Below are 54,725 nucleotides of genomic sequence, written 5' to 3'. Positions count from 1 at the left end.
CAGCTGCGCAGCGCGGGCCTCAATGCCGAGCGCGAGGAACTGTTCCGGTTGACCCGGCGCGGGGTGATCTCCGATGAGATCTCGCGGCGCCTGATCCGCAACCTGGACCTGCTGGAATCGCGCAAGCGCGAATGACGCCTGGGACCGGGCGTTGCTGACGCTGACGCCTATTCCGCCCTGCCATGTAGAGCCGAGCCCGTGCTCGGCTGCGCTTGCTTCAGGCGTCATGAACCCGGAACGAAAAGCAGCCGAGCACGGGCTCGGCTCTACATGCCGGTGCCGGTTATTCCGGCTTCTGGTCCAGGAAATACACCTCGACCTTGCCCTTGACCTTGATGGTCATCGGATTGCCGCGGCGGTCGCGGGCCTTGCCGGCCTGCACGCGGATCCAGCCTTCGCTGACCGAGTATTCCTCGACGTTGTCGCGCTCGACGTCGTTGAAACGCACGCCAACGCCGCGCTCCAGCGCCTGTGCATCATGGAAGGGGCTGGCCGGGTTGATCGCCAGGTGGTCGGGAGGGGTATCGCTCATCGCTTCATTCACAGTGACGGCCACCAAGGCCGGCTTCAGCGGCACAGGATAAACCGTAGAATGCGGGCCTGCCCCAGAGGACGTTCCGCCATGCCCGACAACAGCGACTATTTCGACTTCGAGGAAGACATCCACGACTTCGACGAGGAGGGCTTCGAGGCGCGGGTCTGGAACCTGCTGGTGCTGATCAACCCGGGCGACGAAGAGCTGGCCCTGCAGCAGTTCAACCGCTGGCGCGAGCACCTGTCCGAGGACGGGCAGCCGCTGGAAGCGGACAGCGACTGGCTGCCGGCCCTGTTCACGGCCATCGCCTGGCAGTCCGGTTTCGATGTGGAGCGCGATGACCTGGAATCGCTGCAGTCGGCGGTGAACGAGCTGTCGGCGCGCTTCAACCTGCAACTCGACTGGGGCGGCGACCTGGATGACGAGGACTTCGCCGAGGGCCTGGACGGCGTGCAGCTGATGTCCACCGCCTTCGACCGCCTGCGCGAGCACAACTACACGCTGTGGAGCGTGGATGCCGGCAGCGACGGCTTCACCGGCGTGATGGCGCTGACCCGCGACGACGACGCGATGCTGGCGCTGTGCTCGCTGCTGAACGTGGAAATCCGGCTGGGCAGCGACCCGTTCTGAGCGATGGGCCGATCCGCCGGGCACGACCCGGCGGGGACGATCTGCTGGGCGCGGCCTACGGCCGGTACTGCGCCCTGGCGTTGGCAATCACCGCTTTGACCAGCTCGCGGTCGGTGTGCCGGGAAATCGCCCGCGCACCGAGCGCTATTGCCTGTGCGCGCAGCTCGGCAGTGACGTCGTAGTGAGCACCGCTGGCCTTGTTCTGGAAGGCCCGCGGGGGAATGCCGAGCTGCGCCGCCATCGCGTGCAGCTCGGCCAGGGTGTCGGCCATCAGGTGCGCCCAGCGCTGTCCGCGCCAGGGATGCACCGCGTCATCGACGTAGACCGTCACCGCCGCGGCCGGTTCAGGCCTGCGGCTTGCTGTCGCTGTCAGCGGCCGGGGCGGCCTCGGCAGCGGCTTCTTCGGCCGCGTCGCCTTCGACGGCTTCGCCTTCTTCGCCCTCAGCGGCGTCGACGCCTTCGAATTCGGCAACCAGCTTGTCCAGGTATTCGTCAGCGGTCTGCTCGGATTCGGCAGCCAGGGTGTCCAGCAGCTTCTGCAGCAGTTCGGAGTACTCCAGGTTGACCTTGCGGCCTTCCTTTTCCTGCACGTTGGACAGGTGCTTGAGCATGGCCAGCATCGGCACCGGGTTTTCGGCGTTGCCCATGGTCTGGCCGCCGATGGCCAGCAGCCACTCACGGCCCTGCAGGCCGATGGCCGCTACCACCTGGCCGTCTTCGTTGGTCAGCACGGCATGGTTCTGCACCTGCTGCTGGGCATTCAGGCGGAGGAACGGGCGCTTGGCCTGCTGCTTCTTGCGCTTGTCGCGCTTGGCCTTGGAGTTCTGGGACATGGGGTGGGGTCACCTGGAAACGGAAAGACCGCCATTGTACCGGCCGCACACAGGCGGGGTCAGATCCCTTTCCATGGGAAAGGGATCTGACCCCGGTTCAATGTGCCACGGGCGCGGCCTCACCTTGCGCGGCCTGCACGTCCGGGTCGGCGGTGGGCGCCGACAGTCCCACCTGCGGGCCGGCACCGGCCAGGGCGGCCGCTTCGGCGGCCTGGGTCATCACCACGATGCTGATGCGGCGGTTGATCGGGTTCTGCGGGTCGGCCTTGTCGAACAGCACCGACGAAGACAGGCCGACCACGCGGGTGATCTTGCTGTCCTCCAGGCCACCGTCCACCAGCGCACGCCGTGCGGCGTTGGCACGATCGGCGCTCAGCTCCCAGTTGCCGTAGCCGCGCTCGGCCGAATAGGCGGTGATGTCGGTGTGGCCGGTCAGGCTGATCCGGTTCGGCACGTGGTTCAGGTAGTTGGCCAGCTCGTGCAGGATCTGCTGCGTATACGGCTTCAGCGTAGCGCTGCCGAGGTCGAACATCGGCCGGTTCTGCTTGTCCACGATCTGGATGCGCAGGCCTTCCGGGGTCAGGTCCAGCAGCAGCTGGTCCTTGAACGGCTCCAGTGCCTGGCTCCTGCTGATCGCTTCCTGCAGTTCCTTCATCAACGCTTCCAGCTGCTGCTTGTCGCGCTGCTGCTGGTCCACCGGCTGCGGCACCGCTTCCTTCTGGTTCTGGAAGGGATCGTTGCTGCTGCCGCGCGAGATGTCGGTGGCACCACCCAGCTTGATCATCGAGGTGCTGGCGCCGCCCGGGCCGGCCATGCCGGGCGCCGGCGTGGCGTTCTGCCCGCTCAGCGGGCTGGGGTTGCGGAAGTACTCGGAAATGGCCGCACGGTCGTTCTTGTTGGTGGTGGCCATCAGCCACAGCACCAGGAAGAACGCCATCATCGCGGTCACGAAGTCAGCATAGGCCACCTTCCACGAACCGCCATGATGGGCGGCGTGGCCGGCCTTCTTGACCCGGCGGACGATGACAGTGGGCTTGGTCTCGGCCATGGTTTACTTGACCGTCTTCAGGTGCTGCTCGAAATCGGAGAAGGCCGGGCGCACGTTCGACGGCAGCGTCTTGCGGGCGAATTCCAGCGCGATCTTCGGGTTGTAGCCGCGCAGGCAGGCCAGCAGGGCGGTCTTGACCGATTCATAGATGCGGCTGTCCTGCTCGGCGCGTGCCTCCATTGCTGCCGCCATCGGGCCGACGAAGCCGTAGCCCAGCAGGATGCCGAGGAAGGTACCGACCAGCGCGCCGGCCACGTGGCCACCGACCTCGACGATGTCACCGCCGATCGAGCCCATGGTGATGACGATGCCGAGCACCGCCGCGACGATGCCGAAACCGGGCAGTCCGTCGGCGACCTTGGTCAGCACCTGCGACGGCGCCATGGCCTCGGCGTGGTGCTTTTCCAGTTCCAGCTCCAGCAGCGGCTCCAGCTCGTGCGGCTCGATGTTGCTGCCGATCATCAGGCGCAGGCAGTCGGTGATGAAGTCGATCAGGTGGTGGTCGGCCTGCACCTTGGGGTAGTTGGCGAACAGGGCGCTCTCGGCCGGCCGCTCGACATGGTCTTCCAGGGCCATGAAGCCTTCGCGGCGGGCCTTGTTGAGCAGTTCATAGAGCAGGCTGAGGACATCGATGTAGTCCTGCTGCTTGTAGCGCGGGCCCTTGAACACGCCGACCATGGCCTGCAGGGTCTGCTTGACCGTCTTGGCCGGGGTGCCGACCAGGAACGCACCCAGTGCGGCACCGCCGATGATGACCAGCTCGTAGGGCTGCCAGAGGGCACCCAGGCGGCCGTGGGCACCGAGGTAGCCCCCGATCACGCTGATGATGACGACCAGGAATCCAACGATGATGAGCATGGGGCGACGCAAGGAGAGGGGATATCTCCTTGTCGGCCCGTCACCCGGTTTTCTGAAGAGGGAATTCTGTGAAATCGGTCAGCGGGGTGTTTCAGCCCGCCACACCGCTTTCCGCGCCGCCACGCTGCAACGGGTCGGGCCAGGGCTCGCCATTGCCGGTGAACGAAAGTGAGACGGAGTTCAGGCAGTGGCGCTCGTAGGTGGGCGGCGGACCATCCGGGAACACGTGGCCGAGGTGGCTGCCGCAGCGCGCGCAGGTGATCTCGGTGCGCACCATGCCATGGCTGGTATCGCGGATCTCGCGCACGTGCGCCGGGTCGAACGGGGCGAAGAAGCTGGGCCAGCCGGTGCCGGAATCGAACTTGGTGCTGGAGCGGAACAGCGGCAGCGCGCACAGCCGGCAGCAGTAGACGCCCTCGCGCTTGTTGTCCAGGAACACGCCGCAGAACGGCGCTTCGGTACCGTGCTGCAGCAGCACGCGGCGCTCTTCGCTGCTGAGGCCGGCGATCAGCGCCTCGGTCTGGGTGGCAGTGGGGGGCGTCAGGTCGAAGGCAGTCATGCCGGCTCTCCGTGGGGTCGATGGCCTGGGGATGCCGGAAAACGTGGGGGTGCCGGCGCGCGCTTGCAAGTGTGACGGCCGTTCATGGGCGGCACACAGGTGCAGGCGCAAGGTAAGTGCGATCCACGCCGGAGCGTGCCATGAAACCGACCCTTCCCCTGCTGCTGATGGCCCTGTTGCCCACGTTGGCGCTGGCCCAGGTGCCTGCTGCCGACCCGACGGTCACCCGCAGCGCGACCACCGTGGCTCCGGCGCCGGTGGTACCGCCGCCGCAGGCCGCACGCCCCCAGCCGCAGGTGCTGCCGTCGCCGCAGCCGGCGCAGCCGATCAGGTCCACGGGTCCTGCCCGGATTGCGCCCACCCCGGCGCCGAGGCCGGCCGACAAGGTCTATGACCGCAATGGCCGCATCGTGCCTGGCGTGCGCCCGGCTGGCCCGAACCGGGTGTTCGATTCGCGTACCGGCCGCTATTACGACAGCGTGCCGGCCGGCGATGGGCAGCAGATCAAGCGCTGACCTCGGATGCCAGGCAAGGGTGGCAGCTTCCACACACTGCACGGCCTGAACGCACGAAAACAACATCCTGCCGATCACTGCTTTTTCGCCTGCGATTAACCGTGCCGGGACCACCGTGGCCCTGCGCCGGCATTCCGCCGCCGCATGTCCTTTGTCCACTGGGTCGCGATCATGAAAAACCAGCAGAACCGTCATCCCGGCAAGGAACCGCAGGGCCGCAACCCGCAGCATCAGCAGCAACAGCAGCAACAGCAACAGATGGAACCGCAGCAGCCGCACAAGGGTGGCAAGCAGCAGGAACAGCGCTCGCAGAAGCATCCGCAGCAGCGCTGACTGTCGACATGACCGGGGTCAGAGTCCGCTGCGCGGGCTCTGACCCCTCGCAATCCCTGGCCGGGGTCGGATCCCGCAACGCGGGCTCTGACCCCAACCTGCGACCGCCTCAATCCGGAATCGGCAGGCTCAGCGTTTCCTTCACTTCTTCCATCACGATGTAGCTTTTGGATTCACGCACATGCGGCAGTGTCAGCAAGGTGCTGCCGAGCAGCTTGCGGTAGGAGGCCATCTCACTGATCCGTGCCTTCAGCAGGTAATCGAAGTCGCCCGAGACCAGATGGCACTCGAGCACATTGGGCAGCTTCAGGGCGGCGCGCCGGAACTCTTCGAAGATGTCACCGGACTTGTAGGCCAGGCTGATCTCTACGAATACCAGCAGGCTGGCCTTCACCGCCGCCGGGTCCAGGTGGGCGTGGTAGCCGGTGATCACCGCTTCGCGCTCGAGCCGGCGCACGCGCTCGGTGCACGGGGTGGTCGACAGGCCGACCCGCTCACCCAGTTCGGTGAAGGAAATACGGCCCTCCGCCTGCAGGATGCGCAGGATCTTGCGGTCGATCTTGTCCAGTTCGCGGGTACGGGTGGCCATGGCCGTCAACCTTGGGGAATGAATTGCAGGAGAACATCCTGCCGATTGATTTCAAATCAGGCAAATCAACTGGGATTGGCTGTCTATACTTCCCCAATTATGGTCCCGGCACGCTCCAGTGCAGGGAATGATCGGGTTGGAGAAGTCCCATGCGAGTCCTAGTTCTCGGCAGCGGCGTGATCGGCACCACCAGTGCCTGGTACCTGCGACAGGCCGGGTTTGAAGTCACGGTCATCGACCGCCAACCCGGCCCGGCGCTGGAAACCAGCTTCGCCAATGCCGGCCAGCTGTCGTTCGGCTACACCTCGCCGTGGGCCGCCCCGGGCGTGCCGAAGAAGGCCATCGGCTGGCTGTTCGAGAAGCATGCGCCGCTGGCGATCAAGCCGGGCATGGACCTGGCCCAGTACCGCTGGCTGTGGCAGATGCTGCGCAACTGCACCCACGAGCGCTACGCGATCAACAAGGCGCGCATGGTGCGCATGTCCGAGTACAGCCGCGACTGCCTGAACGAGCTGCGCGCGCAGATCGGCATCGAGTTCGAAGGCCGCGACCTGGGCACCACGCAGCTGTTCCGCACCCAGCAGCAGCTGGATGCCTCTGCGCAGGACATCGAGATCCTGGCCCAGTACGGCGTGCCGTACGAGGTGCTGGACCGCGCCGGCATCATCCAGGCCGAACCGGCCCTGGCCCATGTCGACGGCCTGGTCGGCGCGCTGCGCCTGCCGCGTGACCAGACCGGCGACTGCCAGCTGTTCACCCGGCGCCTGGCGCAGATGTGCGTGGACGCCGGCGTCGAGTTCCGCTTCGACCAGGACATCACCGGCCTCGAGTTCGAGGGCGACCGCATCACCGGCGTGCGCATCGACGGCAAGCGGGAAACCGCCGACCGCTTCGTGGTCGCGCTCGGCAGCTATTCGCCGGCGCTGGTCGCACCGCTGGGCATGCGCCTGCCGGTGTACCCGCTGAAGGGCTATTCGCTGACCCTGCCGATCACCGACCCGGCGATGGCGCCGACCTCGACCATCCTCGACGAGAGCTACAAGGTGGCGGTCACCCGCTTCGACGACCGCATCCGCGTCGGTGGCATGGCCGAAGTGGCCGGTTTCGACCTGTCGCTGTCGCAGCGTCGTCGCGAGACCCTGGAGCTGGTGGTCAGCGACCTCTACCCGAAGGGCGGCGACCTGTCGCGCGCACAGTTCTGGACAGGCCTGCGCCCGGCCACGCCGGACGGCACGCCGGTGATCGGCGCCACGCCGTTCCGCAACCTGTACCTCAACACCGGCCACGGCACCCTGGGCTGGACCATGGCCTGCGGCTCGGGCCGTTACCTGGCCGACCTGATGAGCGCGCGCCAGCCGCAGATCAGCACCGAAGGCCTGGATATTTTCCGCTACGGCCAGTACGGTCACGCCCCGCAACATGAGAACCGCACATGCGTCCTGCCCGCGCGCTGATCGATCTGGGCGCCCTGCGCAGCAATTACCGGCTTGCCCGTGAACTGGGCGGTGGCAAGGCCCTGGCGATCATCAAGGCCGATGCCTATGGCCATGGCGCGGTGCGCTGTGCACAGGCGCTCGAAGGCGAGGCTGATGGTTTCGGCGTGGCCACCATCGAAGAGGCGCTGGAACTGCGCCAGGCCGGGATCCGTGCGCCGATCCTGCTGCTGGAAGGCATCTTCGAACCCAGTGACATGGCGCTGGTGGCCGAGCACGATTTCTGGTTCGCGGTGGGCTCGCCGTGGCAGCTGGAAGCGCTGGTTGCATTCGACAGCCCGCGCCCGCTGACCGTGTGGCTGAAGCTGGACAGCGGCATGCATCGCCTCGGCCTGGACGTGGACAGCTTCCGCGCCGCGCATGCACGCCTGTCGGCGCTGCCGCAGGTCGAGCGCATCGTGCTGATGACCCACCTGGCGCGTGCCGACGAGCTGGACAGCGAACGCACCCATGAACAGGCGGCGACCTTCGCGCGCGCCATCGACGGCCTGGACGGCGAGACCAGCGTGTGCAATTCGCCGGCACTGCTGGGCTGGCCGGATGTACGCAGCGACTGGGTGCGCCCGGGCCTGATGCTGTACGGCGCCAATCCGCTGCCGGACAACACCGCGCTGACCGAGCGCCTGCGCCCGGTGATGACGATGCAGTCGAAGGTGATTGCCGAGCGATGGATCGAGGCCGGTGAGCCGGTGGGCTATGGCGCACGCTTCGTGGCCAAGGCGCGCACCCGCGTGGGCGTGGTCGCGCTTGGCTATGCCGACGGTTATCCGCAGTTCGCCCCCAACGGCACGCCGGTACTGATCGATGGCCAGCCCGGCGTACTGATCGGGCGCGTGTCGATGGACATGCTGACGGTGGACCTGACCGCGCATGCGCAGGCCGGCATCGGCAGTGTGGTGGAACTGTGGGGTTCTGCGCCGACGCTGTCGGAACTGGCGCCGCGCTGCGGCGTGAGTGCCTACCAGCTGCCGTGCGCGGTCAAGCGCGTGGCGAAAGTCTACGTGTAGAGCCGAGCCCGCGCTCGGCTCTGGTAGAAGCCTACCCTGGTCGGCACCGTGCAATGCGTGTCGACCAAGGTCGACACCTGCCGGCAGGTAGAGCTGCCCGGAATCATCGTGCAGCAGTAGCCCGCGTGCTCAGCTCGCGCTTCACCCAGTCGTCGATCAGGCGCTTCTCGTAGCGCAGCGGATCGCTGTCGCTCTTCAGCCCCAGGTTGTGCAGGTAGCCGGTGTCGCTGAGCTTGGCTTCGCCCTCATCGACGATGCGACCACTGGCGTCCTTCAGCGTGTACTGCAGGGTGATCCGCGGCGGATAGATGTCCCGCATGATCCGGATGTCGCTGCCGCGCGGGCCGTGCCAGGGCTCGTAGTCGCCGGCGCGCTTGATGTCGACCAGGGTCACGTCCAGGGTCTGCCCGGGCTGCAGCGGTTTGGCCGCCGTGGTCTGCACGTAGCTGGCCAGCTGCTGCACCCAGTTGCCGCGTTCGGCCTCGAAGCGGTTGGTGCTCTGGCGGATTTCGGTGAATCCGGCTGGATCGTCCCACTTCACGCTGACCGGGCCATTGGCCTGCAGCGCGCGGGGCGCATCCGGATCGGTGACGGCGCGCGGCGCGGCGTTCGCGCTGCCCGCCATGAGGGCGCCTGCCAGCAGCAGGGCAGTGGCCAACGAGCGGTTCATGACGGTCTCCTGCGTCCCATCGACGGGGACGATGCGATTTATAGATCGAGTGTGATCCCGCTTTCCAGCCACCGCAACGGCCGATTGCGACACCGACAAGAGCGGTTGCCGCCAATTCATCGTCGTCAACCATGACTGACGGCGCTTGACGCTGTGAATACGCGCTTTGGAAGATGCTGTGCTCCCAATCCGGCCCGTCCAGACGCCCTTGTCCACACTGCCGCCCCTCGTGGAGCGCCCACCGATGATGGTGCAGGCGCCCGAACCCGACCTGCATCATGGCGTGCTTGAGCGCATCAACGCTGGTTTCTGCGTGATCCAGGTGCTGTTCGAGGGCGATCGTGCGGTCGACTATCGTTTCCTCGAGGTCAACGATGCCTTCGAGCGCCACACCGGGCTGAAGGATGCGCGTGGACAGCGCATGACCGAGCTGGAACCCAACCATGAGCAGGACTGGTTCCGCATCTACGGCGAGGTCGCACGCAGCGGCCGTCCCGCCCAGTTCGAGATGGAAGCGCGTGCGCTGGGTCGTTCGTTCGCGGTCGACGCGGTGCGCGTGGGCCGGCCGGGCGAGGACAAGGTCGGCATCCTGTTCTTCGACATCACCGCACGCAAGCAGATGGAAGTGGAGCTGGGCGAGAGCGAAGCGCGCTTCAGCGCGCTGGCCGACGGCCTGCCGATGCCGGTGTGGGTGCTCGATGAGCGCGGCCATGCCCGTTTCGTCAACAGCGCCTTCAGCGAGTTCTTCGGTGGCGACGAGACGCGTGTGCCGGAAGATGTCTGGCGTGGCCTGGTGCATCCGGACGATGCGTCGGTATTCGAATACGAACTGCAGGAAGCGCTGAAGGCGCAGCGTTCGATGCACGCGCTGGTGCGTGCGCGGCGCGCCGATGGCCAGTGGCGTTGGCTGGAGATGAACGCACGCCCGCGTTTCTCGCGGATGGGCCGCTTCATCGGCCTGGCCGGCAGCAGCCCGGACGTGACCGAACGCCGCGAGATCGAACTGGCCCGCGAGGAACTGCTGCAGTCCGAGCGCGCCGCGCGCAGCGCTGCGGAGAACATGGCGCGGCTGAAGGACGAGTTCCTGGCCACGCTGTCGCATGAACTGCGTACGCCGCTGACCACCATCCTCGGCTGGAGTGAGCTGCTGCTGCAGCGTGTGGACAACACCAGCCCTCTGTACAAGGGCCTGAACGTGATCGCCAACAGCGCCGGCGCGCAGAAGCGGCTGATCTCGGACATGCTGGACCTCAGCAGCATGCTGCTGGGCAAGGTGCAGTTGGAGGTGGAAGTGCTGGACCTGCGCACGGTGCTGGGCGAGGCCATCGGCGCGCAGGAACTGGTGGCCGAAGGCAAGGCACTGGACGTGCACCTGCAGCTGCCCGAACAGCCGAGCCTGGTGCTGGGCGATGCCACGCGCCTGCAGCAGGTGTTCTGGAACCTGCTCTCGAACGCGATCAAGTTCACCCCGGCTGAAGGCCGCATCGACCTGCAGCTGCGGGCCGACGGCAACCACTGGGAGATCACCGTGCGCGACACCGGTGATGGCATCGCACCCGAATTCCTCAATCACCTGTTCAGCCGCTTCCGCCAGGCCGATGGCACCACCACCCGGCGCCATGGTGGACTGGGACTGGGCCTGGCGATCGTGCAGCAGCTGGTCGAGCTGCATGGCGGCACGGTCGCCGCGGCCAGCGAGGGGCACGGCCATGGCGCTACGTTCACCGTGCGCCTGCCGCAGCACCTTCCCGATGCCGAGCGGCGCCCGCTGCGCGAAGTGATCAGCGGGCCGATCCTGGAACCGGTGATCGTCGAGCCGTATCCGCTGCGCGGCATGCACGTGCTGGCGGTGGAAGACCAGCCGGAAGTGCTGGAGTACCTGCGGCGCATGCTGGAAGAGCAGGGCGCCAGCGTGTCGGCGGCCAGTTCGGCCGGTGAGGCGCTGGCGTTGCTGGCCGACACCGGCCATCTGCAGTACCACGTGATGCTGACCGACATCGGCATGCCGGGCATGGATGGTTATGGCCTGGTGCGCACGCTGCGCGAGGACATGGGCGTGGATGCCACGACCCTGCCCGCGGTCGCCGTCACCGCGCTGGCGCGTGCCGATGACCGCCGCCGTGCGCTGGCGTCGGGTTTCCAGGAACACGTGGCCAAGCCGTACTCGGTGGCGCAGCTGGTGGCTGCGGTGCGCAAGGTGCAGGTACCCCGCGCGGACAGCGCGCTGCACTGAGCATTCACGGCCGATCGGCGACCCTGCATGCAGGAGGTCGCCGATGTCCCGCATAGCTCCCCGTATCCATACCGATCCGGCGCAGATCGCGCGCCTGGAAGCCCTGCTGCCGCAGCTGGAAGGCGAAACGCAGGTGGAACTGATTCTGCACGATGGCCGTCGCCTGCTCGGCACGGTGGCGGTGAGGCCAACCGTGCAGCAATACCGCAACGAGGCCGGCGACGAAGGCAGCAACGGCCAGCTGCGCCTGGATGACTACGACACGCCGGTGCAGCAGCACCACGTGTGGCTGGATGAAATCGCCAGCATCAACCGCCTGCCACCCAAGGCGCCTTGATCGGATGTAGAGCCGAGCCCACGCTCGGCTGCGCCGTCGCCCGAGCGTGGGCTCGGGCGCTACCGGTGTGTCAATGCTCGAACAGGGTCGGCGTCGCCTCGAATCGGCGTGCGTACGCCCGCTCCTCTGCAACCCTCGCCACCTCGTCATCGGCCAGGTCCGGTGCGCCATATACCGCATAGGCCACGCTGCCATCGGCGCCATGGCCGACCTGGTGCAGCCGGTAGCGCGAGTGGCCGCCGCCGGTGTCCTCGGGGTAGTGCACGGGCGGATGGCTGCCTTCCAAGTCCATTTCACTGTTGTCGACGACGCCACCGACGAACAAGGCTCGCATGCAGGTTCTCCTGGGTTTCCGGGGGAGCCTCTACCCTGAACGTTTCAATGTTTCTGGCAGATCAAGGCCCCGTTCGGGTTTCGCAAAGCGGCCTGCCGGGGCCGGCCCGGCCAAGCCGGTACAATGGACGGCCCTCACGCTTGAAGTACCCGCGCCGATGGCCTCCAGCGACGACGCCCCCCTGCAGACCCTGCTCCTGCCGTTCTCTCAAGGCGCCCTGCGCTGGCCGGAGGGCCCGGTGGCTTTCCTGCGTGCCCGCGATGGCTGGCCGCTGCGCGAAGCGGCCGGCAACCGCGAGCTGCACTGCGAACAGAGCTTTGCCCCGTTCGCGCAGCCGCTGCAGCAGGCCGCCGGCTGGACCGTCAGCGGCCAGCTGGACGATGTGGCCGGCAAGGGCCGTTACCCGCTGGTGCTGGTGCTGCCACCGCGCCAGCGTGAAGAAGCCCGTGCGCTGTTCGCCCGCGCGTTGGCGCTGGTCGCCGAGGGCGGCCACATCGTTGCCTGCCAGGCCAACAACGAAGGCGCGCGCTCCGGTGAAGGCGACCTCAAGCAGCTGGCCGGCCTCGGCGGCTGCCTGACCAAGAACCACTGCCGCGTGTACTGGACCGCCCCGCTGCAGGGCCAGCACGACGCCGACCTGGCCAAGCGCTGGTCGGCGCTGGATGCGGTGCGCCCGATCATGGGCGGACGCTTCCTCAGCCGCCCGGGCGTGTTCGCCTGGGACCGCATCGATCCGGCATCGGCGCTGCTGGCCGAGCACCTGCCGGCCGACCTGGCCGGCCGCGCCGCCGACCTTGGCGCAGGCTACGGCTATCTCTCGCGCGAGCTGCTGGAACGCTGCCCGAAGATCACCGCGCTGGACCTGTACGAGGCCGAGCAGCGTGCGCTGGCCCTGGCCGAACTGAACCTGGCGCCGCCGCCGCGCGCGCTGCCGCTGCGCTTCCTGTGGCGCGACGTCACCGCCGGCATCGAGCCGGGCTACGACGTCATCATCAGCAACCCGCCGTTCCACACGCCGTCGCGTGCCGACCGCCCGGACATCGGCCAGCGCTTCATCGCCGTGGCCGCGCAGGCGCTGCGCCCGGGCGGGCGCCTGTACGTGGTGGCCAACCGCCATCTGCCGTACGAGCACACCCTCAACGACAGCTTCGGTGCGGTGCGCGTGGTCGCCGAGCGCGACGGTTTCAAGCTGGTTGAAGCAGTGAAGGGGAAGGGCAAGTGAAGCTGGTCAAGCTCATCGCCAACCTGGGCTATGGCAGCCGCAAGCAGGTGCAGTGGATGTTCCGCGAAGGCCGCGTCACCGACGCCGACGGTGAGGTGCTGTACGCCGATGACCAGGTGCCGCACGAGGCGATCCGCGTCGATGGCGAGCCGCTGGACCCGCCGGTGGGGCTGTCGATCGCGCTGCACAAGCCCGCCGGCTACACCTGTTCGACCAAGGACACCGGCCGCCTGATCTACGACCTGCTGCCGCCGCGCTTCCGCGACCGTGATCCGGTGCTGTCCACGGTGGGCCGCCTCGACCGCGAGACCAGTGGCCTGCTGCTGCTGACCGACGATGGCGGCCTGCTGCACCGGATCATCTCGCCGAAGTCGAAGCTGCCGAAGGTCTACGAAGTCGAGTTGAGCGAGGACCTGCGCGGCGACGAAGTGGCGTTGTTCGCCAGCGGTACGCTGATGCTGGAGTCCGAGAAGACGCCCCTGCTGCCGGCTGAACTCGAAGTGCTGGAGGCGCGTCGCGCACGCCTGGTGCTGCATGAAGGCCGCTACCATCAGGTACGCCGCATGTTCGCCGCCACCGGCAACCACGTGCAGGCCCTGCACCGCAGCCGCGTCGGCGGGCTGGACCTGCAGGGGCTGGACGAAGGGCAATGGCGGCAGCTCACTTCCACCGACCTGGATACGTTGTTCGCTCCATGACCCCCTTCGCTGCGCTGCCGTTCCTGCCCGACGCCGTCATCTTCGACATGGACGGTTTGATGATCGACAGCGAGCGGGTCTCGCTGGCCTGCTGGAGCGAGGCCGCCGACGAATTCGGGCTGGGCCTGGAGGAAGCGGTATTCCTGCGCATGGTCGGCCTCGGCGACCACGATACGCATGTGTTGCTGCGCGCGCAGGGCATCGAGGACAGCCTGATCGACGCGGTGGCGGCACGTTGCCATGAGCTGTACGAAGCACGCACGCAGACCGGGCTGCCGCTGCGGCCGGGCATCCTGGAGCTGCTGGAGCTGCTGAAGGCGCACGCGGTACCGCGTGCGGTGGCGACCACCACGCGGCAGCCGCGCGCCAACCGCAAGTTGGCGGCCGCAGGCCTGCTGCCGTACTTCGATGCCGTGATCACCAGTGGTGATGTGGCGCGGCCGAAGCCGGCGCCGGATATCTACCTGCTGGCCGCGCAGCGGCTGGGCCAGGCGCCCGAACGTTGCCTGGCGCTGGAAGATTCACCGGCCGGCACGCGGGCCGCACTGGCCGCCGGCATGACCGTGATCCAGGTGCCGGACTTGGTGCATCCGGATGAAGAGCTGCGCGCACTGGGCCACCGCATCGTCGGCTCGCTGGTGGACGCGCACGCCCTGCTGCTGCCGCTGCTGCCGAAGTAGCGGTGGGTGCCGACCTTGGTTGGCACTGAGCCGGGCATGGGCTCGGCTCCACATCTTCTGGTGGGTGCCGACCGTTGGTCGGCACACCTGTTCAATCACACCCGCCCGAACACCAGCGCAGCGTTGGTGCCACCGAAGCCGAAGCTGTTGGACATCACCGTGTCCAGCTTCTGCTCGCGGCTCTCGCGCAGGATCGGGAAGCTCTCCACCTTCGGGTCCAGCTCGCCGATGTTGGCCGAACCGGCGACGAAGCCATCGCGCATCATCAGCAGGCAGTAGATCGCCTCGTGCACGCTGGCCGCGCCCAGCGAATGGCCGGACAGCGCCTTGGTCGAGGACAGCGGTGGTACCGCATCGCCGAACACTTCACGGATCGCGTTGAGCTCGGTGACATCGCCCAGCGGGGTCGAGGTGCCGTGGGTGTTGAGGTAGTCCAACGGGCGATCGACGCCCTGCAGTGCCATCTTCATGCAGCGCACCGCGCCCTCGCCGGACGGCGCGACCATGTCGGCGCCATCGGAGGTCACGCCGTAGCCGATCAGCTCGGCATGGATGTGCGCGCCACGCGCAACGGCGTGGTCGTAGTCCTCCAGCACCAGCATGCCGCCGCCACCGGCGATGACGAAGCCGTCGCGGTCCTTGTCGTACGGACGCGAGGCGCTGGCCGGGGTTTCGTTGAAGCTGGTCGACAGCGCGCCCATCGCATCGAACATCACGCTCATCGACCAGTGCAGGTCTTCACCGCCACCGGCGAACATGATGTCCTGCGCACCGTGGCGGATCATGTCCGCGGCAGCGCCGATGCAGTGCGCCGAGGTCGCGCAGGCGGCCGACAGCGAGTAGCTGACGCCCTTGATCTGGTAGGCCGTGGCCAGGCAGGCCGAGACCGTCGAGCACATTGTGCGCGGCACCATGTACGGGCCGACCTTGCGCACGCCACGTTCGCGCAGCAGGTCGACCGCGCCGATCTGCCATTCGCTGGAGCCGCCGCCGGAACCGGCGATCAGGCCGGTGCGCAGGTTGCTGACCTGCTCGGGGCTGAGCCCGGCATCGGCGATGGCATCGCGCATGGACAGGTAAGCGAAGGCCGCCGCGTCGCTCATGAAGCGCTTCTGCTTGCGGTCGATCAGCGCCTCCAGATCGAGGTCGACGCGACCGCCGACCTGGCTGCGCAGGCCTGCTTCGGCATGGTCGGCCAAGGCGGTGATGCCCGAGCGCCCTTCGCGCAGCGCGGCCGAAACGGTATCCAGATCATTGCCGAGGCAGGACGTGATGCCCATGCCGGTGATGACGACGCGACGCATCAGAAGCTCCCGGTTTCAGTGAACAGGCCGACGCGCAGGTCGCGCGCGCTGTAGATTTCGCGGTCATCCACGTACATGCGGGCGTCCGACTGGGCCATCACCAGCTTGCGGTTGATGACACGGCTGATGTCGATCTCGTAGCGCACGAGCTTGGCGTCCGGCAGTACCTGGCCGGTGAACTTCACCTCGCCGCAGCCGAGTGCGCGGCCCTTGCCGGGGGCACCCAGCCAGGTCAGGAAGAAGCCGGTCAGCTGCCACATGGCGTCCAGGCCCAGGCAGCCGGGCATGACCGGGTCGCCGATGAAGTGGCAGCCGAAGAACCACAGGTCCGGGCGGATATCCAGCTCGGCGCGTACCATGCCCTTGCCGTGCGGTCCGCCGTCCTCGTGGATGTCGGTGATGCGGTCGAACATCAGCATCGGATCGTTGGGCAAACGGCCGGCGGCGGTGCCGAACAGTTCACCGCGTGCGCTGGCCAGCAGCTGTTCGCGGTTGAACGCGTGGAGACGGGTCATGAAGCACAATCCTGGAAGCGGGGAAACAGGGAAACAAGCGTTCGAGGATGCCCGTGGAAACTGCGCCGATCAAACATTTCAACCGTACGCAACCGTAGTGTTTTCAATGGAATACGCGCATCCTGTTGATGTGCAACGACCATACTTCGGCGTGTGGCCCGTTCGACACGCCCCCGCCCTTTCCGCCTGACATGACCCGACTGCGCAAGATCATCCACGTCGACATGGACGCGTTCTACGCGTCGGTGGAGCAGCGCGACGATCCGTCACTGCGCGGCAAGCCGGTGGTTGTGGCATGGCGCGGCGCGCGCTCGGTGGTGTGTGCGGCGTCCTACGAGGCACGCGTGTTCGGCGTGCGTTCGGCGATGCCGGCGCTGCGCGCCGAACGCCTGTGTCCGGACGCGATCTTCGTGCCGCCGGACTTTGCACGTTACAAGGCGGTGTCACGCCAGGTACGCGAGATATTCCTGCGCCACACCGACCTGGTCGAGCCGTTGTCGCTGGACGAGGCCTACCTGGACGTGACCGAGCCGAAGAGCGGCATCGAACTGGCCACCGATATCGCCCGCACCATCCGTGCGCAGATCCGCGAGGAGACGAGCCTGACCGCTTCAGCCGGGATCGCGCCGAACAAGTTCCTGGCCAAGATCGCTTCGGACTGGCGCAAGCCCGATGGCCAGTTCGTGATTCCACCGCAGCGGGTGGACGCGTTCCTGCTGCCGCTGCCGGTGAACCGGGTACCCGGCGTCGGCAAGGTGATGGAAGGCAAACTTGCCGCGCGTGGCATCGTCACCTGCGGCGACCTGCGGCAGTGGTCCCTGGTCGACCTGGAAGAGGCGTTCGGCAGTTTCGGCCGCAGCCTGTACAACCGTGCACGCGGCATCGACGAGCGGGCGGTGGAACCGGACCAGCAGGTACAGTCGATCTCCTCGGAGGACACCTTTGCCGAGGACCTGCTGCTGGAAGACCTGGGCGAGGCGATCGTGCAACTGGCGGAGAAGACCTGGAATGCCACGCGCAAGACCGAACGCGTCGGCCACACCGTGGTGCTGAAGCTGAAGACCGCGCAGTTCCGCATCCTCACCCGCAGTTTCACCCCGGAGCGCCCGCCGGAATCGATGGAAGAACTGCGCGACATCGCACTGGCCCTGCGCGCCCGCGTCGACCTGCCGGCGGAGACGCGTTACCGCCTGGTCGGCGTCGGGCTGGGTGGGTTCCGCGAAAAGGAGGCCGTGGTGCAGGGGGAATTGTTCGAGCACGGACCGAGCGATTCCACATCCCTCTGATCGGCAAAGGCGGGGTCAGAGCCCATTGCGCAGCAACGGGATCCGACCCCAGCAGATTGCCGAGATCTGTCGAAGGCGGGGTGGGTCCGATGGCAGGGGTGTGAGCGGCATGGATGCCGCGACCAAGCCCCCATGGACGGGTTCACGGCGTCCCCTGCCATCGGGCCCACCCCGCCAACCCACAGATATCCAGCTGTTGCCGTTGCATTGAGCAGGTGCAGGGCGCAGCCCTGCAAAACAACCCTTTACCTTAAGGCCACTGCATCTCGCCCTTGGCCACCTTCGCACTCAGCTCCAGCGATGCCACGCCATCCAGCTTCGGGTAGCGCGACTGCATTGCTTTCACCAGCGCCGCACTGTCCCTGGCCTTTGCCGTCTCGGCATCGAACGCGCGGATGTAGTCCGCGGTGAAGCGCAACGCACTGGCATCCAGCGCCGCACCCGGCGCGTAATGCCCCGGCACCACCACCTTCGGCTTCAGTGCCTGCAACCGCTGCAGGGTCTGCAGCCAGTCGGTGTGCGACTTCGGCGTCTGCGTATCGGCCATCCACACGTGCTCGCCGGCGACCACCGGAATGCCACCGACGATCGCGCGCAGCGACGGTACCCACAGCACCGTGCGGTCCGGGGTCGGGCCATCCAGGCCGATCAGCGGCAGGCGCTGGCCTTCCAGCTGCAGTGCATCGCCATCCAGCACCTGCGGCAGCACGATGCGCGCGGGCACGTCGGCACCCATCTTCGGTCCCCAGTAGGCCAGCTTGCCGGCCTGGGTCTGCTGGATGTGGGCGACGGTCTGCGCGGTGGCGACGATGCGTGCCTGCGGGAAGGCGTCCTGCAGGGTGGCCAGGCCGAAGTAGTAGTCCGGATCGCCGTGGCTGATGTAGATCGTGGTCAGCTGCTTGCCGCTGGCGCGGATCAGCTCGACCAGCTTGCGCGCATCGCTGGCACCAAACTGCGCATTGACCAGGATCCCGTCGTGGCGGCCTTCGATCAGCACCGAGGACACCGAGAACATTGCCTGCGGGCCGGGATGGAAGGTCTGCAGGTGCAGCTGGGATTTCGTCGCCGCCGCCGGCGCCGTGGTGGCCGGTGCGGCCAGCAGCGGCGCACTGGTGAAGCTGGCGGCCAGGGCGAGGGGAAGCAGCAGGGCAGCGGTACGCATGGGAATTCCTTGTGTAGAGCCGGGCCAATGCCCGGCTGCATGTTCGCGTAGAGCCGAGCGCGGGCTTGGCTCTACATGGGACGTGCGTGGATCAATACGCTGCGGTGATGATCTGCTTCGGATACGCGTGCGCTTCCAGTTCGGCGACGAACGCCGCGCCATAGTCGGCGTAGCTGATGCGGCTGTGGCCGCTGGTATCGGCCAGGAACGCCTTGGGCTGCACGCGGTACTGGCCGCGCTCTTCACCCGGGCCGATTTCGGCGGCCGGCGAGAAGAAGGTCCAGTCCAGGTCGTCCACTGCCTGCAGGCGGTTGAACGCCTCGCGGTGGGCCAGCGCGTACGGCTTGTAGGCCTCCGGGAAGGTGGGGGTGTCGACCAGCTGCACGCCGGGTGCGACTTCCAGGCTGCCGGCACCGCCAACCACCACCAGGCGCGGCACGCCGGCCTTGCGCGCGGCAGCCGCCAGCTGCGCGGCGACCTCGCCGACGCGGCCGATGTCATCGCCCGGGCGCGGGCCGTAGGCACTGGCGAGCACGTCGTGGCCGGCGATGGCGGCAACCAGCGCGTCCTGGTCATCCAGCGAGGCGATCACCGGATGGGCACCGGCCAGCTCGGCCGGGAGGTCCTGCGCGCTGCGCACGATGACAGTGAGTTCGTGGCCGCGGGCCAGCGCGTGGCGGGCGATCTGGCGGCCGATGTTGCCGGTGGAACCAACGAGGGCGATCTTCATGGCAGGACTCCGTGGGGCGCTGTGGGGTGGGAATGGCGCCACTCTAGGCCGCTGCAGTCGCTCGAAAAACAGCGTATAACGCGCTTGTTTGTTGCATGGATCGAGCATATGGACCGATTGACCGCCATGACCGTGTTCGTCGAGGTGGCCGAGCGCGGCAGCCTGACCGCGGCGGCAGAGGTGCTGGACATGTCGCGGGCGATGGTCAGCCGCTACCTGGCTGAGGTCGAGGGCTGGCTGGGCGCACGCCTGCTGCACCGGACCACGCGCCGGGTCAGTCTGACCGGGCCCGGCGAGGCGGCACTGGCGCGCTTCCGGCAGATGCTGGCGATCGGCGAGGAACTGCAGGGCGAGCTGGCCAGCGATGATCCCGAGCCGCATGGCACGCTGCGGGTGACTGCCAGCGTGTCGTTCGGGCAGAGCCACCTGGCGCGGGCGGTGGCCGGCTTTGTTGCGCGCCATCCGGCGGCACGCATCGAGCTGCTGCTGGTCGACCGCACGGTCAACCTGGTGGAGGAGCGGGTGGACCTGGCCGTGCGCATCGCGCGCCAGATCGATCCCAGCCTGATCGCGCGGCGGCTGGCCACCTGCCGCTCGGTGCTGTGCGCGACGCCGTCCTACCTGCAGGCACGCGGCACGCCGACTGCTCCCGAGCATCTGGCCGCGCACAACTGCCTGACCCACCACTACGTCGGCAAGAGCCTGTGGCAGCTGCACCGGGACGGCCGTTCGCTGTCGGTGGCGGTGGGCGGCAACATCAGCGCCAACGAGGCCTCGCTGCTGCTGGAGGCGGTGCGGGCCGGTGCCGGTATCGCCATGCTGCCGACCTACCAGGTGGCGCCGCTGCTGCGTACCGGCGAGCTGATCGAACTGCTGCCCGAATTCAGCCTGGACGAACTCGGCATTCATGCCGTGTACGCGTCACGGCGACAGCAGCCCGCTATCATGCGGCGATTCCTGGACTACCTGGCCGAGTGTTTCGCCAGCCCGGCCTTCCAGGATCTGGATTGGCGCCCACCGGGCAAGGAGAACACATGAACCATGGACAGGCCTTGATCGACCACAACCGTGCTGCCTGGGACCGCCAGGCCAGCGAAGTGCGCGAATGGTCGCGCCCGGTGGAAAGTTCAACCATTGCCGCCGCGCGCGAAGGCCGCTGGCAGGTGCATCTGACCCCACGCGCGCTGCCATTGGACTGGCTGGGCGATGTGCGTGGCCGCCGCATCCTGTGCCTGGCCTCGGGCGGGGGCCAGCAGGCACCGGTGCTGGCCGCTGCGGGCGCCGACGTCACCGTGTTCGATCTCTCCGACGGGCAGCTGGAACAGGACCGCAGCGTGGCGGCGCGCGATGGCCTGCAGCTGCGCACGGTGCAGGGCGACATGCGCGACCTGCACGTATTCGCCAACGACAGCTTCGACGTGGTGTTCCATCCGATCTCCAACCTGTACGTACCCGACGTGCGCCCGGTGTGGACCGAATGCCGCCGCGTGCTGGCGCGCGACGGCATGTTGATGGCCAGCTTCTACAACCCGGTGCTGTTCGTCGGCGCGCGCGATCCGCAGCTCGATGCGCAGGGCCTGATCCGGCCGCAGTACGCCATTCCCTATTCGGACCTGGAAGACCTGCCCGCCGCAGAACGTGAGGCGAAACTCGGCCGCGGCGATGCGCTGACCTTTGGCCACAGCCTGACCGAACTGATCGGCGGGCAGCTGGATGCGGGGTTCGTCATCGATCGCTTCATGGAAGACTGGCAGCCGCAGCCGCGCTTCCTGATCGACCGCTACCTGCCCACGTTCCTGGCCACCCGCGCACGCCGGATCGGTTGAGGCGGATCGGCGCAGAAACCAGCGGCGTACAATGGGCGGCCCCACGTCGTGCAGGTGCCGTCCCTTGTCGTATCCCTATCCGCTGGTCGTGTTCGACCTAGATGGCACGCTGGTCGACAGCGCAGCTGATATCGCCGAAGCACTGAACCGCACGCTGGAAGACATCGGCATGGCACGCGTGCCGGAAGCCACGGTTCTGGGCTGGATCGGCGACGGTGTGCGCCGCCTGGTCGAGCAGGCCGTGCATGCCGCGGGTCGCGAGGTCGACCTGGCCGAAGTGATGCCGGTGTTCATGGTGCACTACCGTGAGTGCCTGCTGCGCAGCCCGCGCCTGTTCGATGGCGTGGCCGAAGCGCTGATGCAGCTGCGTGCACGCGCTGTTCCGCTGGCGATCTGCACCAACAAGCCCGAAGCGCTGGTGCCGCCACTGCTGCAGCACCTGGGCATTGGTGATGCGTTCGCGCTGGTACTGGGCGGCGATTCGCTGCCGCAGCGCAAGCCCAGCGGTGAGCCGCTGCGGCACATCGCTGCGCATTTCGGGCTGGCGGTGGATGCCTGCCTGATGGTGGGTGATTCGTTGACCGACTACCGCGCCGCCGAAGAGGCGGGCATGCCGATCGCACTGGTGCGTTACGGTTATCCGCGTGGCCTGGACCTGGCCACCGCACAGGCGGTGGCGGTGATTGACGACCTGCGTGAGTTGCCGGGGTTGGCCGCGGGCGTTCGGGTGTAGAGCCGAGCCCACGCTCGGCTGCTTCATTGCGTGAGCCGAGCATGGGCTCGGCTCTACAGTAGATCGGTGCCGGGCGATGCCCGGCGCGCGCCTTCATTTCGGCTGGTAACGCACGCTCAGCTGGTACTCGCGGCCGGGCTGGTTGAACCACGCCACCGTCTCGTAGCGGCGGTCGAACACGTTGGCGGCACGTGCCAGCAGCGACCACGCCGGCGTCAGCGCGTACTCGGCGCGCAGGTCCAGCGTGCCGTAGCCACCGACCTTCACCGCGTTGGCGGCATCGTCATAGCGCTTGCCTGCACCCTGCACGGTCAGGCCGGCGCGGAAATCGCCGAAGCGGCGGTCGACGTCCAGGCGCGCGGTCTGCTGTGCACGGCGCGGCAGCCAGTTGTCGAACTGGGTGCTGCCATGGGTGCGGTTGCGCGGGTCGGTGTAGCTCAGCTGCGCGTTGAGGTCGAAGCCGGCCAGCAGCACGCCACCGGTCAGTTCGGCGCCACGGATGCGCGCCTTCTCCACCTGCTGCATTTTCATCGTGGACGCATCGTAGGTGATCAGGTCATCGATGCGGGTCTCGTACACGTCCAGGCCCCAATGCCAGCCCTGGCCCTGCTGCGAAACACCGAGGTTGGCGCTCTTGGACTTCTCCGGCTTCAACGTCGGCACGCCGCTCCACGGGTCGTACAGGTCGCTGAAGGTCGGTGCCTTGAAGGCGGTGCCGTAGCTGGCATTGACGCGCAGGCCGTGGTCCAGCTGCATTGCCCAGCCGAGACTGCCGGTGGCGTGGTTGCCGAACTGCTGGTTGTCGTCGTTGCGTGCGCTGGCCTGCAGCTGATGGCGGCCGAAGCGGCCCTGGTACTGCACGAACACGCCGGTGTTGCGACGGCTGTCGACGAGGTAGCCCGCGCTGCTGCCGTCCAGGTTGTCTTCGCTCCAGTCCACGCCGGTGCTCAGCAGCTGGCTTCCGGTCAAGGTGAAGTCACCCTGCAGCGAGGCGCTGTCGCGGTGGGTCTGCGCGCTGCCGCGTGCGCCGAAGTCGCCGAAGTTGTCCGATTCGTTGTCGCTGCGGCCGACGTTGGCGGTGAACGCCAGGCGCCCGGACGGGGTGTAGCGCACCTTGCCGGCCAGCACCTGCTGGCGGGTTTCCGAGTAGTTGTAATAGCCGTCGTAGTGGTTCTTGCCGTCGGCGCGCAGCGCACTGCCTTCCACATTCCACTGGTCGTTGAAGGTGTAGCCGCCACGCAGGCTCTTGGACAGGTTGCGGTAGCCGTCGCGGTCGGGTTCGTCGGCGAAGCAGCCGGTGAACAGCGTCGCCGAGCCACGGCAGGCATCGACGCCATCGGAATGCTGGTAGGCGATGTCGGCGCCGAACCAGCCGCGTTCGGTGCCACCTCCGATGCCGCCGCTGGCTTCGCGCAGGCCGTTGCTGCCACCACCGAGCTGGAAGTGCGGAGCAAAATCGCCCTGGTTGCGGCGGGTGAAGATCTGGATCACGCCACCGATGGCGTCGGCGCCGTACAGGCTGGACTGCGGGCCGCGCACGATTTCCACGCGTTCGATCTGCGCCAGCGGCAGGTCCTGGTACATGGCCAGGCCGAGGTCGGCACTGTTGATGCGCACGCCATCGACCAGCACCACGGTGTGGCCCGAGTTGGTGCCGCGCAGGAACAGCGAGCTCTGCTTGCCGAGCCCGCCGGCATTGGTCAGGTTGATGCCGGCGCGGCCGCGCAGCAGTTCCTGCAACGAGGTGGCCTGACTGGATTCGATCTGCGCGCGGTCGATCACCTGGGCTGGTGCGATGCTGTCCTGCAGGGCGATCGGGGTGCGGGTGGCGGTGACCAGGATCTGGTCGAGCGCGGTGGTGTCATCGGCGGCCTGGGCCAGCGCGGGCAGGGCGGCCAGCACGGCCAGGGACAGCATTCGGGACTGCAGCTTCATGGGGGACTCCAGGTGCCACGCACGCCCGCGTGGCGAAGGGGAGGAGCCGCGAAGGCAGGCATGCGCCGACGCCGCAGCGCAGGCTGCGGTCATCCAGCGCCATGCCCACCGCACCGCGACCTGAGGCTTCCGGGCCGGTCTCCGGGCTTGCCGCCGGGTGGCGCGAGGCCACCGTCCAGGCGCCTTCCCATGCCTGCGGCACAGTGGCGTTGTTGCCTGGAACTGACGTGCTTACCGTTGCGGGGGCAGCGCCGGCCTGGCGTGGATTCACGCGTCACCGGCTTCCCGTTTCAACCTGCCGGCCGTGGCCGCAGGTCACCTGGAAGTGCGCGCAGTCTACGGCATCGCAGGCGGCCCGTAGCGTCGAGCGTACCCGACTGCCTTTGCTGTGCCCTTAGAATGGTCCCTCGATCCCGTGGTGCCGTTGCCGATGTCCGCCCGTTTTCCGCTGTTCCCGCGTTGCCTGTACAGGACGCACGCATGATCCTCGACCTGGTCCGCCATGCCGGCAACGGTCGCGATGAGTTCCTCGATGGCCGCAGCGATCCACCGCAGCTGGCCCGCCTGCCGCAGGAACTGGTCGACGCCTACGCTGCGCAGCCCTGGGAACGGGTGATCAGTTCGCCGCGGCTGCGCTCGCTGCACACGGCGATGGCCCTGGCCACCCCGCGCGGGCTGGACGTGGAAGCGGAGGAGGAATGGGAAGAGCTGGATTTCGGCGATTGGGACGGGCAGTCGCTGTTCGACCTGCCGGAGGATGCACTGGCGGCCTTCCATGCCGATCCGCATGCATTCCCACCGCCCAACGGTGAAAGCTGGGGCCACTTCGAGCGGCGTATCGCGCGCGCGCTGGATCGACTGCTCGATGATGACGACCCGGTGCCAACGCTGGTGGTCAGCCATGGCGGCCCGCTGCGCATGGTGCTGTCGCAGGTCTGCGGCCTGCCGATGTCGCTGTGCTGGGCACTGCGCATCGACCACGGCACGCGCCTGCGGGTACGGCTGGAACGTGGCGAAGCCGGGCTGGCAGGCGAGCTGCTGGAACTGCAGCAGCCGTAACCCATCGGTAGTGCCGGCCGCTGGCCGGCAGTCTCAGGAATGTTGAAAAGACCACGCAGTTGCCGGCCAGCGGCCGGCACTACCGGTGCGGTCAATCCTCGTCCGCATCCTCGGTCACGCTGTCTTCCGCGTCATCGTCGGCATCGAAGCGCTGCTCATGCACCGGACCCGACGCCGGGCCGGCCGCCTTCAGCGGATGCGCGGCGATGCGTGCTTCGTAATCCTGCACCAGCGCCTCACGCTGCGGCTCGCTCAGTTCCTGCCAGTGGCAGTCCAGCAGCGCGCCTTCCAGCGAGTACAGCAGGTTCAGGCTGGGCTTGAAGCCGGCGCGCTTGACCTTGACGAAGGCGCCGACTGCGCCGGTCGCAACCAGGTCCTCGCGGCTGCGCAGGCCGACCTGGCGCAGCCACGCTGCACTCTTGGGGCCGATGTTGCGCAGCTTCGGTGCGCTCATCCCAGCGCCTCGACGAACACGCGGGCGATGGCTTCCAGGCCGGCCTGGTCATCGGCATCGAAGCGGCCGATCTTCGGGCTGTCGATGTCGAACACGCCGATCAGTTCATCGCCGCGCAGCAGCGGCACCACCAGTTCCGAACGCGAGGCCGAATCGCAGGCGATATGGCCGGGGAAGGCATCGACGTCGTCCACGCGCTGGGTCACGCGCTGGCTGGCGGCGGCACCGCACACGCCCTTGTCCAGCGGGATGCGCACGCAGGCCGGCAGGCCCTGGAACGGGCCGACCACCAGCTCCGTGCCGTCGTACAGGTAGAAACCCACCCAGTTCAGGTCGGGCAGGGCGTGGTAGACCAGTGCGGAGAGGTTGGCCGCGTTGGCGATGCGGTCGGACTCGGCGTAGACCAGGCCACGGGCCTGTTCCAGCAGCTGGGCGTATTGTTCCGGCTTGCTGCCGGTAAGCGAGGCATTGGCGAACATGCCCGCAGTCTAGCAAGCGCGCCGGGCCGGCGATAATGCACGCTCTGTTGCCCTGTTGGAGCCCATCGATGCCGTTGCCCGCTACGCTGCCGCCCGCCCTGTTCATTACCGGCACCGATACGGAGATCGGCAAGACCGCGGCCAGCACCGCGCTGCTGCAGGCGCTGCGCCGGCGCGGCCTGCGCGCGGTGGGCATGAAACCGGTGGCCAGCGGCAGCGAAGACCTGGGGCAGGGCCTGCGCAACGAAGACGCGCTGGCGCTGCAGGCGGCCAGCTGGCCGGTGCCGGACTATGCCGATCTGAACCCGTATGCGCTGCGGCAGCCGCTGGCACCGGAGCTGGCCGCTGCCGAGGACGGCGTGCGGGTGGAACTGGCGCCGATCGTGGCTGCGTTCGCGCGACTGCGCGCACAGGCCGACATCGTGGTGGTGGAAGGCGTCGGTGGGTGGCTGGCGCCGGTCTCGGCCACGCTGGACCAGCTGGACCTGGTGCGAGCACTGCAGTTGCCGGTGCTGCTGGTGGTGGGCATGCGGCTGGGCTGCGTCAACCATGCGCGGCTGACTGCGCAGTCGCTGCAGGCCAGCGGCGTGCAGTGCCTGGGCTGGATCGGCAACCACATCGACCCGGCGATGCAGCGCCAGGATGAGAACATCGCCACGTTGCAGCAGCGCCTGCCGATGCCGTGCTGGGGACGGCTGCCGCATCTGCCGGGTGCGGATGGCGAAGCGCTGAGCGCGCACCTGCTCGAGTGATCCTGGGTAGTGCCGACCGCTGGCCGGCAACCGCATCCACCCGGTGATCCCGATGTTGCCGGCCAGCGGCCGGCACTACCGTGCTGCGGCCGCCAGCTCCCGTGCGATCGCGCCCAGTCGTTCCACCGCGCCGATGAAGCGCGCATCCAGGGTCTGGCAGCACGACAGCCGCAGGCAGTGGCGGTATCGCGCGCCACGTGAATAGACCTGGCCGGGCATGAACACGATGTCCTCCTGCAGCGCTCGCTCGAACAGCTCGCGCGTATCCACGCCCGGCAGTTCCAGCCACAGCAGGAATCCGCCCTGCGGTTCGGTGGCGCGGGTGCCGGCCGGGAAGTGCTCGGCCACCAGCTGGCGCAGCCGTCCCACCTGTTCGCGGTACAGCCGGCGCATGCGATGCAGGTGGTGCTCGTAGCTGCCCGCTTCCAGATACGCCGCGACCGCGTCACCGAGCAGCTGCGGCTCGCCGCCGGTGGACTGGAATTTCAGCAGCGCGATGCGCTCGGCGAAGCGGCCGCCATCCAGCCAGCCGATGCGGTAATCCGGCGCCAGTGTCTTGGAGAAACCTCCGACCACCATCACCCAGCCGTCGCGATCGAAGGCCTTCAGCAGGGGCGCCGGCGGTTCGCAGAACTGCAGCTCGGCGTACACCGCGTCCTCGATCAGCGGCAGCTGCCGTGCGTTGACCAGCTCGGCCAGGCGCTGCTTGGCGGCGGTCGGCATGGTGCAGCCGAGCGGGTTGTGCACGGTCGGCATCACCACCAGTGCGGCCAGCGGTGTGTGCTGCAGCAGCGCGTCCAGCGCATCCACATCCAGTCCGTGCTGCGGATGGGTGGGCAGCTCGATGGCCTGCAGGCCGAGGTTGGCCAGCAACGGATACAGGTTGAAGTAGGACGGTGCCTCGATGCCGACCGCATCACCGGGCTGGGTGACCGCGCGCAGCGCCAGCTGCAGGCCCTCCATCGCACCATGGGTCAGCAGCAGGCGTTCGCTGTGGGTGTGCAGCCCCATGCGCGGGCCACGCCGCACGATCTGCGCCAGCAGCCGTGGCGAGCCGTTGGGGCGCGCGTAGGTCTCCACCGTCTGCTGGCCGTGGCGCAGCACCTGTGCGGTATGCCGGGCCAGCTGCGCGCCCGGATAGAACTGGCGCCCGCGCGGACCGGCAAAGGCCAGGTCGATCACACCGGGGCGGCGCTGTGCTTCCAGCACGCGGGCCATCAGCACCTGCTGCAGTGGTGCGGTGGGTGCGGACGGGGTATCACGCAGCGAACGCTCTGGCACCGACAAGCGCGGCGCCACCTCGAAGCCGGCTTTGGGCCGCGGAATGACCAGGCCGGCGTCCTCCAGCTGGCGATAGGCGGCAATCACCGTGTTCAGGCTGAGCCTGCGCTGCAGGGCCATCTGCCGCAGCGAAGGCAGGCGGCTGCCAACCGGAAGGCGTCCGCCGTGGATGGCCTCGGCCAGCTCGTCGGACAGCCGTTGGTAGCGGGGTGGGATCATCGCGCTCTGGTCATCTGTATCCATCGAATTTCCCACCATCTGGTGCTGTACCCATGATGATGGCGAGCCTAGCATGTCGTTGTCGGCCGGGCCTGATCGGGGCACGGCCGATACTTCCCAAACGCACGGCTGGATGGCCGTGCGTCTTTTTCTGTGTGTAGAGCCGAGCCCATGCTCGGCTGCACTTCCGCCAACAGCAGCCGAGCGTGGGCTCGGCTCTACAGAGAGCACCGCCGAGCGTCGGTCAGCCCAAGGGGGAATGCCGGCTACCGCATCGGCACCAGCACCGCCTCGCGCCGGTACAGCGCCGGGAACTGCCTGCCCAGCGCGGCCAGCTTCGGTGCGTCGTAGTAGCGGATGTAGGCCGCCTGCGGGTAGTTGGTCATGTAGTTCTGGTGGTAGCTCTCGGCCGGGTAGAAGCGCTGGCCGCTGACCAGCTGGGTGACGATCGGCGCGCGGTAGCTGCCGGCCTGGCCGAGCTGGGCGATGTAGGCGCGGCTGGCAGCCTGCTGGCGTGCGTCGTCACTGAAGATCGCCGAGCGGTATTGGCTGCCGTGGTCCGGCCCCTGCCGATTGAGCTGGGTCGGGTCGTGCACCACCGAGAAGAACACCTGCATCAGCTGCCCGTAGCTGACCTGGCGCGGGTCGTAGTCGATCTTCACTGCTTCGGCATGCCCGGTCTGGCCACCGCTGACGCGCTCATAACGCGCATTGGCCGCACTGCCACCGATGTAGCCGGACACGGCATTGCTCACGCCCTTGACGTGCTGGAACACGCCCTGCACGCCCCAGAAGCATCCACCGGCGAACACCACGCTGGCGTGGGGGGCGTCATCGCGGAACGCCGCATCGCCGGTGGGGGCCGGCAGTGCCTGGATCTGCGCGCTGGCTTCGATCGGCGCCGCAATCGCGCCGTGGTCAACCAGCAGCACACCGGCGATCAAGGCCGTGGCCACCAGGCCGGCCACACCGGCGGCGATGCCCTGTTCAAAGGAGAGTTTCATCATGTCCTCCCGGTTCAACCGAAGGTGAAGGCATAGGCCTGCACGCCCGCATCGAGGAACTCGATCTCGAAGCGATGCGGGCCAACTGCGCCGCGCTGGCGGATCAGCTGGTACAGGCGGTGCTCGTCGACGACGCCACTGCCATCGGCACCAACATCACTGCCGGCATCGGTGGCGGGCAGCGCTTTGCCGTCCAGCCAGACGCGGAAGCGCACCGGCCTGCCGTCCTCGCTCGGTGCCAGCACCAGGTGCAGGTCGCGCGCATGGAACTGGAAGGCGATGCGGCCGCCGGCCTGCTGCAGCTGTGCGGCCTCATCGGTGACGGTCCAGCGCCCGGACAGCCCCCACTGGTTCAACGCCAGGGTGGCCGGCAGCGTGTAGTCGAACGCGGCGTCGCTGCGCTGCCCGCCGGGCGAGGCGAACTGCTCGGCGCGGGCGTGGCCCAGGTAGGTTTCCGGCGAACGCAGGTTGCCCATGTCGGCCTGCACGGCCACGCCCTTCAGGCCGGCGGCAGCGGGATCGGCCGGCGGCGGCAGATTGGTCTGCCCGGCTTCGGTCAGCAGGCGACGGATCATCTGTTCCGAGCGCGCATAGTTGCCCTCGCCGAACTGGTGGCCGCGGATGTTGCCCTGCGCGTCGACGAAGTACTGCGCCGGCCAGTAGCGGTTGTTGAAGGCGCGCCAGATCGTGTACTGGTTGTCGAGCGCCACCGGGTACTCGACCTTCAGCTGCTGCACCGCTTTCATCACGTTGCGTGGGTCACGCTCGAAGGCGAACTCCGGCGTGTGCACGCCGACCACCACCAGGCCGTGGTCGCGGTAGCGTCGCTCCCATTCGTGCACGAACGGCATCGCGCGCAGGCAGTTGATGCAGGAATAGGTCCAGAAATCGACCAGAACCACCTTGCCGCGCAGCTGCTGTGCACTCAGGGGCGGGCTGTTGAGCCAGCCAGTGGCACCGTCCAGCGCGGGCAGCGTGCCTTCCACCGGCAGCGCTGCATCGGCACCGGCATTGGCGCCGGCCATCATCATCATCGGCGGTGCCGCCGGCTGCGCGCCGGGCACTGCATCCAGCAGGCGTTGCTCGATACGCGCGGTGCTGACCGTGGACAAGCGGGTCAGCAGGCCGGTATCCCAGCCGAGGCCGATCGCCACGACGGCCAGCAGCGCGGCCACACCCAGCACCTTGCGAAGTACATCGCCGAGGCCGAGCCGCGCCTGCATCGCGCGGAACACCCGGCCGCCGATCCACACCGCCAGCGCCAATGCGGTGATCGCACCCAGTGCGTAGGCCAGCAGCAGCGCAGTGGTACCGACGCTGGCGCCATGCAGGGCGGCGCCGGTCAGCACCAGACCGAGGATCGGCCCGGCACACGGTGCCCACAGCAGGCCAGTGGCGATGCCGATCAGCAGCGAGGTCCACGCGCCGCCGTGCCCCGCGGCATCCGCCGCATCGGCGCGCGCACTCAGGCGGGCACCCACGCGCTGGAACGGCGCCAGCAGGTGGTCGGCCAGTCGTGGCCAGAGCAGGGCGACCGCGAACAACGCCATCAGCAGCAGGGCGACCCAGCGTCCGACCTGGTTGGCCTGTGCCACCCATTGGCTGCCCACCGCGGCCAGGCTGGCGACCACGGTGAAGGTGAGCGCCATGCCCAGCAGCAGCGGCAGCGTGCTGCGCAGGAACGGGCGATCGGCACGCGCGAACACGAACGGCAGCACCGGCAGGATGCAGGGACTGAGCAGGGTCAGCGCGCCCCCCAGATAGGCAAGCAGCAACAGCAGCATCGTCAGGCTCCGGAAGCAGGGGAAGAACCGACCGGCACCCGCCAGCCGTCGGCAGTGCCATCCGTGGCGCCGGGAACGAACACCATCGCCGCACCGTTCATGCAGTAGCGCAGCCCGGTGGGGCGTGGCCCATCGTTGAACACATGGCCGAGATGGCCGCCGCAGCGGCGGCAATGCACCTCCACCCGCAGCATCCCGAAGGTGACGTCGCGGTCTTCGCCGATGGCGTTGTGCAGCGGCGCCCAGAAGCTGGGCCAGCCGGTACCGCTCTCGAACTTGGTGGACGAGGAGAACAGCGGCAGTGCGCACCCGGCGCAGGCGAAGGTGCCCTGCCGGTGTTCCTTGTTGAGCGGGCTGCTCCAGGGGCGCTCGGTGGCCTGCTGGCGCAGCACCGCGTACTGCGCCGGCGTCAGTCGCTGGCGCCACTCGGCATCGCTGTGCATGACCTCGAACTGTCGCGACGGGCGCGCTTCGGCGGCGGCCGGGGCGGCGCGGCTGCAGGCCCCCAGGCCGAACAGGCCGGCGGCGGTGGCGACACCGCCCAGGCCCAGCAGATGGCGGCGGGAGAGGGACATGGCGGACTCCGGGAAGGGGCGACGGGGCCATGCTGCGCCCGCCCGGGTCAACGAATCCTCACGCAGGATTCAATTTTTCGTGAGGTATCGGCGGCCGTCCCGCGCCACAATGCAGCCAGCCTCCCCACTGGCCCCGAGCTGCCGATGTCGACCAAACGCGTGCTGATCGTTGAAGACGATGCCCACATCGCCGACCTGCTGCGCATGCACCTGGGTGATGAGGGCTACGACGTCGCCCATGCCGCCAGCGGCGATGCCGGCCTGCGCCTGCTCGAGCAGGACGGCCCGTGGGATGCGCTGGTGCTGGACGTGATGCTGCCCGGCGTGGACGGGCTGCAGGTGTGCCAGCGCGCACGCGCGATGGCGCGGTATGTCCCGATCATCATCATCAGCGCGCGCGGCAGTGAAACGCAGCGCATCGTCGGCCTGGAACTGGGCGCGGACGATTACCTGGCAAAACCCTTTTCGATGCCGGAACTGGTGGCACGGGTACGTGCGCTGCTGCGCCGCGCCGAGGCGATGGCGCAGAGCGCGCGCATCGATGCCGGCGCGATCGAGCTGGGTGGGCTGCAGCTCGATCCGGTCGCGCGCACCGCTTCGGTGGATGGCAACACGCTGGAACTGACCCCGCGCGAGTTCGACCTGCTGCTGTTCTTCGCCCGTCATCCGGACCAGGTGTTCGCACGCATGGAACTGCTCAACCAGGTCTGGGGCTACCAGCACGATGGCTATGAGCACACGGTCAACACCCACATCAACCGCCTGCGCAGCAAGATCGAACCCGACCCGGCCAACCCACGGCGGTTGCTGACGGTGTGGGGCCGCGGTTACAAGCTGGTCGACCCGGCCGGGGCGGCGGCATGATCAAGCCGAACCTGTGGCAGAAGCTGGCGGTGGTGACCGCCGCGCTGATGCTGATGTGCTGCATGGCGCTGTTGGCACTGCAGATGCGTGCCAACACCCGCCACGAGCAGGAAGTCGTGCAGCGGCTGTCGCTGGGCCTGGCCGAACACATCGCCCAGCGCAGCGAGCTGATGGACACCAGCGGCATGCGCGATGCGGCGGTGCGCGCGCTGTTCGGCCAGCTGATGGCGGTCAACCCCAGCGTCGAGGTCTACCTGCTGGACGACCAGGGCCGCATCCTCGGTCACGATGCACCCAGTGGACATCTGGTGCGCAACCGGGTGGATGTGGCGCCGTTGCGTCGCCTGCTGGCCGGTGCACCGTTGCCGATCCTCGGCGATGACCCGCGAAGCGCCGATGGCCGCAAGGTGTTCAGCGCTGCACCATTGATCGTGCAGGGCCGGCCGGCCGGCTATGTGTACGTGGTGCTGGTCGGCGAGCACCGGCAGATGCTCGCCGACGATCTTGCCGCCGGCAGCCAGTGGAACACCACGCTGTGGTCGGTGGTGCTGGTCGGCAGCCTCGGCCTGTTGGCCGGGCTGGTCGCGTTCTACTGGGTGACGCGTCCGTTGCGGCGGCTGACCCGGCGGATCCAGGCCTTTGACATCGATGCGCCGACGCCGCTGCCGCCGCCGGAGCCGCTGCGCGCCGGTGAGCGCGACGAACTGGTGATCCTGGAACATGCGCACGCGCAGATGGCGCAGCGGCTGGGCGAGCAGTGGCAGCAGCTGCGCCAGCAGGATCTGCAGCGCCGTGAACTGGTCGCCAACATCTCGCACGACCTGCGCACGCCGTTGTCGTCGCTGCACGGCTACCTGGAAACGCTGGCGTTGAAGGACGCCACGCTGTCACCGGACGAGCGCCGCCGCTATCTCGGCATTGCGCTGGCACAGAGCGCCAAGGTCGGCCGGCTGGCGCGCGCGCTGTTCGAACTGGCGCGGCTGGAGCACGGCGAAGTGCGGCTGGAGTGGGAAGTGTTCGCGCTGCCGGAGCTGCTGCAGGACGTGCTGCAGAAGTTCGAACTGGCGGCACAGGCGCGTGGCCAGCAGCTGCACGCGGCGTTTCCGCCCGGCCTGCCGCTGGTCCGTGCGGACCTGGGCCTGGTCGAGCGGGTGCTGACCAACCTGCTCGACAACGCGCTGCGCCATGCACCCGAGGGTGGCCAGATCGAGGTGCGCCTGCGCGCGACCGCCGACAGCGTGGAGGTCTGCGTCGCCGATGATGGCCCCGGGGTAGCCCCGGCGCTGCGTACCCAGTTGTTCCAGGCACCGGCCGCGCTCGGCGCGCGGCGTGGCGACAACGGCGGATTGGGCCTGTTGATCGTGCAGCGCATCGTGCAGTTGCATGGCCGCCGCATCGAACTGCGCGACAGCGAACGGGGCGCGCTGTTCGTGTTTGCCTTGCCGCGCGCGGAAACGGCGGTCTAGCAGGCTGCCTCGGCCTCCACGACACCGCCGTTTTCCAGCGGCAGGTGCAGGCGGATGCAGGCGCCGCCCAGCGCCGAATCGGTCACCTCGACCTGGCCGCCATGCTTGTCGGCTACCACCTGCACCAGCGCCAGCCCGAGGCCGAAGCCGGGGCTGCCCGGGTCCAGCCGCACATAGGGTTGCAGCACCTGGCTGCGCAGTTCCGGTGCGATGCCGGGGCCGTCGTCCTCCACCTGCAGGCACAGCCAGCCGTCATTGACCGTGCTGGCGATGCGGATCTGCCGACGCGCGTAACGCAGCGCATTGCCGAGCAGGTTGCGCAGCGCCAGTTCCAGCATGTGCCGGTTGACGTTGACCAGGCCCACCGGCGACAACGCCTGCTGCACCGGCATCGGCAACGGTGCGAACTGGGCCACCACGCCGCGCACCAGCGCCGCCAGCTGCAGGCGCTGGCGGGTCAGCTGATGGCAGCGGCCCAGTGCGGCGTATTCGACGCCGGCATCGGTGAGGTGCTGCAGCCGATCGACGTCGGTGCGCAGCCCGCCCAGCGCATCGCGCTGCACATCGTCGAGCGCGGTGTCTTCCAGGTCGGCCAGGCCGAAACGCATCCGTGCCAACGGCGTGCGCACCTCGTGCGCGACCGCCTGGGCCAGCACGCGCTGGCTTTCCAGCAGCTGCTGCAGCTGCTCGGCCATGTGGTTGAAGGCGTTGGCCAACGGCCGCACCAGCGCGGTGCCGGCGCGCGGCGCACGCGTGTCCAGCTGGCCGTCGCGCATGCGGCGGGCCGCCTGGGCCAACTGCGAGACGTCGCGCCACAGCCGGTACACCATCACGTACATCGGCAGTGCCACCGCCACCATCAGGATCAGCAGCAGGATCGCCACACCGGATACTTCGCTGTCCTGCCAGCCTTCGTCCGGCAGCGCCTCGTCCAACGGGCCCAGCATCACGGCGTAGTCGCTGTCGCCGATCCGCTGCAGGCTGCGCATGTGCTCCAGGTCGATCTGTACGCGGCCGTTGTTGAACGGCGGGCGCTGGCTGGCCGGCAGGGCCTTCACCGCCTCGGCCAGCGGCACCATGCGCAGCGCGTAGGCGAAATCGGCGTCGAGTTCGCGCGCCAGTGCCGGCCACTGCTCGCGCGGGGTTTCGGCGAAGCGATGCTGCAGCAGCGCGTGCGTGCCGCGCATCTCGGCCTGCAGGCCGGCTTCGGTGCGGTCTTCCAGCAGGGCGTCCCAGGCCCACAGGCCCAGCACGATCAACAACAGGTGGGCGACCAGGAAACCGATGCCGTAGCGCAGGAAGTGGAAGGCGTGGCCGCGCATCGCCGACGGTGTGCGTTTCATCCCCATGCCGAGCGGCTGAACAGGTAGCCGCGGCCACGGACGGTCTTGATCCGTTCCGGCTGCTCCGGGTTGTCGCCCAGCTTGCGGCGCAGGCGCGAGATGCGGGCATCGATTGAGCGGTCCAGGCCATCGAAGGCGATGCCACGCAGGCCGCGCAGCAGCGCGTCGCGGTCCAGGATCTGGCCGGCATTGCTGGCCAGCAGGAACAGCAGGTCGAACTCGGCGGTGGTCAGCTCCAGCAGGCTGCCCTGCAGGTGCACGTTGCGGGTGGACGGGTCGATGCTCAGCTCGCCGAAGCGCAGGCTGCCGTCACGCGGTTCGACCCGGCGGTGGCGGCGCAGGTGGGCGCGCAGGCGGGCCAGCAGCACCCGCGGTTCGATGGGTTTGCCGATGTAATCGTCGGCCCCCAGTTCCAGGCCCAGCACCTGGTCGATGTTGTCGGTACGGGCGGTCAGCACGCAGATGATGCCGTCATAGTGGGGCCGGATCTGCCGACACACTTCGAAACCATCCTGGTCGGGCAGGCCCACATCGAGCAGCACCAGGGCCGGCTTCTCCGCCAGGATCCGGGCCACGGCGCGCTCGCCGCTGCGCTCGTGGGCCACCTGGTAGCCATGCCGTTGCAGGTAGTCGCTGACCATCGTTCCCAGGCGGGCATCGTCTTCGACCAGTACGATATCCAGCATTTCCAAGGCCTCCGTGGGCGCAAACGTACCGCCACGGCACGAGCGCGGCGATGCTATCCCAGCCTTCGGGCCGCCCGGGTCCCGGGGGCGGGCGCCATTCAGCCGGGGTTGCTGGCGCGCGGGCCGGGTCTCAGTCCCGGCAACAACTTGGCGGCCAGCATAGCCTGTTGCTGTTACAAAACGTTACCTTCGTGATACGGCTGGTGACGATCGCTGACAGCAAAGCGACTGACGCCGCGCGCGCCCGCGCCGAGCATGGAGTCTCCTCCGCTCCGCGTGCCGTCCCCATGTCGCCCGCCGCCCCCTGCCTGCCGAACCCGTCCCGCCGCTGCCAGTGCGGAGGCTTCCGATGAGCGGCGTGGTCGGGGCCTGGCTGCCGCCCGCCGAGGATGAGCAGCTGCTGCAGCAGCTGGCCCCGATGCTGCGCGCGCTGCAGCAGCGTGGGCGTGGCCGCATCGGCTACTGGACCGACGCCGAGGCCGGCCTCGCGCTGGGCCATTGCCGGGCGCCGACCGATACGCCGTTGCAGCCGCTGAGCTCGGACTGCGGTCGCTACGTGCTGTGCCTGGACGGCCGCCTGTACAACCGCGGCGACCTGCAGGCGCAGCTGCGCGATCTGCCCCGCAGTTGCAGCGATGCGCGGCTGCTGCTGCAGGCGATCGTCGAATGGGGCGTGCAGCGGGCGCTGTCGCGCATCGAAGGCGCCTTCGGTTTCAGCGTCTGGGACCGGGAGTCGCGCGTGCTGTGGCTGGCCCGTGATCCGGTGGGCGAGCGGCCGCTGTATTACGGCTGGTACCAGGGCCAGTTCCTGTTCGCCTCGGAGTTGAAGGCGCTGCAGGCCTTCGCCGGCTTCGCGCCGAGCATCGACCAGGATGCCCTGAGCCTGCTGCTGCGCCACGACTATGTGCCGGCGCCGCACACCATCTACCGTGGCATCCACAAACTGGTGGCGGGCGCGATGCTGCGTATCGATCTCAGCGACCATGCCGCGGGTTGCTCCAGCCAGGCCGCGCAGGGCGGCGCGCGTTACTGGTGCGCACGCGACGCGATGCAGAGTGCACTGCAGGAGCCGCTGCAGCCGCCGCCGAGCCTGGAACAGGCCACCGACCAGCTTGAAGCGGTACTGCAGAAGGCCATCGCCTCACGCATGCACTCGCCCCTGGCGTGCGGCGCGTTCCTGTCCGGCGGCACCGACTCCTCGCTGGTGACGGCGATGATGCAGGCGCAATCGACCCTGCCGATCGAAGCGTGGACGGTCGGCTTCGACGATCCGGGGCATGACGAGAGCGACTGGGCGTCGCAGGTCGCGCGCCATCTGGGCGTGCAACACCACCTGCATCGCATGGACGCGCGCCAGGGCCTGGACCTGCTGCAGCGCCTGCCGCAGGTCTGGTGCGAGCCCTTCGCCGACGCCTCGCAGCTGCCGACGCTGCTGGCCAGTGAACTGCTGGGGGCGCGCAAGCCGGTGGCACTGACCGGTGACGGTGGCGATGAACTGTTCTTCGGGCATCCCAGCTATGGCCGCGCGCTGCGCAATGCGCGCCTGTGTGGTGGCCTGCCGGACTGGGTACGCGACCTGGCGCGGCGCAGCGGCAACCGCATGAACGTCGAGCGCGGCCGCCTCGGTGGTTGGCGCGCCCTGGTGGCCGAGGTGGCTGCCAATGATGTGGAAGGTCACTACCTGCAGCGCGTGACCCGCTGGCGGCAGCCGGCGCAGGTGGTGCTGGGTGCGCGCGAACCGGTGACGATCTTCCAGCAGCAGGACACGGCGCTGCCGGCCGAGGCGCGCATCCAGCTGCTGGATTTCCGCATGGACCTGGCCGAGGGAATCCTGGCCAAGGTTGATCGTGCGGGCATGGCGGCGGGCGTTGAAACCCGTGCGCCGCTGCTGGACATGGAGGTGGTGCGCCTGGCCTGGCGGCTGCCGCAGCACCTGAAGTACCACGATGGCGAGCACAAGCTGATCCTCAAGCACCTGCTGGCGCGCTACCTGCCGGATCCGCTGGTGTATCGCCCCAAGCGCGGCTTCGGCCCGCCGATGGCCCGCTGGCTGGCCGGTCCGTTGCGCGACTGGGCGGAGGCGCTGCTGGATCCGCAGCTGCTGCGCAACCAGGGCTGCTTCGATGTGGCACGCGTGCGTGGTATCTGGGAGGCGTTCCTGCGGGGCGAGCGCAAGTGGCACACACACCTGTGGAACGTGCTGATGTTCCAGGCGTGGCACCAGCACTGGCACGGTGGTCGCGGGCGCTGAGCCGTTCCTGCATCGCGTGCGGCGGGTTCAATCTGCGCGGCGCAGGGCGGATGCCCTTGCGTACGAATGTCCTCCGGCGCCGGCCGTTGGCCGTCACCTCCCCCTTTACTTCGTACGCAAGGGCGTCCGCCCTGCGTTGGGAGTTCGTCGGCGCCTCATTGAAAGGCTGCCACGAGCGCTGCGCTTTACCTGCCGTAAGCCGAGCCTCGTCGGGGCGGGCAGGGGTCTGGGCAAAGTAAAGGAGGAGGTGACGGCCAACGGCCGGCGCCGGGGGACATTTGCCCAGACCCCTGCCCGCCCCGGCGGGGCCCTTCAGTTCGCGGCGAATCCAGACAAGGAAGCGCTCTTCAATGCAGACGCCAGGCAAAAAAAGACCCGGCAGAGGGAGGGATCTGCCGGGTCCGGATTGCGTGGGGGGAGGGACCCACGCAATGAGTGTTGCGTCGCGTCAGTGGTTGTTCGCGTCCGCCGTTGATTCGTTGTAGCCCTGCACCAGCTCGGACCAAGCCTTGCTGGCCTGCAGGCCGAGACCGACCACGTCCTGCTGGGCCTGGCCCAGCCGCTGCAGGTTGTCCTGCCACAGCTGCGCGCCCTTGGAGAGCGTCCCGGCCGCATCCTCGCCGCGGGCCAGTTCACCCAGCCAGCCGCCGGTCGCAGTCAGGTTGCGCTCCATCACCTTCAGCTGCACCCCGAACATGCTTTCCGCGTTCTCCAACGCCAACCGGTTCGCACGCGTTGCCGCGGCGGCGAGCTGGCGGGTGGCATCACTGAAGCGATCGCTGAAGGCGGCGGCCATGGGGGCGTCAGGGAGTGGCTTGATGCATTGCAGCATACGCCCTTGATGCGGCAATGCAACAAAAATAACAAAGGCGCCCAGGGCGCCTTTGAAACACCTTTCAGATCAATGGGTTGATCAGGCAGTGGGGCCGCGGTAACGGCACCCCGACGTGCAGGTTTCGTGCACGGTGATCTCGCTCAGCGCCGGCAGGCCGGGCTTGAGCTCGTTCCAGATCCACACCGCCAGGTTCTCGCTGGTCGGGTTCTCTAGGCCGGGGATGTCGTTGAGGTAGTGATGGTCCAGGCGATCGTAGATCGGCTGGAAGGCCGCCTTCACGTCACCGAAATCCATGATCCAGCCGGTCTGCGCACCCGGCTCGCCCTCGACCTTCAGTTCCACCCGGAACGAGTGGCCGTGCAGGCGCGCGCACTTGTGCCCCGGCGGTACGTTGGGGAGGCGGTGCGCCGCCTCGAGCATGAAGACTTTGAAGATTTCCATGGCGCAATTGTACGCCGCAGGTGGCCGGCCATCCTGAGCGGATGCCGGGCTCTCGTGAAGTAACTCTTTCCATCCGGATGAAGAGATGATAGTTTCTCTTATATCCGTATGAAGAGATGTTATTGGCCGGACCCGGGCCAGGCATGGACTACTGCGGAACTTCATCGCCCTTACCACCTCCCCCACATCGTCATGCCCAAGCACACCCTGCTCGTGGCGGCCCTGGCCGTCGCTCTGGCCGCGCCTTTGTCTGCCGCCGCCGAAACCTCCGCCGACGCCAGTGGCGAAGCCAGCACCCTGGCCGCCGTGCGTGTCACCGGTTCCAACATCAAGCGCACCGATACCGAGGCCTCCAACCCGGTGCAGGTGATCGGCCGCCAGCAGCTGGAACAGACCGGCAAGGCCACCGTGGCAGATGTGCTGCGTTCGATCTCGGCCAACACCGGCAACGCCAGCAACGAAACCACCAACAACGGCTGGGCCTCCGGCTCGGCCGGCATCGGCCTGCGCGGCCTGTCGCAGAAGAACACGCTGGTGCTGCTCAACGGCCGCCGCCTGGCCAACTACGGCTTCCCGGCCGGTGGCCTGTCCGATACGTTCGTTGATCTCAACGCGCTGCCGCTGGTCGCGGTCGAGCGCATCGAAGTGCTCAAGGACGGCGCCTCGGCGGTGTACGGTTCCGACGCCGTGGCCGGCGTGGTCAACATCATCACCCGGCAGAACTTCGAAGGCGCCGAGATCGGCGGCAGCTTCGGCGGTGCCGACCAGGGCGGCCTGCACGAGCAGAACCTGAAGTTCGTCGGCGGCCTTGGTGATCTCGACACCGATGGCTACAACATCCTCTTCAGCCTGCAGGGTTACAACCGCGAACGTCTGGACCAGGACGAACGCAACCTGACCAGGAGCGGCATCTACACCGACAAGCCCGGTGGCCGCTGGAACGGCTGGTCGGCCAAGGGCGCGCGCTACCTGGTCAACGGCGTGTCGGTGCCGATGCTCGACGCCAACGGCAACTGCCCGGTCGGTACCACCCGCGTCGCCAGCGCGCCGATCGACGGCTTGGCCGGCGACACCTGCGGCTTCAACCAGGCCCCGTTCACCACGCTGATCCCCTCGACCAAGCGCTACCAGGCCTATGCCAACGGTACCTTCCGCCTGAACGACAACGTCGAAGCCTTCGGCGAAGTGCTGTACAGCCAGATCAAGAGTGCCGCATGGTTCGGCAGCAGCCCGTTCTTCACCCTGGAGAGCGGCCGCTTCGCATTGAATGCCAACAGTGGCCTGGCCGAACCGGTGTCGTCGCTGCTGCCGGCCAACAATCCGTACAACCCGTACGGCCGTGCGATCCCGATCGAATACACCTTCTTCGACCTCGGCGGCACGATCAAGACCAACCGTTCCACCGCCTATCGCGGCGTGTTCGGCCTGCGTGGCACCACTGCGAACTGGGACTGGGAAGTGGCTGCATTCGGCGCACGCAGCAGCGAGCGTGAGAGCGTGTCCGGCGGCTTCGCCAATCGCTGGGCGCTGGCCGATGCGCTGGCCACCGGCAGCTACAACCTGCTGAATCCGGCGGCCACGCCGCAGTCGGTACGTGATTCGATCAACATCGCCACGCTGCGCCCGGCCGAGTCCAAGCTGCAGGGCGTCGACGCGAAGATTTCCGGCAGCCTGGGCCACACCTGGGCCGGCGAGATCGGCTTCGCCGCCGGTGCCGAGTGGCGCCGCGAGAAGCTCGATTCCAACAACCCGTGGCAGATCGACGCCGGCCTGCAGGTGCGCCCGGCCATCGCCGAAGTACATGGCCAGCGCCAGGTCAGTGCCGCCTACGCCGAAGTGAACGTGCCGCTGGCCTCGACCCTGGAACTGTCCGCCGCCGCGCGTGCCGATCACTACGATGATTTCGGCGATGCGTTCTCGCCGAAGATCGGCCTGCGCTGGCAGCCGCTCGATTTCCTGCTGGTGCGTGCCTCGGCGTCGAAGGGCTTCCGTGCACCGTCGCTGTCGGAGAACTCCAACAGCACCAGCATCGCCTACGGCAGCGTGGCCGACCCGCGTGATCCGGACGTGCCGGGCTCACGCCAGAATCCGACCTTCTTCACCGTTGGCAACAACGCACTGAAGCCCGAGCGCACCAAGAGCGTGAACTTCGGCGTGGTGCTGTCGCCATGGGCCAACACCAACCTGAGCGTGGACTACTACCGCATCCAGCTGGACAACCTGGTCGGCACCAACAACACCCAGACTCTGGTCAACGACAACGTGGCCGGCGCCGTGCAGCGCGACGAGCGCGGCAAGCTGCAGGCCGTCTACAACCGCTACCAGAACCTGAGCGAGCTGAAGACATCAGGCATCGACGTCGAGCTGCGCCAGCGCATCCCGACCGCTGCGCTCGGCGACTTCACCGTGTCCTCCGCCTACACCCACGTGCGCGACTACCGTCGCCCGACCGTGGTCGGCGGCCCGCTGGTCGACTACGCCGGCAGCAACCTCGGCGCGACCCTGCCCAAGGACAAGGCCACCACCACCCTGGACTGGAAATACGGCGACTTCAACGCCGCGGTGACCTGGTACTACACCAGCAGCTACCGCCAGGAGGCCAGCACCGCCGCCAAGGCCGTGCAGCAGCGCGTCGGCAGCTACAGCCAGTACGACCTGTACCTGGCCTACACCGGCATCGACAAGCTGACGGTGTACGCCAAGGTGCAGAACCTGGCCGACAAGACGCCGCCGTACGATGCCTCGTTCCCGGGCATCCGCGCGCCGTACGACTTCAGCCAGTACGACCTGCGCGGCCGCTACTTCACGCTGGGCTTCGACTACCGCTTCTGATCCACCCGCTGCGACCGGTCTCCCCAAGGGACCGGTCGCGCGACCGCCTGCCGTTGTGTTCCAGGGGAGTCACTGTGTCCTTGCATCGTCGTGCCGTTCTTCCGTTGCTGCTTGCCGCCGCCACCGCACTGTTCCAGCCGCAGCCGGTACAGGCACAGAGCACCTACTTCTTTCCGCAGGCTGCCGATGCAGCGGCGTTCGATACCGCCGTGCCCACGCCGGAGCAGTTCCTCGGCTATCCGATCGGCAGCCGTTACACCCGGCACGACCAGCTGGTGGCGTACTTCCAGGAACTGGCCCGGCGCTCGGACAGGATCAGCGTGCGCGAGATCGGCCGCAGCTATGAGGGCCGCCCGCTGTTGATCGCCACTGTCACTGCCGCAGGCAACCACGCGCGGTTGGAACAGATCCGCCAGCAGCACGCGACGCTGGCCGATCCGGCGCAGCCGCGCAGTGCGGCGGGCGACAGCCCGGTGGTGGTGTGGCTGGGATACAGCGTGCATGGCAACGAGACCTCCAGTGCCGAGGCGGCGATGCTGACGGCTTACTACCTGGTGGCCAACCGCAGCGCCGAAACCCAGCAGTGGCTGCAGCAGGCGGTGGTGCTGTTCGACCCGGCGCAGAATCCGGACGGTCGCGATCGTGCCGCCAACTGGCACAACGCGTGGGCCTCCGATCCGGCCTCGGCCGACCCGGCCGACAAGGAGCACGTCGAACCGTTCCCGCAAGGGCGCACCAACCACTACTTCACCGATCTCAACCGCGACTGGCTGGCGCTGACCCAGCAGGACTCGCGGCCGAAGGTGGAGGTGTTCCACCAGTGGTACCCGAACGTGCAGATCGACTTCCACGAAATGGGCAAGGACAGCACCTACTACTTCGAGCCCTCGCCGAAGAGCATGCACAGTCCGCTGATTCCCGCGGCGTCGTACGAATTCAACAAGACCCTGGCCAGGTACCACGCGCAGGCGCTGGATGCGCTGGGCTCGCTGTACTACACCGGCGAGAACTTCGACAACTTCTCGCCGGTATACGGCTCGACCTACCCGGACTTCCATGGTGCCGTCGGCGTGACCGTCGAACAGGCCAGCTCACGCGGCCGCGTGCAGGAATCGGTGAATGGCCTGCTGACGTTCCCGTTCACCATCCGCAACCAGGTCGCCACCGGGCTGGGCACCGTGCGCGGCGCAGTGACCGAGCGCAGCGGCCTGTTCGACCTGCAGAAGCAGTTCTTCCAGAGCGCGCTGAAGCAGGCCGCACAGCAGCCGGTGAAGAGCTTCGTGTTCGGTGATGCGCATGACCCGACACTGACCCGCCGCCTGCTGGAACTGTTGCTGCTGCATCGCGTCGAGGTGCGCGCGCTGGATCGTGCCGTCACTGTCGATGGCCAGCGCTTCGATGCCGGCAGCGCCTACGTTGTGCCGGTCCAACAGGCGCAGTTCCGCCTGGTGCATTCGATCTTTGCCGAGACGCCGCCGATCAAGGGTGATGTGTTCTACGGCAGCACCAGCTATGCAATCGCACCGGCCTACGGCGTGGCCTTCGCCGGTAGCCGCAGCCGTATCGAAGGCGGTGCACGCGTGACCGCGCTGCCGGCGGCGCAGGGTGCGGTGCTGGGCAGCCAGGCCGGATTTGCCTACGCGATCGACTGGCGCGACTACAACGCCGGGCGCGCGCTGGCTGCACTGCAGGGCAAGGGCGTGAGCGCACGTGCGGCATTCCAGCCGTTCACCACCGCGACCGCGCAGGGCGAGGTCAGCTTCGCCGCCGGCAGCCTGGTGATTCCGGTGGCCGGGCAATCGCTGCAGGGCGCAGCGCTGCTTGAGGCAGTGACGTCGGCCGCGCGCGAGGCGGGTGTGCAGGTGCACGCATTGCCCAGCGGCCGCAGCCGCGAAGGCATCGACCTCGGCAGTGACGGCGTCAAGGCGCTGCGCAAGCCCACGGTCGCGCTGGTGATGGGCGAGGGCGTGGCCGCCACCGAGATCGGTTCGGCGTGGTTCCTGCTCGACCAGCAGCTGCACCTGCCTGCCAGCAAGCTGGACCCGCAGCAGCTGGGCAAGGTGCCGCTGGACCGCTACACCACGATCGTGCTGTCCGGCGGCACCTACACCGGCATCGATGCCACGGCGGTGGCCGCACTGAAGCGCTGGGTGCAGGCCGGAGGTTCACTGGTGACCTACGGCAGCGCCTCGAAGTGGGCGATCGAACAGAAGCTGGCCGACGGCGAGAAGCTCGGTAAGGAAGAAGAGACTGCCGACGAGAGCCGCCGTGCGTTCGGCGACCAGCGCGACATCGCTGCGATCGAGCGGGTCAGCGGCAACATCCTCAGTGCCGACGTGGATACCAGCCATCCGTTGGCGTTCGGCGTGCCGCGCCGGCAACTGGCGATCAACAAGGAAAACACGGTGACGCTGCAGCCGAGTGCGAACCCGTTCTCGACGGTGGTACGCATCGACGCGCCGCCGCGGGTGAACGGTTACTTGTCCGAGCGCAACCGCACGCGGGTGGCGGGCAGCGCGTGGCTGCTGGTGTCGGCGCAGGGGCAGGGTAACGTGGTGCTGTTCGCCGATGATCCGGCGCATCGCAAGTACTGGCATGGCACGGACCGCCTGCTGATCAACGCGATCTTCTTCGGGAATCTGGTGAATCCGGCGAAAGCGCGGGGTTGAGGTGTTTGGCGCCGAGTTTCTGTTGTGCTTGGGAGGCAGGGGGCCTCAGCCAGGACACGCCGTAAACCCATCCATGGGGGCTCGATGGCGCCATCCTTGGCGCCAACGGTCCTGGCTGAGGCCCCCTGCCTCCCATGACAGTTTCCTGCGGGCGCGGACGCATCAGACCCCAAGGCGGGAGCAAGGGCAAATACAAAAGCAAAAGCAAAAGCAAAAGCAAAAGCAAAGCCAGGAATTGCGACTTCGGCTTTTGCCTTTGAATTTGAATTTGAACTTGAATTTGATCTTTCTTCTCCCGGCTACCCGGCGGGAGAAGAAGGCGCAGGCAATGCTTGAAGCGGATGGGCATGGGGGCAGCGCAGAACCGTTGGCGCCATGGATGGCGCCATCGAGCTTACATGGACGTATTTACAGCGTGTTCTGCGCTGCCCCCATGTCCATCCGCCCTCGGTACTGCCACCGCGTGCTTTATCACCCGGTAGCCAGCAACAAAAAAAGGACGGCGCGTCAGCGCCGTCCCTCGATAGCCCCCCGCGCAGCGGGAAGCGCCATCCATGTCAGCTGGGATCAGCCGGCGCGACCGCCGCCGTTGCCACCCTGGCCGCGACCACGGCCGCCACCATTGCCGCCACCGCCACGGCGCTGGCCCTGACCCGCGCCCGCACGCTGCTGGCCGTTGCCGCCGCCCTCGCGACGGCCACCACCGGCCTTCTTCGGGCCGGCATGCGCATGGCGCGGCGCATCGCCGTGCGGACGGCGTGCGTGGCTCTTGCGCGGCGCGCGCTCACCGGTATCGTGCTCGGCCTTGCCCGGCGCACTGTTGCCCCAGCGGATCGGCGTCTGCAGCTCGAAGCCCGGCACATCGCGGATGTCCATGTCGCGGCCCAGCAGGCGCACGATCGCGCGCAGCAGCTTCACTTCATCCTGCGCCACCAGCGAAATCGCCTGGCCGGTCGCGCCGTTGCGGCCGGTGCGGCCGATGCGGTGCACGTAGTCCTCGGCCACCATCGGCAGGTCGAAGTTGATCACCTTCGGCAGCTCGTTGATGTCGATGCCGCGCGCGGCGATGTCGGTGGCCACCAGCACGGTCACGCGGCCGGCCTTGAAGTCACCCAGCGCACGCAGGCGCTGGCCCTGGCTCTTGTTGCCGTGGATCGCCGCGGTCTTGATGCCCGACTTTTCCAGGAAGGTGGCCAGCTTGTCGCTGCCATGCTTGGTGCGGGCGAACACCAGGGTCTGCTCGCGGCTGTCCTGCGCCAGCAGGTGCAGCAGCAGGTCGCGCTTGCGGCCGGCGTCGACCGGATGCACGCGGTGGGTGATGGTTTCGGCCACGGTGTTCTTCGGCGTCACCTGGATCTGTTCCGGGTTGCGCATGAACTCCAGCGCCAACTGGCGGATGTTGTCCTCGAAGGTGGCCGAGAACAGCAGGGTCTGGCGGTTCTGCTTCGGCAGCTTGGCCAGGATGCGCTTGATCGACGGCAGGAAGCCCATGTCGAGCATGCGGTCGGCTTCGTCCAGGATCAGCACTTCAATGCCGGACAGGTCGACGCTGCGACGCTCAAGGTGGTCGATCAGGCGGCCCGGGCAGGCCACCAGCAGGTCCACGCCACGGCGCAGGATGTCCAGCTGGTTGCCCATGCCGACGCCGCCGTAGATGCAGGCGCTGGGGATGCGCAGGTACTTGCTGTAGCCACGCAGGCTGTCATGCACCTGGGTGGCCAGCTCGCGGGTCGGGGCCAGGATCAGCGCGCGCGGCTTGCGCGGGCCGGCACGTACCTCCTGCGAGGCGGTGCCCAGGTGCTGCAGCAGCGGCAGGCCGAACGCGGCGGTCTTGCCGGTGCCGGTCTGTGCGCCGGCCAGCAGGTCGCGACCGGCCAGCGCCAGCGGGATCGCCTGCTGCTGGATCGGGGTCGGGTTTTCGTAGCCCTGCTCGGCGAGCGCGCGCAGCAGGAAGGGCGCCAGGCCCAGCGATTCAAAAGACATTGAGTTTGCTCCAAGTACAAGAAACGCCTGTCCGAGCGGACAGACGGGGGCAGATCAAACTGATCGGCTGACTCGGAGCGTTCCCGTGAACCGCGCTGCGAGAATTGGGTGCAGCCGGCACGAAGCGCAGGCTGGAATGCGTGACGAACGGCGTCGGAGTGGGGGCGGGCGAAGAGGGCGGACCCTGGTCGCCGGCGATCCCGGAGGGAAACGGACGGCCGCTGCAGACCCTGCAAGTCTAAACGATGTTAGAGACTTCGCGCAAAAAGGCCTGTTCAGGTAGGGGGTGTCTGCGGGGCTTGCAGCCCTGCACCCGCGGAGGCCAGAGCCACGTCAACGTCAAAAGCTGGCTTCCTGAGGGTTGGCGGGGTGGGTCCGGTTGAGGGGGGCGCCGTAAACCCATCCATGGGGGCTTGGTCGCGGCATCCATGCCGCTCACACCCCCTCAACCGGACCCACCCCGCCTTCGACAGTTTGCTGCGGTCTGTCGGAAATGCTCTTGGGGCCAGATCCGTTTTCCGGAGGAAAACGGATCTGGCCCCGGAATTTCATTCGATATCTGACAGATGTGCCGACCAACGGTCGGCACCCACCAACAGCCGCCGCGGGGATCTGTCGGGGGTAGGGCGGTGTGGGTGGGCAGGACCGTTGGCGCCATGGATGGCGCCATCGAGCCCCCATGGACGGGTTTACGGCGTGTCCTGCCCACCCACACCGCCCCGCCCAACCAGTAGAAAGCCAGAGCCGCTTTTGACGTTGCCGTTGCTGTTGCATTGAGCAGGTGCAGGGCTGCAAGCCCTGCCGACCCCCCCACTACGGTAGGGTGGGCCGATGCCGCGCTGCAGCTTGGCGTCGCCGCAGATTTGATTACACTTGAAACTTGTTTGCCCACGACTCCGGACACCCACCCATGAAGCTTGGTTCTTTGAAGGAAGGCGGCCGCGACGGCACCCTGATCGTCGTCTCGCGTGACCTGCGCCACGGCGTGCGCGCCACCGGCATTGCCGCCACCCTGCAGCAGGCCCTGGAGGACTGGAGCCACATCGCACCGCGCCTGAACGCCCTGTACGAATCGCTCAATGCCGGCGATGCCGATGGCGTGTTCGACCTCGACCCGCAGGCACTGGCCGCGCCGATGCCGCGCGCCTATGAGTTCGTCGATGGCAGCGCCTACCTGCCGCACGTCGAGCGCGTGCGCCGTGCCCGTGGCGCCGAGGTGCCGGACAGCTTCTACACCGACCCGCTGATGTACCAGGCCACCAGCGCCGGCTTCTACGGCCCGCGCGATGCGGTCAAGGTGGTCAGCGAGGACTACGGCATCGACCTGGAAGCGGAGATCGTGGTGATCACCGACGACGTGCCGATGGCGGCGACCCCGGAACAGGCAGCCGGTCATATCCAGTTGGTCGGCCTGGTCAACGATGTCTCGCTGCGCAACCTGATCCCGGGCGAGCTGGCCAAGGGTTTCGGCTTCCTGCAGTCCAAGCCGCGCTCGGCGCTGTCGCCGGTGTTCGTCACCCCTGACGAGCTGGGTGCCGCGTGGCAGGACAGCAAGGTGCACCTGCCGCTGCTGACCCACATCAACGGCCAGTGGTTCGGTGCGCCGGAAGCGGGCGTGGACATGCAGTTCAATTTCGCCCAGCTGGTTTCGCATGCGGCCAAGACCCGTCCGCTGGTCGCCGGCACCATCGTCGGCTCGGGCACCATCGCCAATGAAGACACCAGCAAGGGTGCGTCGTGCTTCGCCGAGCAGCGCGTGGTCGAAACCCTGCGCGATGGCAAGCCGAGCACGCCGTTCATGTCCTTCGGCGACGTGGTGCGCATCGAGATGCTCGATGCCGCGGGCAACAGCATCTTCGGTGCGATCGAGCAGCGCATCGAACAGGCGGCCAGGCCCTGAGCATGGAGGCGGCCATGGAGATCCCGGTCGACGACGGCATCGTGCTGTACACCTACTGGCGATCCAGCGCCGCCTACCGCGTGCGCATCGGCCTGGAGCTGAAGGGCCTGGCCTGGGAGGCCCGGCCGGTGCATCTGGTGCGCGACGGTGGCGAGCAGCACCGGGATGCCTATCGGGCGCTCAACCCGCAGCAGCAGGTGCCGACCCTGCTGCATGAGGGGCATGTGCTGACCCAGTCGCTGGCGATCCTCGAATACCTGGACGAGCGCTTTCCGCAGGTACCGCTGCTGCCGGCCGACGCCGCCGGCCGCGCGCGGGTGCGGGCGCTGGCCCAGCTGGTGGCCTGCGACATCCACCCGATCAACAACCTGCGGGTGATGCAGTACCTGGAGCGCGATCTGCAGGTGCCGGCCGATGCGCGCACGCAGTGGACCCTGCACTGGATCGCCGAGGGCTTCGCGGCGATGGAAGCCCTGCTGGTCAACAGTCGTGACACCGGCGCCTTCTGCCATGGTGACCGTCCCGGCCTGGCCGATATCTGCCTGCTGCCGCAGCTGTACAACGCCCACCGCTTCGGCCTGGACCTGGCACCGTACCCGACCCTGCGCCGCATCGAAGCGGCCTGCCAGGCAGTGGATGCCTTCGACCGCGCACGCCCGGAAAACCAGCCCGACGCCGCCTGAAAAAAAGGGGACGGAGGGGATTAAGTCGTATATGCACTTACGACTTAATCCCCTCCGTCCCCTTTCTGCCGCAAACGGGCCAGGTCATCGCGGAACACCCGGTAGGCTTCCTCGCGGCGCGCATCGTCGGCCTGCCGCAACACCCATGCCGGGTGCACCGTGGCGTAGCCGCGCGTGCCGTCCTCGAGGGTGTGCCAGCGTCCGCGGTCGCGTGCGAGGTGGAAACCACGACCGAATACCGAGGCTGCGGCTGTCGCGCCGAGGCATACGATCACCTGGGGCTGCACGCGTGCGATCTCACCCATCAGCCAGGGGCGGCAGGCCTGGATGTGGCGGCTTTCCGGCCGCTTGTGCAGCCGCACCTTGCCGCGCCGCTCATGGTGGAAGTGCTTCACCGCGTTGGTGAGGTACAGCTGGGCGCGATCGATTCCCAGTTCCGCCAGTGCGCGGTCCAGCACCTGGCCGGCAGGTCCTGCGAACGGCTGCCCGCGCAGATCCTCGGTATCACCGGGCTGCTCGCCGATCACCATCACCCGCGCATCGGCAGGCCCCTGCCCGAACACGGTCTGCGTGGCCTGCTCCCATAGCGGGCACTGGCGGCAGGCAATGGCCTGTCCGCGCAGATTGTCCAGGCTGCTGGCATCGGCTGCCGGCGCCGCAGCGTTCGCACGCGGGGGAATCCTGCGTTGCGGTGCCTGTGCCGGCCGGTCATGCATTTCCTGCACGCGGTCGGCCGCGTCGCGCACCAGGCGTGGCAGCAACTGTGCTTCAGGCAGGTGGCGCCAGTACTTGGCCGGCATCTCCTGCATCATCATCCGTGTGTTGAGTCGCGCCGGATTGAAGATGCTGGCGTAGTAGGTCTGCCACAGCGACTCGCGTGCATCCTCGGCCGGGGCATCTTCGCGCCGTGCACCGGGGCCGAAGGCAAGCGCCTGCCCATCCCAGGCGACGCTGCGCGAAGGGGTCAGGATCGCCCAGCGCATGCCGGTGAAGCGGCGCGCGAAGAACGGCGCGACCCGGTCGACGATGTGGTGCTGCGGCTCGAACCAGGCGATGAACGCATCGGGCTGGCCAGGTACCTCGCGGAAGCGCACGAATGCCTTCATCTTGTGCGTGTCACGGCGGACGGCCTGGGCGAGGGCTGTCGCGCGCAGGACATCGGCGTCGGCGGGGTTGCCCAGCACTGATCGCTCGCCATGGGCGATGCGCCACAGCAGGCGATACAGCACGGCCAGGCGCTGGGGATCGCGATGGCACAGGCAGGTGGCCGCCAGCTCCAGGAAGTCACGTGGAACGTTGGGTGCACCGGCATCGGCAAGCATCGGCGCCTGCTGCACGGCCGGCGCATCCAGCAGCGACGTGTCACTCCCTTCCAGCCAGTCCAGCTGCGGCGGGGCAACGCCGCGCAGCAACGCTTCGCGCGCAGCATCGCGCCAGGCCTGCAGCGACCACGGCGGATCCACCCGCAGCGACCAACGCTGCGCGTCAGGACGCAGACGGGGCATCGAAAAGTGAACCCTGGCGCGGCGGCGGGGCCAGCTGCGCGCGCAGCGCCGCCGGATCATCCAGTGCTTTGCGCGGGTGATGGTCGGCCAGCAGCACGAACGGCAGCAGCTTGCTCATCGGTGCCTTCAGGCGCGCGATGTCGGCCACGCGCAGCCGCCCGTGGCGGCGTGCCATCAGCACGCGCTTGACGTTGCGCACGCCAAGGCCGGGCACGCGCAGCAGCATTTCCTTCGGTGCCCGGTTCAGATCGACCGGAAAGCGCTCGGGATGGCGGATCGCCCAGGCCATCTTGGGGTCGATATCCAGGTCGAGCATGCCGTCCTGGGTGGTGTCGGTAATCTCCTCCACACCGTAACCGTAGAAGCGCAGCAGCCAGTCTGCCTGGTAAAGGCGATGTTCGCGCTGCAGCGGTGGCGGCTGCAGTGGCAGCTGCCGGCTGGCGTCCGGAATCGGGCTGAATGCGGAGTAGTAGACCCGGCGCATGCGGTAGTTGCCGTACAGACTGTCGGCGCTGGCCAGGATCTGCTGGTCGTTTGCCCCGTCCGCGCCGACGATCATCTGGGTGCTCTGCCCGGCCGGTGCGAAACGGGGAGGGCGCGGGCGAACACTGCGACTGGCCGTCGGCGCCACCACTGCGGGGGCCTTGCGAGCTTCCTTGGCTTCCTCGATGCGCCAGCGCAGTTCGCCCATCGCGCCACGGATCGAATGCACCGTCTTCTCCGGTGCCAAGGCGCTCAGGCCGGCTTCGGTCGGCAGTTCCACGTTGATGGACAGGCGGTCCGCATAGCGCCCGGCACTGGCCAGCAGTTCCGGCGAGGCCTCGGGAATGGTCTTGAGGTGGATGTAGCCGGCGTAGCGGTGTTCTTCGCGCAGCTGCCGGGCCACTTCCACCATCTGCTCCATGGTGTAGTCCGCATTGCGGATGATGCCGCTGGACAGGAACAGGCCCTCGATGTAGTTGCGCTTGTAGAAGTCCAGGGTGAGCGTGACCACCTCGTCCACGCTGAAACGCGCGCGGGCCACGTTGCTGGAGACCCGGTTCACGCAATAGGCGCAGTCGTAAATGCAGAAGTTGGTCAGCAGGATCTTCAGCAATGAAACGCAGCGGCCGTCGGGCGTGTAGCTGTGGCAGATGCCCATGCCCTCGGTACTGCCGATACCGCCACTGGCGCGCGAATCGCGTTTGCCCGAGCCGCTGGAGGCGCAGGACGCGTCGTATTTGGCGGCGTCGGCCAGAATGGCCAGCTTGCGGATGGTTTCCATTGAGGAAACCTACGGATGAGGGGTCTCATTGGATGAGACCGCCCATGAACGCTTCAGAAAAAAGGGGACGGAGGGGATTAAGTCGCAAATGCACTTACGACTTAATCCCCTCCGTCCCCTTTTTCGTGGGGTCAGAAGCCGTGGGTGATGCTGGGTGCGCCGGCCGAGAAATCGGCGTACGGGTCGTGCTCGCCGCTGCTGCCTTCGGACAAACGGAACTTCAGGGCCAGGCCATCGCGCGAGTCGGCCGCGCGCAGCGCTTCCTCCTGCTCGATGATGCCCGCCTTGGCCAGCCGGAACAGGCACTGGTCGAAGCTCTCCATGCCTTCTTCCAGCGAGCCTTCCATCGCCGCCTTGATCTCGTGCACCTGGCCGCGACGCAGCAGGTCGCGGATCATCGGCGTGTTGATCAGCACCTCGGTGGCCGGCAGGCGACGGCCCTCCTTGTTCTTCACCAGACGCTGGCTGATCACCGCACGCAGGTTCAGCGCCAGGTTCATCAGCACGTTCTTGTGCGCGCTTTCCGGGAAGAAGTTGAGGATGCGCTCGATGGTCTGGTCGGCGTTGTTGGAGTGCAGGGTGGCCAGGCACAGGTGCCCGGTCTCGGCGAAGGCGATCGCCGCCTCCATCGTTTCCGCATCCAGGATTTCGCCGATCAGGATCACGTCCGGCGCTTCACGCATCGCGTTCTTCAGCGCGTTGTGGAAGGCGTGGGTGTCCAGGCCGACCTCGCGCTGGTTGACGATCGACATCTTGTGCTTGTGCAGGTACTCGATCGGATCCTCGATGGTGAGGATGTGACCGGTGGTGGTGCTGTTGCGGTGGTCGATCATCGACGCCAGCGAGGTGGACTTGCCGGAGCCGGTGGACCCCACCACCAGCACCAGCCCGCGCGGGGTCATGATGACGTCCTTCAGCACCTGCGGCAGGTTCAGCTCCTCGATGCTCGGGATGCGGCTGCGGATGGCGCGGATGACCATGCCGACCTCGCCCCGCTGCTTGAACACGTTGACGCGGAAGCGCCCGGCATCGGGCAGGGCGATGGCCATGTTGAGCTCCAGCTCGCGCTCGAACTGCGGCACCTGGCCTTCGTCCATCAGCGAGTAGGCGATTTTCTTGACCATGCCCGGCGGCAGGCCGGTGTTGCCCAGCGGATAGAGCTTCCCCTCGATCTTGATGTAGACCGGTGCCCCGGTGGTCAGAAACATGTCCGAAGCGTTCTTTTCGGTCATCAGCTTCAGGAAGTAGCCGATATCCATTGCGAATTTTCCCCAACGAAACGGCCGACGCCCGTTGCCAGCACGGTGTCGGCTTGACGACAATGGCCGTGAACCGACAACCGGTACGGCCTCCCCAATGAAACGACTTAGCTTCGCACGAATGCGCCATGGCCTGTATGTGATGGCGTTTGCATTCGCACTGTCTGCCCCCGCCTGGGCGCAGGACGCCGCCCTGGAACTGGCGCAGGCCCGGCAGGCGGTCGACAAGGCCACCCAGGCCGACGCCGACCAGTACGCCCCGGACCTGATCGGTCTGGCCCGGCAGGGGCTGGAGCAGGCCCAGCGCGCCGCCGGCGACCGCCGCGAACGGAAGAACGCCCCGGCGATGGCCCTGCGCGCCGCCGCCGATGCCGACCTGGCCCGCGTCCGCAGCGAGGAAGCCACCGTCACCGCGCAGCTGCAGCTGCGCCGCAACGAGGTCAACCAGCTGCAACGCCAGCTGTCGACCGGGGAGGACCGCCGGTGAAGCCGATGACCGCCGCAACCCTGGCCGCGCTGCTGGCGCTGCCGACCCTGGCCGTGGCCGCCGACAACCCGATGGTGGCGCAGCTGAGCCAGCGCCTGATGGCCATCCAGGCCAACCCGGATACCGCTGAGCTGGGCGCCTTCGAGCGCATGCAGGCCCAGCAGGCCATCGCGACCCTGGACAAGGCCAAGCGCCGTGACCAGGAGCTGGCCACCTACCTGGCCGAGCGCCGGGTGGAGATTGCCGAGACGGCCGTGCGCACGGCGATGGCCGCGCGCGAGGTCGACCGCCTGGAGCGCACCCGCAGCGACCTGCTGATCGAGGCCAGCCGCCGCGACGCTGCCCGCGCCCGTCAGGAAGCCGAGCAGCTGCGCATGCAGGCGCAGATGCAGGCCGAGGAAGCCGAACGCCTGCGCCAGGCCGCCGAGGCCGAAACCCTGGCCCGCCAGGACGCCGAAAACGCCCTGACCAGCGTGGCCGGCAAGCAGCAGCAGCGCCTCAGCGCCGCCCAGCAGAACGCCGCCAAGCTGGCCCGCGAGGAGGCCGAGCTGGTGTCGGGCCAGAAGCTGCCGGGTTCGAAGTTCG

General features: G+C 67.8%; 54 protein-coding genes and 1 riboswitch (2 of these 55 running past the window's edge). Of the genes, 26 read left to right on the top strand and 28 right to left on the bottom strand.

Going from position 1 to position 54,725, the window contains the following annotated elements; all coding sequences use genetic code 11:
- A protein-coding gene (locus AC5P56_RS08945; protein ID WP_014645794.1) for a Na+/H+ antiporter crosses the window boundary here: on the top strand, positions 1–135 show its final stretch. Its footprint begins 1,515 nt before the window's first position; only the last 135 of its 1,650 coding nucleotides appear in the window; its start codon lies off the left edge, out of view; its stop codon occupies positions 133–135.
- Positions 136–283: 148 nt separating this feature from the next.
- Here AC5P56_RS08945 and AC5P56_RS08940 read toward each other — a convergent pair whose 3' ends face one another.
- Positions 284–532 carry a DUF3297 family protein gene (locus tag AC5P56_RS08940; protein WP_005415112.1) on the bottom strand — a complete coding sequence of 83 codons (249 nt, stop codon included), beginning with the start codon at positions 530–532 and terminating at the stop codon, positions 284–286.
- Positions 533–622: 90 nt separating this feature from the next.
- Here AC5P56_RS08940 and AC5P56_RS08935 point away from each other — a divergent pair, with 90 nt between their 5' ends.
- A complete protein-coding gene (locus AC5P56_RS08935) occupies positions 623–1,165 on the top strand; it encodes a DUF6630 family protein (protein WP_032959249.1) in 543 nt (180 codons plus the stop codon).
- Positions 1,166–1,220: 55 nt separating this feature from the next.
- Here AC5P56_RS08935 and AC5P56_RS08930 read toward each other — a convergent pair whose 3' ends face one another.
- The 5 genes from AC5P56_RS08930 to msrB (AC5P56_RS08910) form a co-directional block, all read right to left on the bottom strand.
- Positions 1,221–1,496 carry a DUF4031 domain-containing protein gene (locus tag AC5P56_RS08930; RefSeq protein WP_046428626.1) on the bottom strand — a complete coding sequence of 92 codons (276 nt, stop codon included), beginning with the start codon at positions 1,494–1,496 and terminating at the stop codon, positions 1,221–1,223.
- 13 nt (positions 1,497–1,509) lie between these two features.
- Entirely contained in the window at positions 1,510–1,998 is a 489-nt protein-coding gene (locus AC5P56_RS08925; RefSeq protein ID WP_046428629.1) for a hypothetical protein, read from the bottom strand.
- 97 nt (positions 1,999–2,095) lie between these two features.
- Positions 2,096–3,046: a flagellar motor protein MotB gene (gene motB / locus AC5P56_RS08920; RefSeq protein ID WP_046428632.1), complete on the bottom strand. Its 951-nt coding sequence runs from the start codon at positions 3,044–3,046 to the stop codon at positions 2,096–2,098.
- 3 nt (positions 3,047–3,049) lie between these two features.
- Positions 3,050–3,904: a flagellar motor stator protein MotA gene (gene motA / locus AC5P56_RS08915; protein ID WP_014645799.1), complete on the bottom strand. Its 855-nt coding sequence runs from the start codon at positions 3,902–3,904 to the stop codon at positions 3,050–3,052.
- A 91-nt stretch (positions 3,905–3,995) separates the two neighbouring features.
- Positions 3,996–4,463, bottom strand: coding sequence for a peptide-methionine (R)-S-oxide reductase MsrB (msrB, locus tag AC5P56_RS08910; RefSeq protein WP_005415117.1), 468 nt, complete (start codon positions 4,461–4,463; stop codon positions 3,996–3,998).
- Between the two features lie 140 nt (positions 4,464–4,603).
- Between msrB (AC5P56_RS08910) and AC5P56_RS08905 the strand changes: the two genes are divergently transcribed.
- Both AC5P56_RS08905 and AC5P56_RS08900 read left to right on the top strand, forming a co-directional pair.
- Positions 4,604–4,978, top strand: a complete 375-nt coding sequence (locus AC5P56_RS08905; protein ID WP_014645801.1) for a hypothetical protein — start codon at positions 4,604–4,606, stop codon at positions 4,976–4,978.
- A gap of 144 nt (positions 4,979–5,122) precedes the next feature.
- Entirely contained in the window at positions 5,123–5,311 is a 189-nt protein-coding gene (locus AC5P56_RS08900; RefSeq protein WP_495231543.1) for a lana protein, read from the top strand.
- Between the two features lie 109 nt (positions 5,312–5,420).
- On the opposite strand, the gene AC5P56_RS08895 is transcribed toward AC5P56_RS08900, so the two are convergent.
- Entirely contained in the window at positions 5,421–5,900 is a 480-nt protein-coding gene (locus AC5P56_RS08895; protein ID WP_004140558.1) for an Lrp/AsnC ligand binding domain-containing protein, read from the bottom strand.
- Positions 5,901–6,049: 149 nt separating this feature from the next.
- On the opposite strand from AC5P56_RS08895, the gene AC5P56_RS08890 reads away from it, so the two are divergent.
- Together AC5P56_RS08890 and alr are read left to right on the top strand one after the other, a co-directional pair.
- Positions 6,050–7,354: a D-amino acid dehydrogenase gene (locus AC5P56_RS08890; protein WP_032959242.1), complete on the top strand. Its 1,305-nt coding sequence runs from the start codon at positions 6,050–6,052 to the stop codon at positions 7,352–7,354.
- Positions 7,333–8,400 (top strand): alanine racemase, encoded by a 1,068-nt coding sequence (gene alr, locus AC5P56_RS08885; RefSeq protein ID WP_014645804.1) that lies wholly within the window; start codon positions 7,333–7,335, stop codon positions 8,398–8,400. Before AC5P56_RS08890 ends, alr begins: the two co-directional genes overlap by 22 nt.
- A gap of 103 nt (positions 8,401–8,503) precedes the next feature.
- Here alr and AC5P56_RS08880 read toward each other — a convergent pair whose 3' ends face one another.
- A complete protein-coding gene (locus tag AC5P56_RS08880; RefSeq protein ID WP_014645805.1) occupies positions 8,504–9,070 on the bottom strand; it encodes a DUF3016 domain-containing protein in 567 nt (188 codons plus the stop codon).
- Between the two features lie 244 nt (positions 9,071–9,314).
- Between AC5P56_RS08880 and AC5P56_RS08875 the strand changes: the two genes are divergently transcribed.
- Positions 9,315–11,303, top strand: a complete 1,989-nt coding sequence (locus tag AC5P56_RS08875) for a hybrid sensor histidine kinase/response regulator (protein ID WP_014645806.1) — start codon at positions 9,315–9,317, stop codon at positions 11,301–11,303.
- Between the two features lie 43 nt (positions 11,304–11,346).
- A complete protein-coding gene (locus AC5P56_RS08870) occupies positions 11,347–11,640 on the top strand; it encodes a DUF3247 family protein (protein ID WP_049441346.1) in 294 nt (97 codons plus the stop codon).
- A 70-nt stretch (positions 11,641–11,710) separates the two neighbouring features.
- Here the strand turns inward: AC5P56_RS08870 and AC5P56_RS08865 are convergent, their stop codons facing one another.
- Positions 11,711–11,974, bottom strand: coding sequence for a hypothetical protein (locus tag AC5P56_RS08865; RefSeq protein ID WP_005407925.1), 264 nt, complete (start codon positions 11,972–11,974; stop codon positions 11,711–11,713).
- Between the two features lie 157 nt (positions 11,975–12,131).
- Here AC5P56_RS08865 and AC5P56_RS08860 point away from each other — a divergent pair, with 157 nt between their 5' ends.
- Genes AC5P56_RS08860 through AC5P56_RS08850 form a run of 3 tightly spaced genes read left to right on the top strand, consistent with a single transcriptional unit; the run spans position 12,132 to position 14,574 of the window.
- A complete protein-coding gene (locus AC5P56_RS08860) occupies positions 12,132–13,196 on the top strand; it encodes a class I SAM-dependent methyltransferase (RefSeq protein ID WP_288496813.1) in 1,065 nt (354 codons plus the stop codon).
- Positions 13,193–13,894 carry a pseudouridine synthase gene (locus tag AC5P56_RS08855; protein ID WP_014645809.1) on the top strand — a complete coding sequence of 234 codons (702 nt, stop codon included), beginning with the start codon at positions 13,193–13,195 and terminating at the stop codon, positions 13,892–13,894. The genes AC5P56_RS08860 and AC5P56_RS08855 overlap by 4 nt, the downstream gene beginning before the upstream one ends.
- Complete coding sequence (locus AC5P56_RS08850) at positions 13,891–14,574, top strand: HAD family hydrolase (protein ID WP_134808472.1); 684 nt, start codon at positions 13,891–13,893, stop codon at positions 14,572–14,574. Before AC5P56_RS08855 ends, AC5P56_RS08850 begins: the two co-directional genes overlap by 4 nt.
- Positions 14,575–14,669: 95 nt before the next feature.
- Here the strand turns inward: AC5P56_RS08850 and fabB are convergent, their stop codons facing one another.
- Together fabB and fabA are read right to left on the bottom strand one after the other, a co-directional pair.
- Positions 14,670–15,878: a beta-ketoacyl-ACP synthase I gene (gene fabB / locus AC5P56_RS08845; RefSeq protein ID WP_014645811.1), complete on the bottom strand. Its 1,209-nt coding sequence runs from the start codon at positions 15,876–15,878 to the stop codon at positions 14,670–14,672.
- Positions 15,878–16,393, bottom strand: a complete 516-nt coding sequence (gene fabA / locus AC5P56_RS08840; RefSeq protein WP_014035851.1) for a 3-hydroxyacyl-[acyl-carrier-protein] dehydratase FabA — start codon at positions 16,391–16,393, stop codon at positions 15,878–15,880. The genes fabB and fabA overlap by 1 nt, the downstream gene beginning before the upstream one ends.
- Positions 16,394–16,584: 191 nt before the next feature.
- Between fabA and dinB the strand changes: the two genes are divergently transcribed.
- A complete protein-coding gene (gene dinB, locus AC5P56_RS08835) occupies positions 16,585–17,679 on the top strand; it encodes a DNA polymerase IV (RefSeq protein ID WP_134808473.1) in 1,095 nt (364 codons plus the stop codon).
- A 250-nt stretch (positions 17,680–17,929) separates the two neighbouring features.
- On the opposite strand, the gene AC5P56_RS08830 is transcribed toward dinB, so the two are convergent.
- Positions 17,930–18,841, bottom strand: coding sequence for an MBL fold metallo-hydrolase (locus AC5P56_RS08830; RefSeq protein ID WP_134808474.1), 912 nt, complete (start codon positions 18,839–18,841; stop codon positions 17,930–17,932).
- A gap of 91 nt (positions 18,842–18,932) precedes the next feature.
- Entirely contained in the window at positions 18,933–19,571 is a 639-nt protein-coding gene (locus AC5P56_RS08825) for an NAD(P)-dependent oxidoreductase (protein ID WP_032959230.1), read from the bottom strand.
- A 108-nt stretch (positions 19,572–19,679) separates the two neighbouring features.
- Between AC5P56_RS08825 and AC5P56_RS08820 the strand changes: the two genes are divergently transcribed.
- The 3 genes from AC5P56_RS08820 (at position 19,680) to gph (ending at position 22,130) form a co-directional block, all read left to right on the top strand.
- Entirely contained in the window at positions 19,680–20,609 is a 930-nt protein-coding gene (locus AC5P56_RS08820) for a LysR family transcriptional regulator (RefSeq protein ID WP_014645815.1), read from the top strand.
- Positions 20,606–21,397, top strand: coding sequence for a class I SAM-dependent methyltransferase (locus AC5P56_RS08815; RefSeq protein ID WP_014645816.1), 792 nt, complete (start codon positions 20,606–20,608; stop codon positions 21,395–21,397). Before AC5P56_RS08820 ends, AC5P56_RS08815 begins: the two co-directional genes overlap by 4 nt.
- Before the next feature lie 64 nt (positions 21,398–21,461).
- Positions 21,462–22,130 (top strand): phosphoglycolate phosphatase, encoded by a 669-nt coding sequence (gene gph / locus AC5P56_RS08810; protein WP_126411685.1) that lies wholly within the window; start codon positions 21,462–21,464, stop codon positions 22,128–22,130.
- A gap of 93 nt (positions 22,131–22,223) precedes the next feature.
- On the opposite strand, the gene btuB is transcribed toward gph, so the two are convergent.
- Complete coding sequence (gene btuB / locus AC5P56_RS08805) at positions 22,224–24,065, bottom strand: TonB-dependent vitamin B12 receptor (RefSeq protein ID WP_046428665.1); 1,842 nt, start codon at positions 24,063–24,065, stop codon at positions 22,224–22,226.
- A gap of 115 nt (positions 24,066–24,180) precedes the next feature.
- Positions 24,181–24,403: riboswitch (cobalamin riboswitch) on the bottom strand.
- A 142-nt stretch (positions 24,404–24,545) separates the two neighbouring features.
- On the opposite strand from btuB, the gene AC5P56_RS08800 reads away from it, so the two are divergent.
- On the top strand, positions 24,546–25,124 hold the full coding sequence (locus AC5P56_RS08800; protein ID WP_049408270.1) for a histidine phosphatase family protein: 579 nt from the start codon (positions 24,546–24,548) through the stop codon (positions 25,122–25,124).
- 91 nt (positions 25,125–25,215) lie between these two features.
- On the opposite strand, the gene AC5P56_RS08795 is transcribed toward AC5P56_RS08800, so the two are convergent.
- Both AC5P56_RS08795 and AC5P56_RS08790 read right to left on the bottom strand, forming a co-directional pair.
- Positions 25,216–25,578 (bottom strand): TfoX/Sxy family protein, encoded by a 363-nt coding sequence (locus tag AC5P56_RS08795; protein WP_014645820.1) that lies wholly within the window; start codon positions 25,576–25,578, stop codon positions 25,216–25,218.
- Positions 25,575–26,057 carry a GAF domain-containing protein gene (locus AC5P56_RS08790; RefSeq protein WP_014645821.1) on the bottom strand — a complete coding sequence of 161 codons (483 nt, stop codon included), beginning with the start codon at positions 26,055–26,057 and terminating at the stop codon, positions 25,575–25,577. Before AC5P56_RS08790 ends, AC5P56_RS08795 begins: the two co-directional genes overlap by 4 nt.
- Positions 26,058–26,125: 68 nt before the next feature.
- Between AC5P56_RS08790 and bioD the strand changes: the two genes are divergently transcribed.
- Positions 26,126–26,809 (top strand): dethiobiotin synthase, encoded by a 684-nt coding sequence (gene bioD / locus AC5P56_RS08785; protein WP_041864050.1) that lies wholly within the window; start codon positions 26,126–26,128, stop codon positions 26,807–26,809.
- A gap of 75 nt (positions 26,810–26,884) precedes the next feature.
- Here bioD and AC5P56_RS08780 read toward each other — a convergent pair whose 3' ends face one another.
- The 4 genes from AC5P56_RS08780 to msrB (AC5P56_RS08765) all read right to left on the bottom strand — a co-directional run bounded on the left by AC5P56_RS08780 (position 26,885) and on the right by msrB (AC5P56_RS08765) (position 31,672).
- A complete protein-coding gene (locus AC5P56_RS08780) occupies positions 26,885–28,333 on the bottom strand; it encodes an aminotransferase-like domain-containing protein (RefSeq protein ID WP_014645822.1) in 1,449 nt (482 codons plus the stop codon).
- A gap of 242 nt (positions 28,334–28,575) precedes the next feature.
- Positions 28,576–29,313, bottom strand: a complete 738-nt coding sequence (msrA, locus tag AC5P56_RS08775) for a peptide-methionine (S)-S-oxide reductase MsrA (RefSeq protein ID WP_111205401.1) — start codon at positions 29,311–29,313, stop codon at positions 28,576–28,578.
- 14 nt (positions 29,314–29,327) lie between these two features.
- Positions 29,328–31,097: a cytochrome c biogenesis protein DipZ gene (locus tag AC5P56_RS08770; RefSeq protein WP_134808476.1), complete on the bottom strand. Its 1,770-nt coding sequence runs from the start codon at positions 31,095–31,097 to the stop codon at positions 29,328–29,330.
- A 2-nt stretch (positions 31,098–31,099) separates the two neighbouring features.
- Complete coding sequence (msrB, locus tag AC5P56_RS08765; protein WP_288496815.1) at positions 31,100–31,672, bottom strand: peptide-methionine (R)-S-oxide reductase MsrB; 573 nt, start codon at positions 31,670–31,672, stop codon at positions 31,100–31,102.
- A gap of 144 nt (positions 31,673–31,816) precedes the next feature.
- On the opposite strand from msrB (AC5P56_RS08765), the gene AC5P56_RS08760 reads away from it, so the two are divergent.
- Together AC5P56_RS08760 and AC5P56_RS08755 are read left to right on the top strand one after the other, a co-directional pair.
- Positions 31,817–32,536, top strand: a complete 720-nt coding sequence (locus AC5P56_RS08760; RefSeq protein WP_014645826.1) for a response regulator transcription factor — start codon at positions 31,817–31,819, stop codon at positions 32,534–32,536.
- Entirely contained in the window at positions 32,533–34,002 is a 1,470-nt protein-coding gene (locus AC5P56_RS08755) for a sensor histidine kinase (RefSeq protein ID WP_032959213.1), read from the top strand. The genes AC5P56_RS08760 and AC5P56_RS08755 overlap by 4 nt, the downstream gene beginning before the upstream one ends.
- Here the strand turns inward: AC5P56_RS08755 and AC5P56_RS08750 are convergent.
- Positions 33,999–35,345, bottom strand: a complete 1,347-nt coding sequence (locus tag AC5P56_RS08750) for an ATP-binding protein (protein ID WP_134808478.1) — start codon at positions 35,343–35,345, stop codon at positions 33,999–34,001. The genes AC5P56_RS08755 and AC5P56_RS08750 overlap by 4 nt on opposite strands.
- On the bottom strand, positions 35,342–36,031 hold the full coding sequence (locus tag AC5P56_RS08745) for a winged helix-turn-helix domain-containing protein (protein WP_014645829.1): 690 nt from the start codon (positions 36,029–36,031) through the stop codon (positions 35,342–35,344). The genes AC5P56_RS08750 and AC5P56_RS08745 overlap by 4 nt, the downstream gene beginning before the upstream one ends.
- Positions 36,032–36,380: 349 nt before the next feature.
- Here AC5P56_RS08745 and asnB point away from each other — a divergent pair, with 349 nt between their 5' ends.
- The gene (gene asnB, locus AC5P56_RS08740; protein ID WP_134808477.1) at positions 36,381–38,282 is read left to right on the top strand and encodes an asparagine synthase (glutamine-hydrolyzing); all 1,902 of its coding nucleotides are present in this window, start codon (positions 36,381–36,383) and stop codon (positions 38,280–38,282) included.
- Positions 38,283–38,730: 448 nt separating this feature from the next.
- Here asnB and AC5P56_RS08735 read toward each other — a convergent pair whose 3' ends face one another.
- Positions 38,731–39,078 carry a phasin family protein gene (locus AC5P56_RS08735; protein ID WP_014035870.1) on the bottom strand — a complete coding sequence of 116 codons (348 nt, stop codon included), beginning with the start codon at positions 39,076–39,078 and terminating at the stop codon, positions 38,731–38,733.
- Between the two features lie 117 nt (positions 39,079–39,195).
- On the bottom strand, positions 39,196–39,558 hold the full coding sequence (gene queD, locus AC5P56_RS08730) for a 6-carboxytetrahydropterin synthase QueD (protein WP_014645831.1): 363 nt from the start codon (positions 39,556–39,558) through the stop codon (positions 39,196–39,198).
- A gap of 192 nt (positions 39,559–39,750) precedes the next feature.
- Between queD and AC5P56_RS08725 the strand changes: the two genes are divergently transcribed.
- A complete protein-coding gene (locus AC5P56_RS08725) occupies positions 39,751–42,390 on the top strand; it encodes a TonB-dependent receptor (protein WP_046428687.1) in 2,640 nt (879 codons plus the stop codon).
- Positions 42,391–42,464: 74 nt separating this feature from the next.
- Positions 42,465–45,059 (top strand): M14 family zinc carboxypeptidase, encoded by a 2,595-nt coding sequence (locus tag AC5P56_RS08720; protein ID WP_288496816.1) that lies wholly within the window; start codon positions 42,465–42,467, stop codon positions 45,057–45,059.
- A 567-nt stretch (positions 45,060–45,626) separates the two neighbouring features.
- On the opposite strand, the gene AC5P56_RS08715 is transcribed toward AC5P56_RS08720, so the two are convergent.
- A complete protein-coding gene (locus tag AC5P56_RS08715; protein WP_046428694.1) occupies positions 45,627–47,042 on the bottom strand; it encodes a DEAD/DEAH box helicase in 1,416 nt (471 codons plus the stop codon).
- 910 nt (positions 47,043–47,952) lie between these two features.
- On the opposite strand from AC5P56_RS08715, the gene AC5P56_RS08710 reads away from it, so the two are divergent.
- Positions 47,953–48,942 (top strand): fumarylacetoacetate hydrolase family protein, encoded by a 990-nt coding sequence (locus AC5P56_RS08710; protein ID WP_049442134.1) that lies wholly within the window; start codon positions 47,953–47,955, stop codon positions 48,940–48,942.
- A 14-nt stretch (positions 48,943–48,956) separates the two neighbouring features.
- Positions 48,957–49,625 carry a maleylacetoacetate isomerase gene (maiA, locus tag AC5P56_RS08705; RefSeq protein WP_032957926.1) on the top strand — a complete coding sequence of 223 codons (669 nt, stop codon included), beginning with the start codon at positions 48,957–48,959 and terminating at the stop codon, positions 49,623–49,625.
- Positions 49,626–49,669: 44 nt separating this feature from the next.
- Here the strand turns inward: maiA and AC5P56_RS08700 are convergent, their stop codons facing one another.
- The 3 genes from AC5P56_RS08700 to AC5P56_RS08690 all read right to left on the bottom strand — a co-directional run bounded on the left by AC5P56_RS08700 (position 49,670) and on the right by AC5P56_RS08690 (position 53,653).
- Entirely contained in the window at positions 49,670–51,130 is a 1,461-nt protein-coding gene (locus tag AC5P56_RS08700) for a UdgX family uracil-DNA binding protein (protein ID WP_495231542.1), read from the bottom strand.
- Entirely contained in the window at positions 51,111–52,394 is a 1,284-nt protein-coding gene (locus tag AC5P56_RS08695; protein ID WP_049442137.1) for a putative DNA modification/repair radical SAM protein, read from the bottom strand. Before AC5P56_RS08695 ends, AC5P56_RS08700 begins: the two co-directional genes overlap by 20 nt.
- Before the next feature lie 131 nt (positions 52,395–52,525).
- Entirely contained in the window at positions 52,526–53,653 is a 1,128-nt protein-coding gene (locus AC5P56_RS08690; protein ID WP_014645840.1) for a PilT/PilU family type 4a pilus ATPase, read from the bottom strand.
- 121 nt (positions 53,654–53,774) lie between these two features.
- Here AC5P56_RS08690 and AC5P56_RS08685 point away from each other — a divergent pair, with 121 nt between their 5' ends.
- Positions 53,775–54,140: a DUF4398 domain-containing protein gene (locus tag AC5P56_RS08685; RefSeq protein ID WP_005415160.1), complete on the top strand. Its 366-nt coding sequence runs from the start codon at positions 53,775–53,777 to the stop codon at positions 54,138–54,140.
- On the top strand, positions 54,137–54,725 hold the 5' portion of the coding sequence (locus tag AC5P56_RS08680; protein WP_288496498.1) for a hypothetical protein. 296 nt of this gene lie beyond the right edge of the window; only the first 589 of its 885 coding nucleotides appear in the window; the start codon lies at positions 54,137–54,139; its stop codon lies beyond the right edge, outside the window. The genes AC5P56_RS08685 and AC5P56_RS08680 overlap by 4 nt, the downstream gene beginning before the upstream one ends.

The sequence above is a fragment of the Stenotrophomonas sp. YJH_SMC_131 genome (assembly GCF_059367975.1).
The sequence above is the reverse complement of the archived record's forward strand: the minus strand, read 5'-3'. Positions and strand labels throughout refer to the sequence as shown.

Excerpts from the sequence above, each read along its gene's own strand:
- AC5P56_RS08940 (WP_005415112.1), bottom strand. The coding sequence starts at position 532 with ATGAGCGATACCCCTCCCGACCACCTGGCGATCAACCCGGCCAGCCCC.
- AC5P56_RS08935 (WP_032959249.1), top strand. The coding sequence starts at position 623 with ATGCCCGACAACAGCGACTATTTCGACTTCGAGGAAGACATCCACGAC.
- AC5P56_RS08925 (WP_046428629.1), bottom strand. The coding sequence starts at position 1,998 with ATGTCCCAGAACTCCAAGGCCAAGCGCGACAAGCGCAAGAAGCAGCAG.
- motB (WP_046428632.1), bottom strand. The coding sequence starts at position 3,046 with ATGGCCGAGACCAAGCCCACTGTCATCGTCCGCCGGGTCAAGAAGGCC.
- motA (WP_014645799.1), bottom strand. The coding sequence starts at position 3,904 with ATGCTCATCATCGTTGGATTCCTGGTCGTCATCATCAGCGTGATCGGG.
- msrB (WP_005415117.1), bottom strand. The coding sequence starts at position 4,463 with ATGACTGCCTTCGACCTGACGCCCCCCACTGCCACCCAGACCGAGGCG.
- AC5P56_RS08905 (WP_014645801.1), top strand. The coding sequence starts at position 4,604 with ATGAAACCGACCCTTCCCCTGCTGCTGATGGCCCTGTTGCCCACGTTG.
- AC5P56_RS08900 (WP_495231543.1), top strand. The coding sequence starts at position 5,123 with ATGTCCTTTGTCCACTGGGTCGCGATCATGAAAAACCAGCAGAACCGT.
- AC5P56_RS08895 (WP_004140558.1), bottom strand. The coding sequence starts at position 5,900 with ATGGCCACCCGTACCCGCGAACTGGACAAGATCGACCGCAAGATCCTG.
- AC5P56_RS08890 (WP_032959242.1), top strand. The coding sequence starts at position 6,050 with ATGCGAGTCCTAGTTCTCGGCAGCGGCGTGATCGGCACCACCAGTGCC.
- alr (WP_014645804.1), top strand. The coding sequence starts at position 7,333 with ATGCGTCCTGCCCGCGCGCTGATCGATCTGGGCGCCCTGCGCAGCAAT.
- AC5P56_RS08880 (WP_014645805.1), bottom strand. The coding sequence starts at position 9,070 with ATGAACCGCTCGTTGGCCACTGCCCTGCTGCTGGCAGGCGCCCTCATG.
- AC5P56_RS08875 (WP_014645806.1), top strand. The coding sequence starts at position 9,315 with ATGATGGTGCAGGCGCCCGAACCCGACCTGCATCATGGCGTGCTTGAG.
- AC5P56_RS08870 (WP_049441346.1), top strand. The coding sequence starts at position 11,347 with ATGTCCCGCATAGCTCCCCGTATCCATACCGATCCGGCGCAGATCGCG.
- AC5P56_RS08865 (WP_005407925.1), bottom strand. The coding sequence starts at position 11,974 with ATGCGAGCCTTGTTCGTCGGTGGCGTCGTCGACAACAGTGAAATGGAC.
- AC5P56_RS08860 (WP_288496813.1), top strand. The coding sequence starts at position 12,132 with ATGGCCTCCAGCGACGACGCCCCCCTGCAGACCCTGCTCCTGCCGTTC.
- AC5P56_RS08850 (WP_134808472.1), top strand. The coding sequence starts at position 13,891 with ATGACCCCCTTCGCTGCGCTGCCGTTCCTGCCCGACGCCGTCATCTTC.
- fabB (WP_014645811.1), bottom strand. The coding sequence starts at position 15,878 with ATGCGTCGCGTCGTCATCACCGGCATGGGCATCACGTCCTGCCTCGGC.
- fabA (WP_014035851.1), bottom strand. The coding sequence starts at position 16,393 with ATGACCCGTCTCCACGCGTTCAACCGCGAACAGCTGCTGGCCAGCGCA.
- dinB (WP_134808473.1), top strand. The coding sequence starts at position 16,585 with ATGACCCGACTGCGCAAGATCATCCACGTCGACATGGACGCGTTCTAC.
- AC5P56_RS08830 (WP_134808474.1), bottom strand. The coding sequence starts at position 18,841 with ATGCGTACCGCTGCCCTGCTGCTTCCCCTCGCCCTGGCCGCCAGCTTC.
- AC5P56_RS08825 (WP_032959230.1), bottom strand. The coding sequence starts at position 19,571 with ATGAAGATCGCCCTCGTTGGTTCCACCGGCAACATCGGCCGCCAGATC.
- AC5P56_RS08820 (WP_014645815.1), top strand. The coding sequence starts at position 19,680 with ATGGACCGATTGACCGCCATGACCGTGTTCGTCGAGGTGGCCGAGCGC.
- AC5P56_RS08815 (WP_014645816.1), top strand. The coding sequence starts at position 20,606 with ATGAACCATGGACAGGCCTTGATCGACCACAACCGTGCTGCCTGGGAC.
- btuB (WP_046428665.1), bottom strand. The coding sequence starts at position 24,065 with ATGAAGCTGCAGTCCCGAATGCTGTCCCTGGCCGTGCTGGCCGCCCTG.
- AC5P56_RS08800 (WP_049408270.1), top strand. The coding sequence starts at position 24,546 with ATGATCCTCGACCTGGTCCGCCATGCCGGCAACGGTCGCGATGAGTTC.
- AC5P56_RS08795 (WP_014645820.1), bottom strand. The coding sequence starts at position 25,578 with ATGAGCGCACCGAAGCTGCGCAACATCGGCCCCAAGAGTGCAGCGTGG.
- AC5P56_RS08790 (WP_014645821.1), bottom strand. The coding sequence starts at position 26,057 with ATGTTCGCCAATGCCTCGCTTACCGGCAGCAAGCCGGAACAATACGCC.
- bioD (WP_041864050.1), top strand. The coding sequence starts at position 26,126 with ATGCCGTTGCCCGCTACGCTGCCGCCCGCCCTGTTCATTACCGGCACC.
- AC5P56_RS08780 (WP_014645822.1), bottom strand. The coding sequence starts at position 28,333 with ATGGATACAGATGACCAGAGCGCGATGATCCCACCCCGCTACCAACGG.
- msrA (WP_111205401.1), bottom strand. The coding sequence starts at position 29,313 with ATGAAACTCTCCTTTGAACAGGGCATCGCCGCCGGTGTGGCCGGCCTG.
- AC5P56_RS08770 (WP_134808476.1), bottom strand. The coding sequence starts at position 31,097 with ATGCTGCTGTTGCTGCTTGCCTATCTGGGGGGCGCGCTGACCCTGCTC.
- msrB (WP_288496815.1), bottom strand. The coding sequence starts at position 31,672 with ATGTCCCTCTCCCGCCGCCATCTGCTGGGCCTGGGCGGTGTCGCCACC.
- AC5P56_RS08760 (WP_014645826.1), top strand. The coding sequence starts at position 31,817 with ATGTCGACCAAACGCGTGCTGATCGTTGAAGACGATGCCCACATCGCC.
- AC5P56_RS08755 (WP_032959213.1), top strand. The coding sequence starts at position 32,533 with ATGATCAAGCCGAACCTGTGGCAGAAGCTGGCGGTGGTGACCGCCGCG.
- AC5P56_RS08750 (WP_134808478.1), bottom strand. The coding sequence starts at position 35,345 with ATGAAACGCACACCGTCGGCGATGCGCGGCCACGCCTTCCACTTCCTG.
- AC5P56_RS08745 (WP_014645829.1), bottom strand. The coding sequence starts at position 36,031 with ATGCTGGATATCGTACTGGTCGAAGACGATGCCCGCCTGGGAACGATG.
- asnB (WP_134808477.1), top strand. The coding sequence starts at position 36,381 with ATGAGCGGCGTGGTCGGGGCCTGGCTGCCGCCCGCCGAGGATGAGCAG.
- AC5P56_RS08735 (WP_014035870.1), bottom strand. The coding sequence starts at position 39,078 with ATGGCCGCCGCCTTCAGCGATCGCTTCAGTGATGCCACCCGCCAGCTC.
- queD (WP_014645831.1), bottom strand. The coding sequence starts at position 39,558 with ATGGAAATCTTCAAAGTCTTCATGCTCGAGGCGGCGCACCGCCTCCCC.
- AC5P56_RS08725 (WP_046428687.1), top strand. The coding sequence starts at position 39,751 with ATGCCCAAGCACACCCTGCTCGTGGCGGCCCTGGCCGTCGCTCTGGCC.
- AC5P56_RS08715 (WP_046428694.1), bottom strand. The coding sequence starts at position 47,042 with ATGTCTTTTGAATCGCTGGGCCTGGCGCCCTTCCTGCTGCGCGCGCTC.
- AC5P56_RS08710 (WP_049442134.1), top strand. The coding sequence starts at position 47,953 with ATGAAGCTTGGTTCTTTGAAGGAAGGCGGCCGCGACGGCACCCTGATC.
- maiA (WP_032957926.1), top strand. The coding sequence starts at position 48,957 with ATGGAGATCCCGGTCGACGACGGCATCGTGCTGTACACCTACTGGCGA.
- AC5P56_RS08700 (WP_495231542.1), bottom strand. The coding sequence starts at position 51,130 with ATGCCCCGTCTGCGTCCTGACGCGCAGCGTTGGTCGCTGCGGGTGGAT.
- AC5P56_RS08695 (WP_049442137.1), bottom strand. The coding sequence starts at position 52,394 with ATGGAAACCATCCGCAAGCTGGCCATTCTGGCCGACGCCGCCAAATAC.
- AC5P56_RS08690 (WP_014645840.1), bottom strand. The coding sequence starts at position 53,653 with ATGGATATCGGCTACTTCCTGAAGCTGATGACCGAAAAGAACGCTTCG.
- AC5P56_RS08685 (WP_005415160.1), top strand. The coding sequence starts at position 53,775 with ATGCGCCATGGCCTGTATGTGATGGCGTTTGCATTCGCACTGTCTGCC.